52 protein-coding genes (1 of these 52 only partly in view) are annotated in these 57,057 nt (G+C 61.7%); 29 read left to right on the forward strand and 23 right to left on the reverse strand.

Annotated features, from left to right (window positions below):
- Window positions 1-323, forward strand: a 323-nt coding sequence (locus AX760_RS27460; protein ID WP_210187263.1) for a hypothetical protein, incomplete at its 5' end; no start/stop codon positions are given.
- Here the strand turns inward: AX760_RS27460 and AX760_RS15520 are convergent.
- Window positions 290-2,851, reverse strand: a complete 2,562-nt coding sequence (locus AX760_RS15520; RefSeq protein ID WP_071833837.1) for a GcvT family protein — start codon at window positions 2,849-2,851, stop codon at window positions 290-292. The genes AX760_RS27460 and AX760_RS15520 overlap by 34 nt on opposite strands.
- Window positions 2,852-3,157: 306 nt before the next feature.
- Window positions 3,158-5,017, reverse strand: coding sequence for a potassium transporter Kup (locus AX760_RS15525; protein ID WP_425348866.1), 1,860 nt, complete (start codon window positions 5,015-5,017; stop codon window positions 3,158-3,160).
- A gap of 329 nt (window positions 5,018-5,346) precedes the next feature.
- On the opposite strand from AX760_RS15525, the gene AX760_RS15530 reads away from it, so the two are divergent.
- On the forward strand, window positions 5,347-6,969 hold the full coding sequence (locus AX760_RS15530) for an ABC-F family ATP-binding cassette domain-containing protein (RefSeq protein WP_071833839.1): 1,623 nt from the start codon (window positions 5,347-5,349) through the stop codon (window positions 6,967-6,969).
- 128 nt (window positions 6,970-7,097) lie between these two features.
- Here AX760_RS15530 and AX760_RS15535 read toward each other — a convergent pair whose 3' ends face one another.
- Window positions 7,098-7,409, reverse strand: coding sequence for a hypothetical protein (locus AX760_RS15535; RefSeq protein ID WP_071833840.1), 312 nt, complete (start codon window positions 7,407-7,409; stop codon window positions 7,098-7,100).
- Window positions 7,410-7,532: 123 nt separating this feature from the next.
- On the opposite strand from AX760_RS15535, the gene AX760_RS15540 reads away from it, so the two are divergent.
- A complete protein-coding gene (locus AX760_RS15540; protein ID WP_087149269.1) occupies window positions 7,533-8,159 on the forward strand; it encodes a TetR/AcrR family transcriptional regulator in 627 nt (208 codons plus the stop codon).
- Window positions 8,160-8,359: 200 nt separating this feature from the next.
- A complete protein-coding gene (locus AX760_RS15545; RefSeq protein ID WP_071833842.1) occupies window positions 8,360-9,205 on the forward strand; it encodes a copper chaperone in 846 nt (281 codons plus the stop codon).
- A 99-nt stretch (window positions 9,206-9,304) separates the two neighbouring features.
- On the opposite strand, the gene AX760_RS15550 is transcribed toward AX760_RS15545, so the two are convergent.
- From AX760_RS15550 to AX760_RS15580, 7 genes are all read right to left on the reverse strand, one after another.
- Window positions 9,305-10,111, reverse strand: coding sequence for an ABC transporter permease (locus tag AX760_RS15550; RefSeq protein ID WP_071833843.1), 807 nt, complete (start codon window positions 10,109-10,111; stop codon window positions 9,305-9,307).
- 13 nt (window positions 10,112-10,124) lie between these two features.
- The gene (locus tag AX760_RS15555) at window positions 10,125-11,060 is read right to left on the reverse strand and encodes an ABC transporter permease (RefSeq protein ID WP_083531207.1); all 936 of its coding nucleotides are present in this window, start codon (window positions 11,058-11,060) and stop codon (window positions 10,125-10,127) included.
- A gap of 29 nt (window positions 11,061-11,089) precedes the next feature.
- Window positions 11,090-12,211 (reverse strand): ABC transporter ATP-binding protein, encoded by a 1,122-nt coding sequence (locus tag AX760_RS15560; RefSeq protein ID WP_071833844.1) that lies wholly within the window; start codon window positions 12,209-12,211, stop codon window positions 11,090-11,092.
- A 71-nt stretch (window positions 12,212-12,282) separates the two neighbouring features.
- Window positions 12,283-13,461: an ABC transporter substrate-binding protein gene (locus AX760_RS15565; RefSeq protein ID WP_245295034.1), complete on the reverse strand. Its 1,179-nt coding sequence runs from the start codon at window positions 13,459-13,461 to the stop codon at window positions 12,283-12,285.
- Between the two features lie 161 nt (window positions 13,462-13,622).
- Window positions 13,623-15,608, reverse strand: coding sequence for a primary-amine oxidase (locus tag AX760_RS15570; RefSeq protein ID WP_071833845.1), 1,986 nt, complete (start codon window positions 15,606-15,608; stop codon window positions 13,623-13,625).
- Between the two features lie 253 nt (window positions 15,609-15,861).
- Window positions 15,862-16,557, reverse strand: coding sequence for a helix-turn-helix transcriptional regulator (locus AX760_RS15575; protein ID WP_071833846.1), 696 nt, complete (start codon window positions 16,555-16,557; stop codon window positions 15,862-15,864).
- Window positions 16,558-16,715: 158 nt separating this feature from the next.
- Window positions 16,716-17,234: a 2'-5' RNA ligase family protein gene (locus tag AX760_RS15580; protein ID WP_071833847.1), complete on the reverse strand. Its 519-nt coding sequence runs from the start codon at window positions 17,232-17,234 to the stop codon at window positions 16,716-16,718.
- Between the two features lie 287 nt (window positions 17,235-17,521).
- Between AX760_RS15580 and AX760_RS15585 the strand changes: the two genes are divergently transcribed.
- The gene (locus AX760_RS15585) at window positions 17,522-18,226 is read left to right on the forward strand and encodes an SDR family oxidoreductase (protein ID WP_071833848.1); all 705 of its coding nucleotides are present in this window, start codon (window positions 17,522-17,524) and stop codon (window positions 18,224-18,226) included.
- A gap of 62 nt (window positions 18,227-18,288) precedes the next feature.
- Here AX760_RS15585 and AX760_RS15590 read toward each other — a convergent pair whose 3' ends face one another.
- The gene (locus AX760_RS15590; protein ID WP_071833849.1) at window positions 18,289-18,978 is read right to left on the reverse strand and encodes a FadR/GntR family transcriptional regulator; all 690 of its coding nucleotides are present in this window, start codon (window positions 18,976-18,978) and stop codon (window positions 18,289-18,291) included.
- A 187-nt stretch (window positions 18,979-19,165) separates the two neighbouring features.
- Between AX760_RS15590 and AX760_RS15595 the strand changes: the two genes are divergently transcribed.
- From AX760_RS15595 to AX760_RS15630, 8 genes are all read left to right on the forward strand, one after another.
- Window positions 19,166-19,969: an ABC transporter substrate-binding protein gene (locus AX760_RS15595; RefSeq protein WP_071833850.1), complete on the forward strand. Its 804-nt coding sequence runs from the start codon at window positions 19,166-19,168 to the stop codon at window positions 19,967-19,969.
- Window positions 19,970-20,035: 66 nt separating this feature from the next.
- The gene (locus AX760_RS15600; RefSeq protein WP_071833851.1) at window positions 20,036-20,707 is read left to right on the forward strand and encodes an amino acid ABC transporter permease; all 672 of its coding nucleotides are present in this window, start codon (window positions 20,036-20,038) and stop codon (window positions 20,705-20,707) included.
- On the forward strand, window positions 20,707-21,444 hold the full coding sequence (locus tag AX760_RS15605; protein ID WP_071833852.1) for an amino acid ABC transporter ATP-binding protein: 738 nt from the start codon (window positions 20,707-20,709) through the stop codon (window positions 21,442-21,444). Before AX760_RS15600 ends, AX760_RS15605 begins: the two co-directional genes overlap by 1 nt.
- A 29-nt stretch (window positions 21,445-21,473) precedes the next feature.
- Window positions 21,474-22,742 carry a cysteine desulfurase-like protein gene (locus tag AX760_RS15610; protein WP_071833853.1) on the forward strand — a complete coding sequence of 423 codons (1,269 nt, stop codon included), beginning with the start codon at window positions 21,474-21,476 and terminating at the stop codon, window positions 22,740-22,742.
- 12 nt (window positions 22,743-22,754) lie between these two features.
- On the forward strand, window positions 22,755-24,155 hold the full coding sequence (gene hydA / locus AX760_RS15615) for a dihydropyrimidinase (RefSeq protein WP_071833854.1): 1,401 nt from the start codon (window positions 22,755-22,757) through the stop codon (window positions 24,153-24,155).
- Between the two features lie 77 nt (window positions 24,156-24,232).
- Window positions 24,233-24,403 (forward strand): DUF2256 domain-containing protein, encoded by a 171-nt coding sequence (locus AX760_RS15620; RefSeq protein ID WP_071833855.1) that lies wholly within the window; start codon window positions 24,233-24,235, stop codon window positions 24,401-24,403.
- Window positions 24,400-24,780: a thiol-disulfide oxidoreductase DCC family protein gene (locus AX760_RS15625; RefSeq protein ID WP_071833856.1), complete on the forward strand. Its 381-nt coding sequence runs from the start codon at window positions 24,400-24,402 to the stop codon at window positions 24,778-24,780. Before AX760_RS15620 ends, AX760_RS15625 begins: the two co-directional genes overlap by 4 nt.
- 199 nt (window positions 24,781-24,979) lie before the next feature.
- Complete coding sequence (locus AX760_RS15630; RefSeq protein WP_071834026.1) at window positions 24,980-25,933, forward strand: TerC family protein; 954 nt, start codon at window positions 24,980-24,982, stop codon at window positions 25,931-25,933.
- Window positions 25,934-26,017: 84 nt separating this feature from the next.
- Here AX760_RS15630 and AX760_RS15635 read toward each other — a convergent pair whose 3' ends face one another.
- The 3 genes from AX760_RS15635 to AX760_RS15645 all read right to left on the reverse strand — a co-directional run bounded on the left by AX760_RS15635 (window position 26,018) and on the right by AX760_RS15645 (window position 28,592).
- Window positions 26,018-27,157 (reverse strand): aminotransferase class I/II-fold pyridoxal phosphate-dependent enzyme, encoded by a 1,140-nt coding sequence (locus tag AX760_RS15635; RefSeq protein WP_071833857.1) that lies wholly within the window; start codon window positions 27,155-27,157, stop codon window positions 26,018-26,020.
- The gene (locus AX760_RS15640; RefSeq protein ID WP_071833858.1) at window positions 27,154-27,789 is read right to left on the reverse strand and encodes a helix-turn-helix transcriptional regulator; all 636 of its coding nucleotides are present in this window, start codon (window positions 27,787-27,789) and stop codon (window positions 27,154-27,156) included. Before AX760_RS15640 ends, AX760_RS15635 begins: the two co-directional genes overlap by 4 nt.
- Before the next feature lie 86 nt (window positions 27,790-27,875).
- A complete protein-coding gene (locus AX760_RS15645; RefSeq protein ID WP_071833859.1) occupies window positions 27,876-28,592 on the reverse strand; it encodes a sulfate transporter family protein in 717 nt (238 codons plus the stop codon).
- 80 nt (window positions 28,593-28,672) lie between these two features.
- On the opposite strand from AX760_RS15645, the gene AX760_RS15650 reads away from it, so the two are divergent.
- Genes AX760_RS15650 through AX760_RS15665 form a run of 4 tightly spaced genes read left to right on the forward strand, consistent with a single transcriptional unit; the run spans window position 28,673 to window position 31,897 of the window.
- A complete protein-coding gene (locus AX760_RS15650; RefSeq protein WP_139276068.1) occupies window positions 28,673-28,864 on the forward strand; it encodes a hypothetical protein in 192 nt (63 codons plus the stop codon).
- Window positions 28,861-30,246 carry an amidase gene (locus tag AX760_RS15655; RefSeq protein WP_071833861.1) on the forward strand — a complete coding sequence of 462 codons (1,386 nt, stop codon included), beginning with the start codon at window positions 28,861-28,863 and terminating at the stop codon, window positions 30,244-30,246. The genes AX760_RS15650 and AX760_RS15655 overlap by 4 nt, the downstream gene beginning before the upstream one ends.
- Window positions 30,243-31,154, forward strand: a complete 912-nt coding sequence (locus AX760_RS15660; protein WP_071833862.1) for an ROK family protein — start codon at window positions 30,243-30,245, stop codon at window positions 31,152-31,154. Before AX760_RS15655 ends, AX760_RS15660 begins: the two co-directional genes overlap by 4 nt.
- Window positions 31,151-31,897: a copper homeostasis protein CutC gene (locus AX760_RS15665; protein WP_071833863.1), complete on the forward strand. Its 747-nt coding sequence runs from the start codon at window positions 31,151-31,153 to the stop codon at window positions 31,895-31,897. The genes AX760_RS15660 and AX760_RS15665 overlap by 4 nt, the downstream gene beginning before the upstream one ends.
- On the opposite strand, the gene nagA is transcribed toward AX760_RS15665, so the two are convergent.
- Genes nagA through AX760_RS15685 form a run of 4 tightly spaced genes read right to left on the reverse strand, consistent with a single transcriptional unit; the run spans window position 31,887 to window position 35,741 of the window.
- A complete protein-coding gene (nagA, locus tag AX760_RS15670) occupies window positions 31,887-33,047 on the reverse strand; it encodes an N-acetylglucosamine-6-phosphate deacetylase (protein WP_071833864.1) in 1,161 nt (386 codons plus the stop codon). The genes AX760_RS15665 and nagA overlap by 11 nt on opposite strands.
- On the reverse strand, window positions 33,044-34,066 hold the full coding sequence (locus AX760_RS15675; RefSeq protein ID WP_071834027.1) for an SIS domain-containing protein: 1,023 nt from the start codon (window positions 34,064-34,066) through the stop codon (window positions 33,044-33,046). The genes nagA and AX760_RS15675 overlap by 4 nt, the downstream gene beginning before the upstream one ends.
- 29 nt (window positions 34,067-34,095) lie before the next feature.
- The gene (locus tag AX760_RS15680) at window positions 34,096-34,860 is read right to left on the reverse strand and encodes a GntR family transcriptional regulator (RefSeq protein ID WP_071833865.1); all 765 of its coding nucleotides are present in this window, start codon (window positions 34,858-34,860) and stop codon (window positions 34,096-34,098) included.
- Complete coding sequence (locus AX760_RS15685) at window positions 34,857-35,741, reverse strand: glucosamine kinase nucleotide-binding domain-containing protein (RefSeq protein WP_071833866.1); 885 nt, start codon at window positions 35,739-35,741, stop codon at window positions 34,857-34,859. Before AX760_RS15685 ends, AX760_RS15680 begins: the two co-directional genes overlap by 4 nt.
- Before the next feature lie 198 nt (window positions 35,742-35,939).
- Between AX760_RS15685 and AX760_RS15690 the strand changes: the two genes are divergently transcribed.
- From AX760_RS15690 to AX760_RS15730, 9 genes are all read left to right on the forward strand, one after another.
- The gene (locus AX760_RS15690; RefSeq protein ID WP_071833867.1) at window positions 35,940-36,839 is read left to right on the forward strand and encodes an N-acetylmuramic acid 6-phosphate etherase; all 900 of its coding nucleotides are present in this window, start codon (window positions 35,940-35,942) and stop codon (window positions 36,837-36,839) included.
- A 49-nt stretch (window positions 36,840-36,888) separates the two neighbouring features.
- On the forward strand, window positions 36,889-38,163 hold the full coding sequence (locus AX760_RS15695; RefSeq protein WP_071833868.1) for an ABC transporter substrate-binding protein: 1,275 nt from the start codon (window positions 36,889-36,891) through the stop codon (window positions 38,161-38,163).
- Between the two features lie 284 nt (window positions 38,164-38,447).
- A complete protein-coding gene (locus AX760_RS15700) occupies window positions 38,448-39,398 on the forward strand; it encodes a carbohydrate ABC transporter permease (RefSeq protein ID WP_071833869.1) in 951 nt (316 codons plus the stop codon).
- Between the two features lie 12 nt (window positions 39,399-39,410).
- On the forward strand, window positions 39,411-40,250 hold the full coding sequence (locus tag AX760_RS15705; protein WP_071833870.1) for a carbohydrate ABC transporter permease: 840 nt from the start codon (window positions 39,411-39,413) through the stop codon (window positions 40,248-40,250).
- Window positions 40,247-41,305, forward strand: coding sequence for a Gfo/Idh/MocA family protein (locus AX760_RS15710; protein ID WP_071833871.1), 1,059 nt, complete (start codon window positions 40,247-40,249; stop codon window positions 41,303-41,305). Before AX760_RS15705 ends, AX760_RS15710 begins: the two co-directional genes overlap by 4 nt.
- Before the next feature lie 70 nt (window positions 41,306-41,375).
- Entirely contained in the window at window positions 41,376-42,377 is a 1,002-nt protein-coding gene (locus AX760_RS15715) for an ABC transporter ATP-binding protein (protein WP_071834028.1), read from the forward strand.
- Window positions 42,378-42,596: 219 nt separating this feature from the next.
- A complete protein-coding gene (locus AX760_RS15720; RefSeq protein ID WP_071833872.1) occupies window positions 42,597-43,856 on the forward strand; it encodes an efflux RND transporter periplasmic adaptor subunit in 1,260 nt (419 codons plus the stop codon).
- Window positions 43,857-43,867: 11 nt separating this feature from the next.
- Window positions 43,868-47,014 carry an efflux RND transporter permease subunit gene (locus tag AX760_RS15725; RefSeq protein WP_071833873.1) on the forward strand — a complete coding sequence of 1,049 codons (3,147 nt, stop codon included), beginning with the start codon at window positions 43,868-43,870 and terminating at the stop codon, window positions 47,012-47,014.
- Between the two features lie 49 nt (window positions 47,015-47,063).
- Window positions 47,064-47,684 (forward strand): TetR family transcriptional regulator, encoded by a 621-nt coding sequence (locus tag AX760_RS15730; protein ID WP_071833874.1) that lies wholly within the window; start codon window positions 47,064-47,066, stop codon window positions 47,682-47,684.
- Between the two features lie 20 nt (window positions 47,685-47,704).
- On the opposite strand, the gene AX760_RS15735 is transcribed toward AX760_RS15730, so the two are convergent.
- Window positions 47,705-48,685 carry an isopenicillin N synthase family dioxygenase gene (locus AX760_RS15735; RefSeq protein WP_071833875.1) on the reverse strand — a complete coding sequence of 327 codons (981 nt, stop codon included), beginning with the start codon at window positions 48,683-48,685 and terminating at the stop codon, window positions 47,705-47,707.
- Between the two features lie 35 nt (window positions 48,686-48,720).
- Window positions 48,721-51,738, reverse strand: a complete 3,018-nt coding sequence (gene polA, locus AX760_RS15740; protein ID WP_071833876.1) for a DNA polymerase I — start codon at window positions 51,736-51,738, stop codon at window positions 48,721-48,723.
- A gap of 428 nt (window positions 51,739-52,166) precedes the next feature.
- Between polA and AX760_RS15745 the strand changes: the two genes are divergently transcribed.
- The 3 genes from AX760_RS15745 (at window position 52,167) to AX760_RS15755 (ending at window position 55,244) form a co-directional block, all read left to right on the forward strand.
- Window positions 52,167-52,598, forward strand: coding sequence for a MarR family winged helix-turn-helix transcriptional regulator (locus AX760_RS15745; RefSeq protein ID WP_071834029.1), 432 nt, complete (start codon window positions 52,167-52,169; stop codon window positions 52,596-52,598).
- Window positions 52,599-52,683: 85 nt separating this feature from the next.
- Entirely contained in the window at window positions 52,684-54,075 is a 1,392-nt protein-coding gene (locus AX760_RS15750; protein WP_071833877.1) for a dipeptidase, read from the forward strand.
- Between the two features lie 206 nt (window positions 54,076-54,281).
- On the forward strand, window positions 54,282-55,244 hold the full coding sequence (locus AX760_RS15755) for a lysylphosphatidylglycerol synthase domain-containing protein (protein WP_071833878.1): 963 nt from the start codon (window positions 54,282-54,284) through the stop codon (window positions 55,242-55,244).
- A gap of 36 nt (window positions 55,245-55,280) precedes the next feature.
- On the opposite strand, the gene AX760_RS15760 is transcribed toward AX760_RS15755, so the two are convergent.
- The 3 genes from AX760_RS15760 to AX760_RS15770 all read right to left on the reverse strand — a co-directional run.
- A complete protein-coding gene (locus AX760_RS15760) occupies window positions 55,281-55,778 on the reverse strand; it encodes a hypothetical protein (protein ID WP_071833879.1) in 498 nt (165 codons plus the stop codon).
- 191 nt (window positions 55,779-55,969) lie between these two features.
- Window positions 55,970-56,179 carry a cold-shock protein gene (locus AX760_RS15765; protein ID WP_037103743.1) on the reverse strand — a complete coding sequence of 70 codons (210 nt, stop codon included), beginning with the start codon at window positions 56,177-56,179 and terminating at the stop codon, window positions 55,970-55,972.
- Window positions 56,180-56,742: 563 nt separating this feature from the next.
- A protein-coding gene (locus AX760_RS15770) for a hypothetical protein (protein ID WP_071833880.1) crosses the window boundary here: on the reverse strand, window positions 56,743-57,057 show its 3' portion. Its footprint extends 6 nt past the window's final position; the window shows 315 of its 321 coding nt (coding positions 7-321); the start codon falls outside the window, past its right edge — the gene reads right to left on this strand; the stop codon is at window positions 56,743-56,745.

Consider the following 57,057-nt stretch of genomic DNA (forward strand, 5'->3'; position numbering starts at 1 on the left):
GCATTGGCAAAGCCGCAGAAAAGCAGTGCCGAGCCCGAGCCCAGCAGAAAAGTCTTCAATTTCATAATCTTCCTCCCAGAAGAGTGATGAGCATTTGCGTCGCTCGTGGGCAATTACTCATCAAACACTCAACAGAGTCAATCGATATTCCATGCTGCACTGCAGAAAAAGGCTTTGATACCCTCTTGGCTGTGTCCGAAGGGCGTGAACGCTATCAGCCGGATACGAAAATGCCCGCCTGGGCGGCGGGCATTCAATGCTGGCTGGGCTGTGTCCGCAGGCGGAAGGATCAGGTCTTCGGCTTGAGGTTCTGCGGGTCGTAGAGCGGCTTGTAGCCGACGCCGGCGACTTCGACCGGGTAGGTCTCGCCGAAATACTCGACATCAAGCCTGCGGCCTTCCTGGGCATAGGCATGCGGAAGATAGGCAAGCGCGATGTTCTTGCCTATCGTTGGGCCGAAGGCGACGGAGGTCGTGTAGGAGCGGCGGCCGAGGTCATCGATCAGCACCTCGCCGGTATCCGGATCCATGACCGGCATGGAGCCAACCGGATAGCGCTTGACGCCCTTGGCATCGGTATTTTCGGTCATCACAAGGGTGCAGAGCATGGCCGGCTGATGCGGTCGGGCCTTGTATTCGAGATGCTTGGCCTTGCCGCGGAAATCGGCTTCCTTGACCTTCGGGCGGGCCAGATCGGCTTCGAGGAGATTGTACTGGGTGAGCAGATCGCCGTTCTGCAGGCGCAGGCTCTTTTCCATGCGGCGCGAATTGGCATAGGTCTCGACGCCAAACGCCATGACGCCCGTCGATCGCAACGCATCCCAGACGGCGAGGCCGTCCTCGTATTTCATATGCAGTTCCCAGCCCTGTTCGCCCACATAGGAGATGCGGAAGGCGGAGACATGTTTGCCAGCAATGTCGATCGGCTTGATCGCCGCGAAGGCGAAGTTTTCCGGATCGAGTGCGGTGGGATCGGCAACGATCTTCTTCAGCGTGTCGCGGGCATTCGGCCCCCAGATGCCGATCGTGGTGTAGTGTTCCGAGACGTCGGTGATCACGACGTCGAGGCCGCGATCCTGCGCCACGCGTTTCATGTAGTGGAAGTCGCGCGGGCCGGCGTCCGCGCCGTTGATCAGCCGGCAGCGATCCGCCATGCGAATGACGGTGAAGTCGGCGCGCACCATGCCCTCGTCGTCAAGGAAGTGGGTGTAGATGCCCTTGCCGATATTGCCGTCGCCGCCGATCTTGGCGGCGCAGAGCCATTCGAGAAGTTCGACATGATCAGGGCCTTCGATGTCGACCATGTGGAAATGGCTGAGGTTGACGATGCCGCAATCCTCGCTCATCGCCAGATGCTCGGCGTTGGAAACACGCCAGAAATGGCGGTTGTCCCATTCGTTCTCGCGCACGGGAACCCGGTCGGCATATTTCTCCAGCAGATGCGCGTTGGCCGCATAGCCATGGGCACGCTCCCAGCCGCCGAGTTCCATGAAATGGCCGCCGAGTTCAACCTCGCGCGCATGGAAGGGCGAACGCTTGACGCTGCGGCTCGATGCATAGGGCTCTCGGGTGTGCACGGCCGGGAAATAGATCTTCTGGGCAGCCTCGAAGCAGCGATTGGCGATGAAGTCTTCGGTCAGCTGGTGCGGATAGAAACGCGCATAGTCGATCGAATTGTGGTCGATTTCGGTGCGGCCGTCGGTCATCCAGTCGGCGATCAGCTTGCCATAGCCGGGGCCGTCCTTGACCCAGATGGCGACGCAGTACCAGAGGCCACGCACCTTCTGGCTTTCGCCGCAGGAAGGCCCGCCGGCAGCCGAGACCTGCAGGAGGCCGTTGAACGAATGGCTCTCGTTATAGCCGAGCTCGCCGAGGATCGGCGTCAGTTCCATGGCGCGCTCGAGCGGCTCGAGGATCTGCTCCATGTCGAGATCGCGCTGCGACGGCGACAGGCGTGCCTCGTGTTTTTCCAGGAGTTCGCGCGGATGGCACATGCGCGGATTGGTCTGCTCGTAATAGCCCCACTCGATCTGGCCGCCTTCCGAGGTCTTCGGGTCGCCGGTGTCGCGCATATAGGCGGAGTTGCCCTGGTCGCGCAGCAGCGGATAACCGATATCCTTGCCGGTGCCTTCAAATTCCGTGTATGGTCCGAAGAAGGTCAGCGGATGGTCGACCGGCATGACCGGCAGGTCCTCGCCGACCATTTCGGCGATCAGCCGCCCCCAGAGGCCGGCGCAGACGATGACGTGATCGGCCATGATGGTGCCGCGATGGGTGACGACACCCTTGATGCGCCCGCCTTCGACGATCAGCGACTGGGCCGGCGTATTGGCAAATGCGGTGAGCTTTCCCGTCTTTTCAGCCGCATCGACCAGCTTGCCGGCAACCGTCTGCGAACGCGGAATGACAAGGCCGGCGTCCGGATCGAACAGGCCACCCATCACCTGGTCTTCCTCGATCAGCGGGAACTTTTCCTTGATTTCGGCAGGAGAGACGTAATGGGCGCGGGTGCCAAACGCCTTGGCAGAGGACAGCTTGCGCTTGATCTCTTCCATCCAGGTGTCGTCGCCGGCGCGGGCGACTTCGAGACCGCCGATGCGGGCGTAGTGGCCCATCTTTTCGAAGAAATCGATGGAATATTGCGTCGTCCAGACCGAGAGATAGTCGTGGCTCGTGGTGTAGCAGAAGTCCGACGCATGCGCCGTCGAGCCGATATCGGTCGGAATGCCCGACTTGTCGATGCCGACGATATCGTCCCAGCCGCGCTCGATCAGGTGATGGGCGATGGAGGCGCCGACGATGCCGCCGAGCCCGATGATGACGACTTTTGCCTTGGACGGAAACTCTGCCATAGCCTGCAATCCTGCCTGCGAGAATGATTGATGTTGGACGCGATTTTAGGGTGAGCAGTCGCACAATTGCAGCCTGTCTGCGACATTCTGCGCGTGTTGCACGACCACGCCTTTGCCTTGGCGACAATGCCGCACCGAGGCCTTGGGTGTGGCAGAGTGCGCCGACGGCCCGCTTAGTGAAAGCATAGTAGACGAGCGGGCGTCAAACATCTTGTGGCTGGACCGTCCTGAAGTGCGCCGCAGCCGCTGTGCAATCGTCCCCGCCGTTCAGCCCGCTTCCGCCTTCATCAGACGCCGCCGGCCTCCTCAGATGACCACCTGTTCGCCGATCTCCACCACCCGGTTGGCCGGCAGGCGGAAATAGGCCGACGGATCGATGCCGATGCCCGCCGTTGCGATGTAGAGCTTGTCCTGCCAGCCCGGAAGCCCGCTCTTCGGATCGCTGATGATGTTGCGTCGGCCGAGATAGAACGAGGTCTGCATGATCTCGAACTTGAAGCCCGCCTTTTTGCAGAGCGCGAGGGCCCGCGAGACGTTCTGGTCGTCCATGAAGCCGAAGCTCACCTCGAGACGAAGGAAACGCTCCGAAAGCCGGGTCATCTTCACCCGCTGCGCATCCGAGACATAGGGAACATCGGCGGTCGTGACGGTCAGGATGACGTTCTGTTCGTGCAGGACATGGTTGTGCTTGATGTTGTGCAGAAGCACGGCCGGCGTGGTGTCGGGCACGCTTGTCAGGAATACGGCAGTACCGGGCACCGAGACAGGGGCATGATCCGACTTGCGTTCGATCGACTTGATGAACATCTCCAGCGGCACGTCATTGCGCGCCGTCTTCTGCCGCAGGATCAGCGATCCCTTCCGCCAGGTCCACATCACCACCATGATGGCGAGCGCCAGCAGCACGGGCACCCAGCCGCCATCGTGGATCTTCAGGAGATTGGCACAGAGGAATATGACTTCCAGTGTCAGAAGCGGGAGCAGGACCAGTGCCGAGGTGACCGCAGACCAGCCCCAGACGGAGCGCAGGTACTGCACGCACATCAGCGTGGTGACGACCATGGCCCCGGTCACCGATATGCCATAGGCAGTGGCCAGCGATTCCGAATCCCCGAAGGTGAAGATCAGCACCATGACGCCGACAAACAGCAGCATGTTGACGGCCGGCACATAGATCTGGCCGGTATTGGTTTCGGAGGTGAAGGTGATCTGCAACCGCGGCAGGAAACCCAGATGCACGGCTTGGCGCGCCAGCGAGAAGGCGCCGGTGATCACCGCCTGGCTGGCGATGATGGTAGCCGCCGTCGCGAGAAGCACGATCGGCAACAGCGCCCAATCGGGATACATCAGGTAGAACGGGTTCTCGACGGCTGCCGGATTGGCAAGCACATAGGCGCCCTGACCAAGATAGTTCAGCGCCAGCGCCGGAAACACGAGAATGAACCAGGCGGCTTGAATCGGTTTCCGCCCGAAATGGCCGAGATCGGCATACAGCGCTTCGGCACCTGTTACCGTCAGGAACACGGCACCCAAGACGATCAGCCCGACGAAACCCGCATGGGTGATGAACCAGATTGCGTTCAAGGGGTTCAGCGCATTGAGGATCTGATAGTCGTCGGAGATATGGAGCAGGCCGCCCCAGGCGAGCGCCAGGAACCACACCACCGTGATCGGTCCGAAGAACTTCGACACGGCGGCCGTGCCGCGCGACTGGACCATGAAAAGCAGGATCATGATGACGGCCGAAATCGGCAGCACATAATCGCCAAGCACCGGCGTCACCAGCTTCAGGCCCTCGACCGCTGACATCACCGACAGGGCCGGGGTGATCATCGCATCGCCAATAAACAGCGCGGCACCGATGATGCCGGCGAAGAACAGCACCGGCATGTAGCGGCCGGTCTTCTTCATCAACAGCGCCAGCAGCGACAGCGTGCCACCTTCGCCGTCATTGTCGGCGCGCAACAGGAAAAGAACATATTTGAACGTCACGATGGTGGTCAGCGTCCAAACCATCAGCGAAATCAGCCCGATCACCTCTTCGGCGCTGACGCCATCCTCCACGAACGGCCTCAACGCTTCGCGGAAGGCATAGAGCGGGCTGGTGCCGATGTCGCCGTAGACGACGCCGACCGACCCCAGAAGCAGGGTCAGGAACTTGCGCATGTCGGCCGGGACTGCGGGCGTATCGCCAGTGGAAGCGTTCATCTTTTCTCCAGCTCGTGCCCGAGCCTGTTTTCCGTCGAAACGGATTGAACCATCGTGTGGCGCAGAAGCCGTCTTCGGCAAAGGGTGCCATGCCGGCCACGCGGCGAAGATGCCGGTTCGCCTGACTTAACGCTAAAGCCCCAGCCACTCAAGACGCCTGTCGTCGCGACGGTGATCAGATGGTGCGCCTGCGCGCCAAAGCGATAGTGCAGTGCGGAAAAAACTGCTACAGGCCTCGAAAACCCCTGGCAACAGGGCTCCGCAACCCTTCCGGACTTTGACGAACCATGATTCGCATCGAAAATATCAGCAAGCAGCTGAGCCACCGCATCCTGTTCATCGAGGCGTCTGCCGCCCTGAACCGGGGAGAAAAGGTCGGGCTTGTCGGACCAAACGGTGCCGGCAAGACGACGGTTTTCCGGATGATCACCGGCGAGGAACAGCCCGACGAAGGCCAGGTGTCCGTCGATAAGGGCGTGACCATCGGCTATTTCAACCAGGATGTCGGCGAAATGGAAGGCCGCAGCGCCGTGGCCGAAGTCATGAACGGCGCCGGCCCTGTCAGTGTCGTTGCTGCAGAACTGCATGCGCTGGAAACGGCCATGGTCGATCCGGAGCGGATGGACGAGATGGATGAAATCATCGAGCGCTATGGCGAGGTCCAGGCGCGCTACGAGGAGCTGGACGGCTATGCGCTGGATGGGCGGGCCCGCGAAGTGCTGGCCGGCCTGAGCTTCACCGAGGAGATGATGGACGGTGATGTCGGTGCACTCTCGGGCGGCTGGAAAATGCGCGTCGCACTGGCGCGAATCCTCCTCATGCGCCCCGATGTCATGCTGCTCGACGAACCCTCCAACCACCTCGATCTCGAAAGCCTGATCTGGCTGGAGGCCTTCCTGAAGACCTACGAGGGGGCGCTTCTGATGACCTCGCATGATCGCGAGTTCATGAACCGCATCGTCAACAAGATCATCGAGATCGACAGCGGTTCGCTCAACAGCTATTCCGGCGACTATACCTTCTACGAGGGACAGCGGGCGCTGAACGAGAAGCACCAGCTGGCCCAGTTCGAGCGCCAGCAGGCAATGCTCGCCAAGGAAATCAAGTTCATCGAGCGTTTCAAGGCGCGCGCCTCGCATGCCTCGCAGGTGCAGAGCCGGGTGAAAAAGCTCGACAAGATCGAGCGCGTCGAGCCGCCCAAGCGCCGCCAGGCGGTGTCATTCGATTTCCTTCCGGCCCCGCGGTCCGGCGAGGACGTTATCGTCATCAAGAAGGTGCACAAGAAATACGGCAGCCGCACGATTTACGAAGATCTCGATTTCACCGTGCGCCGCAAGGAACGGTGGTGCATCATGGGCATCAACGGTGCCGGAAAATCGACCCTTCTGAAGCTCGTCACCGGGTCGACCAATCCCGACCTCGGCACCGTCGCACTCGGCGCCAGCGTCAAGATGGGCTATTTCGCACAGCATGCAATGGATGTGCTGGATGGCGAAAGCACCGTGCTGGAAATGCTGGAAAACCAGTTTCCGCGGGCGGGACAGCCGCCGTTGCGGGCGCTGGCCGGCTGTTTCGGCTTCTCCGGCGATGATGTCGAAAAGCGTTGCCGGGTTCTCTCGGGCGGCGAGAAGGCGCGGCTGGTCATGGCGATCATGCTGTTCGATCCGCCCAATCTGCTGGTGCTCGACGAGCCGACGAACCATCTCGATCTCGACACCAAGGAAATGCTGATCAAGGCTCTGTCCGAATATGAGGGCACGATGCTGTTCGTCTCCCACGACCGGCATTTCCTCGGCGCGCTGTCGAACCGCGTGCTGGAACTGACGCCGGATGGTATCCACCAGTATGGCGGCGGTTATACGGAATATGTCGAGCGCACCGGGCAGGAAGCGCCGGGCCTGCGCAGCTGATCGGGCTGAGACTTCCCGGTCATGTCACGATCAAAAAACCCCGCTGGTGCAGCGACCTGACCCCATGATGTTGATGTCCAACGTCATGGGGTCAGGTTAGCAGGCACCAGCGGGGTTTTTCAAAGGTGTCAGTGGCAGCCGACGCATAGCGCGTCGTTTGCTCCGCCCGGGGGCTGGATCATCGCCAGCAGACGCCGTTTGCGCCCGGCAAAAAGCCCTTCCTCGGCAAAGCTGCCTTCTGGCTGGCGAAAGGCCGCCGCGCGTGAGGAGGTCTGGCGTGAGGATGCCCGGGCGGCTTGTTTCTGCCTGATGGCGCTGGCCGCGGCCTGCATCTGGGATTTGAACTCCGCCATCTGTACGCCGTCGGCACGCATCACGGCGCGGATCAGCGGATCAGTCAGGACCTCGTCGAGGGTCATTTCGGTCTGGGTCTGATACATGGTGGTCTCCTTGGTCTTTCGCGTCTTGCCGGTTCGGAGCCGTCCTTGACTTTGATAGCGGGTAGTGTTACCGGTAAGTAACATCGCAATAGTTACCGACCGGTCACACCTATGTCAACAAGCATGACGCAGAAAAATTCCAAACGCGGTTCCGAGGTCAAATCGGAGACGGACTGTCAGCCGACGCGGCCGGCGCCGCGGGATCGTATTGTCTCCACTGCATGCGATCTGTTTCGCCAGCACGGCATTCGCGGCATTGGCGTCGATGCGATCGCGGAAGCGGCCGAAACCAACAAGATGACGCTGTATCGCCATTTCGGATCGAAGGACGACCTGATCTGCGAGACGTTGCGGTTCACCTCTCAAAAGGCAGCGGCGTTCTGGGAAGAGCTTGAGATTGCCCATCCCGGCAATGCCATGGCGCAGCTGCATGGCTGGGTCAAAGCCCGGGCCCAGTGTCTGACGGACGAGCCCTATGGCTGCGATCTTGCAAATGCCGCCGTGGAACTGAAGGAACAGGGCCATCCGGCCCATGTCGTCATCGAAAATTTCAAGACCGCCCAGCACCAGCGGCTTGTCGTGCTCTGCGGACAGGCGGGCGTTGGCCAATCCGAGCTTCTGGCAGACACGCTGTCGATGCTGCTGGAGGGCGCCCGCGTCAGTCGCCTGGCAAGCGGCACCGATGGCCCATCCGCCCATTTCGTGCGGGCCTGCGAGGCAACGATTGCCTCGTTCGGAAACGCTCGCTAGCAGCTGGCCATACGGCGTTGGTGAAATGCCGGCCGCTTGCGCGCTGTCGGACGAATTGTCTGCCCCGTCTTCCCGCTGTTCCCTACCGGCCACTCCCTCCACCCATCACACTCCACCGATCGGTTGATTGCGCTGCGTCTGGCCGAAGGGCAGACTTGTCTCTCATGTGAAGAGCGGTCGCCTGGAAAGGAAAGCACCGAATGCCTTCCTTTCGATTGCCGTCGCCCTTGTCGCTGCCGTCCTTCCTTCCACCCGCCTTCCTGCTGGCGGTGAGCTTTGTCGGGCTCGGATGGCTGGTTGTTGTCGACATGCTGCGCACCGCCCTGTTGTCACTCGACGCCGAGGCGCTCGGCCCTGGAATGGCGGCGGCGGGCGGTTTCCTGCTGATGATGGATGGGATCCCCCTTGAACTCCTGCAGTCGCTGTGTCGCACGGATGCACCGTCGCCTTTTTCATGGATTGCCTGGAGCCAGGTCTGCGGCATGGCAGCCTTGATGACGTTGGCCATGATGCTGCCCTGTGCGACCCCCGCATGGCGTATGCTGCGAACCGAGGGGACGGCCGCTGCCGGTTTCGGTTTTTTCGCTGGCTATGGCGCTGTCTGGGTGATTTTTGCTATTGTCCTGGCGACGATCGACATGGCCCTGCATCTCCAGATCGGTGCCCATCTCGTCTCTACGCCCGGCACGCCCGGAGTTCTGGCCGCAGGCGTGGTCATTGTCGCCGGCTTGTTTCAATGGATGCCTGCCAAACAGGACCAAAGGCGCAGGATTTCGGTCCGCAGCCGCCCGGCACATCTTGGCGACGCGCATGTGTCCGTATCGTTTGCCGAAGGCCTTCGTTATGCCGGCTGTTGTGCAAAGTCCAACGGCCCTTTGATGGCGACAATGCTTGTTCTTGGCATGATGAACATCGTCGCCATGGCTCTTCTTCTCGGGGCCATGCTGCTGGAGAAAACTGCCGAGAAAAACCATGTCTCGCACGGCATCGGCATCGGCTTGCTGCTGGCCGGTTTGACCTGGATGTATTCGGCTGCGACAGCGTGATGCCGGCAAGGCTCCGGCGGCGACCATGCGGGGACGAAGCGTCCCTCGAGCCAGTCAGCGAACGATCGCCATCACAAGGGCCAAGGGCTGCTTGCCGTCTCAGCCGGCCTTTACCTGACGCCGCTTCATGAAGGCCGAGATCTGGTAGCCGAAGGCCATGACCACGGCGGCCGCGAGGATTGTCAGGGTGCCGACGGCGGGTACCTGCGGCGTGTAGCCCGATTGCAGCTTGGCGCTGACCCATTCGGGAATGGTCGAATCGGCCCCTGACGACAGCATGGACAGCGGGAAATTCGCCCAGGACAGCAAGAAGGCGAAGGTGAAGCCGGAAAAAATGCCCGGAGCCAACAAGGGCAGGGTGATTTCCCGCATCACCTGCCAGCGGCTCGCTCCCAGATCATAGGCGGCCTCCTCCACCGCCGGATCGAAGGAATAGACCTGGATGGCGATCACCAGCGTGGCAATCGGCGCGATCCAGACCAGATGGGCAAAGACGGTCGCCTGCCAGGAGGGCGTGATGCCGAGCGCGGTGAACCACAACAGCAAAGCAAGGCCCAGCACGGCCTGGGGAAAGAGGATGGGCAGCAGAATGATCTTCTGGAACAGCCGCCGGCCCTTCCAGTCGTATCGCGCAAAGGCCAGCGCACCGAAGAAGGCCAGCACCGTCGACAGGCAGGCAACCGCGATGGCGACAACCGTCGAGGTCCAGAAGAAATCCCGGATCGACAGGGACTGAAAGACCTCCAGATACCATTTGTCGGAATATTTCGGCACCGGGAAACTGAAATATTTCGAGCGCGAGAACGAGGCCAGTGCCATCGTGATCATCGGCAGATACATGAACAGGATGAGCGCGGCCATGGCGCTGCCATAGGCCCAGGTGGCACGGTGGCTGAAATCATTCATGAACGTGTTCCTCTTATCCCTTGCGGCCGAAGATGGCGTCAAGATCGACGCGCTTGAACATGGCCAGCGCCAGCGATCCGGCCAGTACGATCATCAGCATCGACAGGGCCGAGCCTTTCGGCCAATTCTGCGCGAAGGTGAATTCCTTCTGAATGTCCTGGGCGATCATGACGACGGCGGTGCCGCCGAGAACCTTGGCTTCGGTGATGGCGCCGGCGGCCAGAATGAACGTGATCAGCGCGCCGATCATAATGCCGGGCATGGCGAGCGGTATGTCGACTTCCTTCATCACCTGCCAGCGGCTGGCGCCCAGATCGAAGGCTGCCTCGCGCATCTGGGCGGGCACCATGGAGACGCCGAGGATCATCGGAAAGAGCATCATCGGCAGGTTGATGTAGACGAGCCCGAACAGGGTGGCGCTGAACGTATAGAGCATGGAATCCACGGGAATGCCGAGATAGGTCTGCATCGTGCCGGAAACCACGCCGCCTTTGACCAGAAACAGCATCCAGCCCATCAGCCGCAGATTGTCGGCAACGAAGAGCGGTGCCGCAAGCACCAGCGCCAGGATGCCGGCCTTGCGGGTAAACACCCGCACCATGGCGATGGCCAGCGGATAGCAGATCACCAGCAGGATGGCGACAGTGGAGGCGGCAAGCTGCAGCGAGGCCAGGAAGGACAGGTAATAGCTGTCGGAAAAGATCGTGCGGAAATTTGCAAGCGTCGGCGCCTGCAGCACGGAAAAGGTTTGCGGCGGCATGAAGGCAAAGAGGAAGACCAGCGCCAAGGGCCCCACAAAACCAGCCAGCAGAAGGATCCCGACCGGCAACGCCGCCAGGAAACCGGGCTTGCTCAGGGCCGTGCCCAGCCTGACCTGCCAGGGCTCTGCCCGCGAGACCCGGCTGTGCCCCGCCGCAACATGGCTGATCCTTACGCTTGCATCCGTCATGAACGCGGTCCTTCGTCTATGCTGCTCGTTCAACTGGCAAAACGGGCGGTCGGGAAGATGGTCGAATCCTTGGCGTCCCAGGCGATCGTCACGCGACCGCCGCGGGCACTCGCCAATTGCTGTTCGCGCAGTTTCTCGACGAGGAAGACCTGTGCATCGCCGACACGCACCTGATATTGAACCCGTGATCCCAAAAGGTATTCGTTGTAGACCACGCCTTCGAGCTTGTTGGCGGCCGGTGAGGCTGTGTCGTCGAGGAAGCGAATGTCTTCGGGACGGATGACCAGCGAACCGCCGGCAAAGGAATCGGCGATCGGCGGCGCGTGATAGCTGGCCCCAGTCGCCTGGTCGATCACGGTGCCGTCCGGACCCGGGCCGACCTCGAGAATATTGACCTCGCCCATGAATTCCGAAACGAAGCGGGTCGAGGGATTGCCGTAGATTTCGTTGGGGGTGCCGATCTGCACGAAGCGGCCCTTGTTCATCACGCCGATGCGGTCCGACATCACCATGGCCTCCTCGAGCGAGTGGGTGATGTAGACGAAGGTCTTTCCTGTTTCGCGGTGAATGTCCTTCAGTTCCTTTTCGAGGATTTTGCGCAGCTTGTAGTCGAGCGCCGAAAGCGGCTCGTCGAAGAACAGGATTTCGGGATCGAAGGCCAGCGCCCGGGCGAGCGCGACACGCTGGCGCTCGCCGCCCGAGCATTGCGATACGCCCTTGCCGTAATAGCTCTCCGGCAGGCGCAATTGCGCCATCAGTTCCAGGGCACGCTCCTTGCGGCTTGCTGCCTTCACGCCGCGGATCTTCAAGGGAAATTCGATATTCTGGCCGACGCTGCGATGCGGAAACAGCGCCAGGGACTGGAAGACCATGCAGGTCGGGCGCTTGTTGGCGGGCACGTCGTTGATGCGTTCGCCGCGCAACAGGATGTCGCCATTGGTCGGCTTGTCCATGCCGACCAGCATGCGCACCATGGTCGTCTTGCCGCTGCCGGACGGGCCGACAATGGTGAAGAACTCGCCCTCGCGGATGTCGAGGCTGATGCGATCAACAGCCGGAAACTCGCCGAAGAGCTTGTCGACGCCGCGCAACTGCAAAATGGGTGGCGGCGCGGAGGATGCGCTGGCGGTGTCACCGGTGGCTGCTGTCATCAGGCGGTCCCATCTGTCTGTTCAGACGTGTGAGGAGACGGGAGGCCGGGCGTGCCGGCCTCCCGCCACGATCAGGCCTTCTCGCGCACGGCGGCCGAGAAGATCTCGTGCAGCTTCGTGTAGCTCGGGATGATGTCGAAGTCGGCGCATTTGGCCATGTCTGCCGACAGCGTGTCGTACTGGAAGGCATCCAGCTCTTCGGTGTTGTAGAGCGCCATGACCTTTGGGTCGCCCATCTGGCCGACCGGGTTGTAGGTGCCTTCGGCAAACGAGACGTTCTTGGCGGTTTCCGGGCGGAAGCAATATTCCAGGAAATCCTCGGCGCGCGGCGACAGCTGCGGATTGTTGACCAGCGATGTCAGTTCCATCCAGCAGACGCCGGCCTTGCCGCCCATTTCCTCCGGCCCCTTGTTGGGAATGATGCAACGCAGATTGGGATTGCCGTCATAGCGTGCGGCCGAGACCGAATAGACGCTGCCGGGGAAGGATCCCTCGATCGAGCCGTTGATCATTCCCAGTGCAATGGCGTTCATGTCGTCGGACAGGAAGGCGGCATTGTTGATCAGCTTGCGCATCACCGTCTCGTATTTGCCGATCTCGTCGTCTGTCAGCTCGCGGAACGGGCTGAAACCGGCGGCGATCACGACATGCATGATCACCCAGTCGTCATACATCAGCACGGCGTACTTGCCCTTGAAGGCGTCGGAGAGCATCAGATCATAGCCCTCGTCCTCAAGCGTCGCGGCCGAAACCTTCTCCGTGTTGACCAGCATGCCCGACGGCCCGTAGCGCTGGATCATGCCGAGCAGTTCGTTGCCGTCGTCGGAGGTCGACCATTTGTACGGCCATTTGAATTCCGGGATCATCATCTCCCAGAGCGGTTCGAACTTGGCCTTGTCGAGCGGCTTGATCAGATTTTCCGGATAAAGCTGACGGCGGCCCCAGGCATTGTTGAGGTTGATGATATCCCAGACCTTGGTGTCGCCGGCGCGCAGCTGGTTGACCGCTTCCGGGTCGGAGATCAGTCCTTGCGCCTTGACGGTGCAGTCGAATTCCTTGCGGAACGGGTCGAGCACCTTGTCGGAATTGTAGCCCTCCCAGCAATAGATGTTCATTTCCTTTTCGCGGGCTGCCCAGGCGCCGCGCGGCATCATCGAGGCCGCGGCAATGCCGGCCGAAATCGACACCGTGTCGCGCAGGAAGGCGCGCCGGGACTGGCTGAAGGACTGCAAGAGGTTTCTGCGCGTCATGGATGGGCCCTCTGGTTGGACATCGGCAATCATTGCGAGGTTGGCACTGCACGTTCGGTCTTGTGGAGCAGGCGATGCGGATGAGGCGCCCGGCGAGACGCAAAAGCGATGAGGCGGACAAGCGATGAGGAGGACAAGCGGCGGGCCAGGCCCGCCACCGGTCAGCTGTGGCAGCAGCTGCTGCCTTGTGTGTTCGACTTGCTCGCCTTGTTGGTTTCCGGCGGCAGGTTGATCAGCGGATTGCCGTTGAAGAAGCCGACCGGCATCAGCTTGAAGCCGCACAGCACGCAGGGCTGCACGGGATGATCCTCGACGCGCGGAATGTGGTGCAGGCCGAACGAATGCCAGACGACGATGTCGGTATTGTCGGTCGGCCGATCCTTTTCCGTCCAGGCCGGCAGGCCTTCGGCACCGGTGGAATGGTTCATGTATTCGCCGGCCGGGAAACGTTCCTCGGGATCGTAGGGCGTCACCCAGAGATGGTTGTAGACGAAGCCGCCACGCCTGCCCGACGGACCATCCGGATGGGTATAGGCCGGAATGGCGGAGGGCGTTTCCAGCTTGTAGGCGGTCGGCTTGCCGACCCAGTTACGGACATTGGGATTTGTGATCTTCCAGTAGCGCGACTTTTCGAAATCGACCCTGCGCCGCGCCTTCAGCTCGCTGGTTAGCGGCGTCTGCTCGAGATAGAAGGCATTGCCCATCGGGTTTTCCGGGCCCATCGGCGGGGCGACGGTGTCGCATTCCACCACCGTATTGTCGGGGCCGTCGACCTCCATGTCGAGCCGCATGCAGAACACGTGCTGGTGGATATGGCCGACTAGACCGGGGGCGACTTCCGTGCCGTATTTCTGCTCGGTGCCTGGAATGCAGGCGGTCGTGTTGATGACGCCGGTCGCCTTCATCTCGAACTCGATCGTGCCATCCTGGAAGAGATACCAGTAGCAGCAATATTCGTAGTTGCCGACCGTGGTGATGGAGGAGACGACCAGGCGGCGCATGCGGCGGGTCTCGGTGCGTTCCGAGCGGAAGTCGAAATGCTTCCAGGCCAGGCCCGCATCCTCTTCATGGATGCAGATGGCGCTGGGGATCAGGCGCGGATTGCCCATCATGTCGGGCAGCACCACGTCCATGTAGTGGATATGGCCAAGGCAGTCACAGCCGAGCGCAAGTGAATTCACCAGCTTGCCGAAACCGTATTCGCCGCTGTCGAAGACGTTCTTGCGATAGTGTACGCCGTCAGGATTGCCATAGGGCACCACCATTTCTGCCATGGAGACTCGGTAGAGGATCGGCCGGCGCAGGCCATCGACGGTATAGCCGACCTGCTGCAGGACCAAGCCCTCGCGGCCGTTGAAGCTGATGCGCACATCCCAGTTGTCCCAGGTCAGCTTGTTGCCCTCGAGCGTGAAGCTTGGGCCTTCGCTCTGGACGACATCCAGAGGTTTCAAGGGCTTGCGGAAATCGGTCAGCAGTTCGGCATCATAGTTGATCAGGGTCTCGGGCACCGGAACGAAGGTGCCGGAGGCGGCGGAATGGTCGTCAACCCGCAGCACTTCGAGCTTGTCGACGTCAACGACGACGTTCAGCCCCTCGACCGGATGGGCGTAGTAATTGTCGAGATCGGACATGCGCAGCCAGACGAACGTGTGCGCCAGCCGCTTGTTTTCTTCACCGGGGACGGAGAAATTACCGGCCGACCACGGATCGACGCAGACATAGGCCATGTTCTCGATGCCGCGGCGGCGGATGGCCTCCTGGAACCGCGGATCGGCCTTGGCCACATCCTCGATCATCATGAATTCTTCCGGCGAGATCATCGGCCGGGCATCGGCAAGAAACTCGACCTTTGTGATGGTGCCGGTGCCAAGATCCAGCCGGCCACGCCAGAGGCCGGTGCTGCCGCGTTTGTGAACGGTGAAGCGCGCCCGGCGCTCGATCGGCATGCCGGCAGCAAAGGCGCGGACGACGTCCTTGGCGGGCTCCAGCAATTCGATCGTCTCGAACAGCAGGGCAGGTCCGAAATCGAAATGCGTCCGCAGGATCGAAGCGGCCTTGACCAGCTCCTCCGCCGTGAGCGGATCAAGCGGATGGCCAAAGGTGGGTGAGGCTTGCTGAGACAGGGAAATATGGGGCCGCTCGTTCATGGCCGATCCTCCGGTTATGGTTTTCACCATCGACGCCCGCAGCCGTCATGCCTGCAGCCCGTCAACTCTTGGAGGTCAATATTTGTGCATGCCTAAATAATGTCCATCCACCGAATGGTTGATAGGTGTGAAAGTGAAGAATGGAGTGCCTGCAACCAAAAGCAGAGGGGTATGCATCGTCGGCCGGCAACCGGCCGCGACCGCCACACGCCAGGTCCAGAGCAGCCTTGGCAGGGTTCTTCGTTTCCAGATGTCAGCTGAGCTGCATCATCCGCGACACCAGGCTGGCGCGGTTGTCGACGCCGGCCTTGTCGAAAATATGGATGAGATGGGTCTTCACCGTTGACAGTCCGATCCCCAGACATTGTGCGATGTCGGCATTGGTGCGGCCGCAGCACAGAAGTCTGGCGACCTCCGCCTCGCGCTGGGTCAGATGCAAAAGGGCATTGGCTTTCCGGGTGGTGTTGTCCCTCGATCGCGGAAACACCTCCTGGAGATTGAAGGAGATGAAGGGGTGCAGCGCATCTGCGAGTTGAAACTGGTCGTCGGTCGGGCGGGTGTCACCCGCAGCCCACATCACGGTGATCCCGGCATAGATCTGGCTGTCGCGCTGAAAGATCAATTCGATCGTGTTGTTGACCTGAAAGGCGTCGAGGAACTGGCGGTATATGATGACTTCGCTCTCCGGTGCATACCGGCCGGCGTCGCTCATCTTCACGACGGCGTGCTGCTCGTTCTCGATCTGCCGCACATGCAGCGGATCGTGTGCATACATCTCGCGAATGTAGGTCTTCATGAAATCCGACGGCACGCGCGAACAGACGAAATTGTGCAGGTTCTTATGTTCATCAACCGAATAGAAGACCAGCCTGCTTGCCTTCAATGTGCCGGACAGCAGCCGAAATGTCTCATCGATGAATTCCCGCTTGCGAACCTCCGAGAAAGCCATGGCCATACTCCACAGTGCGCTAGACAGCAGCGCATCGATTATGGGTGCGGTGCAGCAAACAAGTCAAGTCCCTCGCCCGCTTGCGGCATAGCCACGCTCTGCGCGCCGCTCGGTTGCTGCCATTCCGGCTGTCCATGCGGGCTGATCTGCGCGCTGCATCAGGGACCGTTGCCAAACAAAACCGTTCTCTCGTGCTGCCATGGACCGTTCTGATAGAGCCAGAGATCAAGGCCGGTGATCGCGATCGCATGCGGTTGAAACTCTGTCATCAGCGCCGCGTGCAATGTGTCCGCCGCCTGCTTCGAGACCTTGTTCTGGATGGTGATGTGGGGCTGCCACGTCTGCATGTCCTGTCCGCCCAACCAGGGGATGAAGGCACGCCTCAGCCTGGCGTGCACGTCCTGCAGGTCCGGACTGGCAATCCTGAACGCGACGCCTGCGCCGAGATGGCGAAGGCCATAGACCTCGGCCTTCATCTGCGCCTGTCCGGCTGCAACCGCCATCAGCTGTTCGACGATCTGCTGCATGTGCTCGCCGGGCAGGCGATGAAACATCGTCAGATGGGCGCGCAGGAAATTTCGGTCCGCTGGAAAGTGCTTGCGCCGCAGCAGATCGAATGGCGCGAGATCGTCGTCGGACACGCGTGAAGTCAGGATGAGGGGCTGAAGTGTTTTCAAAAGACCAAGCTGTCCTTGCGCGTTTCAGGATGCAGGAATTGTGTGGCTCCGCTCCGTCGGGCTCGATCAGGGGAACGTTTTGCGCCGATTCCTGTTGCAGCGCGGTCGGCGCCAGAGGGAGCGCCGGCCAGTCAGAACTTGCCAGTCGGATTGTTGCGCTCAGCACGAATCGACCGACGTAATTTCATTGAAATCATGCGTGAAAGCGAGACAATGGACAACAGCGTGTGCCGGCTTCGGACGCCATCGGCTGCGGAATCAAAACAACAGGAAAACAGGAGACGGCTATGTCGAAGGAAAAAGTTGCGATCGTTACGGCGGGCGGCAGTGGAATGGGCGCCGCGGCGGCACGGCGTCTGGCCGCCGACGGCTTCAAGCTTGCGATCCTGTCATCGTCCGGAAAGGGCGAGGCGCTTGCGGAGGAACTCGGCGGCATCGGTGTCACCGGGTCGAACCAGTCCGCCGATGATATCGCAAGGCTGGTCGACGCGACCCTCGAGCGCTGGGGACGGATCGATGCGCTGGTAAACAGCGCCGGTCACGGGCCGCGCGCCCAGATCATCGAGATCACCGACGAGCAGTGGCATGCCGGCCTGGATGTCTATCTCCTGAACGTGATCCGCGCCGTGCGTCTGGTCGCGCCGGTCATGCAGAAACAGAAGTCCGGCACGATCATCAATATCTCGACCGCCTGGGCCTTCGAACCATCGGCCATGTTTCCGACATCCGCTGTGTTCCGGGCCGGCCTCGCGGCCTATACCAAACTCTTCACGGACACCTATGCGGCCGACAATATCCGCATGAACAACGTCTTGCCGGGCTGGATCGACAGCCTCCCGGGCACCGATGAGCGGCGCGACAGCGTCCCGATGAAGCGCTACGGAACGAGTGAGGAAATCGCCGCAACGATCGCCTTCCTCGCCTCTGATGGTGCCGGCTACATCACCGGCCAGAACATCAAGGTCGATGGCGGGTTGATGCGGTCCGTCTGAGGAAAGGTCAACGGCCGGCCTGCGGCGGCATTGTCGCGGGTCTGCCGGATCTCCGGCCTCGGCTATGGCTCGAGACCGGCGCAGCGGGCCGTGTTGCGGATATGGGTTTCCATCTCCAGCCGCGCCAGCGCCGGATCGTTGACGCGCAGCGCTGCGATGATCCGCCGGTGTTCGCCGATCGAGGCGCTCATCCGCGCCGGGTCGGTGATCGGGATCGGCTGCCGCTGCGTTTCGGTCAGCTGTTCGCGCACGGTCTGGTAGAGCGCACGCAGCATGGCGTTGCTGCAGGCGGATGCGATGATCCCATGGAACTCAAGATCGGCCTCGACATTGGCGAGCAGGTCCTGGCGCGCCCAGCATTCCTCCATCTGCCGCGTCGCCCGCTCCATCTGATCGAGCTGGTTTGCCATCAGCCGGCCGGCGGCAAGGCTGGCAATCTGGCCCTCCAGCAGGATGCGGGTCTGGAAAACATCAAAGACCGAATAGCTGTCGGAATAGCGCCAGGGCGCCATATGGCTTGATCCGGCCGGCGACGCGTCCGATACGAAGGTACCGCGACCGGCTTCGGTCTTCAGCAGGCCGAGTGTCTCCAGCGTCAGGAGCGCTTCGCGCAGCGAAGCCCGGCTGATGCCGAATTTCAGCGAAAACGCGCGCTGCGACGGGATCTTCTCGCCCGGTTTCAGGCTGCCGCTTTGAATCATGGTCTGAATTTCGCGAGCGACCGATTGAGGGACAAGCGTCTTGTTCAGCATTCTGTCTTCCATCCGTCCCGTCGGCCCATCGATCGACAACCGGTCGTCTATGTCGACCCGGACCCAACTCTATTTTATTGCGAGCCTGTCTTGCAATTGCCAAACAGCCATGCTTCCTTGGTCATACTGGTCTGACCAGTTAGACCAAACGTAAACGCAGCAGAGACAAAAAATCAAGGGGAACCTCATGAACGCGCTTACTCTCGTCAAATCCACCGTCCTGTCCGGCCTTCTGGCCATTACAGGCCTCGGTGCAATGACCGTCCAGGCCGCCGATCTCACCGTCGGCGCCAATATCGGCAACGTGCCCTGGGAATTCCAGGATGCCAGCGGCAAGACGGTCGGCTTCGAAGTCGACCTGGTGACAGAAATCGGCAAACGCCTCGGCAAGTCCGTCGAGTTCGTCAATATCCCGTTCAGCGGCCTGTTTTCGGCCGTCCAGTCCGGCCGCATCAACATGGCCGTCTCCTCGATCACGATCACCGAGAAGCGGCTGGAATCGGTAACATTTGCGCAGCCCTATTATGACAGCGACCAGTCGCTGACCGTGACCGCTGCCAGCGGCATCACCGGCCTGTCCGGCATGGGCGACAAGGTCGTCGGCGTCGATACCGGCTCCACCGGTGACATGTGGGCGACCGCCAACACGGACACCTACAAGCTCGGCGAAATCCGCAAGTTCGAAGGCCTGTCGCCGGCCATGCTCGATCTCGTCGCTGGCCGTCTCGACGGTTACATCAGCGACATTCCGGCCTTGCTCTACTATGTCAAGGACAAGCCGGAACTGAAGGTCGTCGAGCGCATCACCACGGGTGAAAAATACTCCGTGATGTTCAACAAGGGCGATCCGCTTGCCACCGAGGTCAACGCTGTCATCTCCACCCTGAAACAGGAAGGCTTCATTGCAGCGCTGCATGAAACCTGGTTCGGCGCCAAGGCCGAGGACACGACATCGACCGTGATGGTCATGGACATGCCAGCCGCCAAATAACGATGACGGCGCAGGATGACGGCCCGTAGAGGCCGTCATTTCTGTGCAACGACCGCCGGTGGCCCCATGAACCTGCTCAATACATTCTTCAACCTGCCGATCCTGATCGAGACGTTTCCGCTTCTGCTTTCGGGACTGGTGGTCACGCTTCAGATCGGCATCACCAGCATCATCGCCGGACTTGCCGGCGGGCTGTTTCTGGCGCTGATCCGGCTCTACGGGCCGGGTCCGGTGCCATTTCTCGCCAAGATCTATATCGACATCTTCCGGTCGATCCCGCTTCTGGTGCTCTTGATCGTCGTCTACTACGCGCTGCCCTTCGTCGGCATCCGGCTTTCGCCTTTCGTTTCGGCCGTCGCTGCGCTGACGCTGGTCTCCTCCGCCTACACGGCCGAGATTTTTCGCGCCGGTATCGAGGCCATTCCGAACGGCCAGTTCGAAGCGTCGCAGGCGCTCGGGCTCTCCCCTCGCCACATGATGGTCGACGTGATCCTGCCGCAGGCAATCAAGATCGTCATTCCGCCGCTGACCAACAATTGCATCAACGTGCTGAAGGATACGGCGCTTGCCTCTGTGGTCGCCATGCCGGACCTGCTGAAACAGGCGACGCAGGCCCAGGCCCTGTCGGCCAATCCGACACCGCTGATCGGTGCCGCCCTCATCCATGTCGCCCTGCTCTGGCCGCTGGTCAGCATCGTGGCGCGGCTCGAAAAACGCTTCGGCCAGGAGAAGCGTTGATGGCCCCTCTTATTTCGATCAGCAATCTGAAAAAGGCCTACGGCATCTTCACTGTGCTGCATGGCATCAATCTCGATATTGCGGAGGGTGAAGTCGTCTGCGTCATCGGGCCGTCCGGCTCGGGCAAATCCACGCTCATCCGCTGCATCAACCGGCTGGAGGCTTTTTCGAACGAGAGCAGCATTGTCGTCGATGGTGTCACCGTCGGTCCCGGCAAGGCGCTCGCCAAGGTCAGGGCCGAAGTGGGCATGGTGTTCCAGTCGTTCAACCTGTTTCCGCATCTGACAGTCTTGAAAAACGTCATGCTGGCGCCGATGCGGGTGCGCGGCACGAAGCCGGCGGATGCCGAGCGCAAGGCGCGCGAGCTTCTGGCCCGCGTCGGCATTTCCGAACAGGCGGAGAAATATCCCGGCAAGCTTTCCGGCGGCCAGCAGCAGCGCGTCGCGATCGCCCGCGCCCTGGCCATGGAGCCGAAGGTCATGCTGTTCGACGAACCGACCTCATCGCTCGACCCGGAAATGGTCGGCGAAGTGCTCGACGTGATGAAGGAACTCGCCTGGATGGGGGTCACCATGGTGGTCGTTACCCATGAGATGGGCTTTGCCCGCCAGGTCGCCGATCGCGTCATCTTCATGGATGGCGGCCGCATCGTCGAAGAGGGCACGCCGACCGATATCTTCGACACACCCAAGGAAGAACGGACGCAGAGCTTCCTGCGCGCCGTTCTCAATCACTGACAATAAAAAAACACGGTCTGGAGGACCCCATGCCCGATCAAGACACGCTGGACTTAGACTTTGTCCGCAGCCAGTTTCCCGGCCTTTCCAAGGGCTGGACCTTCTTCGACAATGCCGGCGGATCGCAGATCCTCAAACCGGCCGTGGAGCGGATCAACACCTTTCTCTACGACAAGAACGTCCAGATCGGCGGCTCCTACGATGTCTCGCAGGCCGCGGCCAAGGCGCTCTACGAGGCCCGCACGGCGGCCATGCACCTGGTCAACGCAGCGCGCCCCGAAGAAATCGTCTTCGGCAGTTCAACGACAGCGCTTCTGCAGAACCTTGCCCGCGCCATGACGAGCCAGCTGACCCCCGGCGACGAGATCGTTGTGACGATCGCCGATCATGAATCCAACATCGGCCCGTGGGACAAGCTGCGCGAGGCCGGCATGATCATCAGGACCTGGCCGCTCAACAAGGACACCTACGCGCTCGATATCGCCGACCTCGAACCGCTGATGAGCGACCGCACCAAGCTCGTCTGCGTCACCCATGTGTCGAACATTCTCGGATCGATCAATCCGATAAAGGAGATCGCCGCCTTCGTGCATGCGAAGGGCGCGCGCATCTGCATCGATGCCGTCGCCTATGCGCCGCATCGCGCGGTCGACGTACAGGCCTTCGACGTCGATTATTACGTCTTCAGCCTCTACAAGACCTATGGGCCGCATTATGCGCTGATGTATGGCAAATACGACCATCTGCTGGAGCTCGACACGCTCTACCACTATTTCTACGGCAAGGACAAAGTTCCGGGAAAGCTGGAGCCGGGCAATCCGAACTATGAGCTCGCCTATTCCGTCTGCGGGATCGTCGATTATCTCTGCATCCTCGGCGAAAAGGCCGGTGAAACCGGTTCGGTCCGGGAAAAGATCGTCGCAGCCTATGGAGCAATCACCAGGCAGGAGGACGTGCTGGTCGACAGGCTGCTCGCCTATCTACGGGCCCGCAACGATTGCCGCATCGTCGGCCGCAGCAAAAGCCGCGACGGCACCCGCATCCCGACCGTCAGCTTCACTTTCGACGGGCGCGATTCGGCGGAAATCTGCAAGGCGATGGATGCCCACCATATCGCCATCCGCTTCGGTGATTTCCACTCGCGCCGGCTGGCGGAATATCTCGATCTCAAAGAAAACAATGGCATGGTCCGGGTCTCGATGGTTCACTACAACACGATCGAGGAAATCGACCGCATGACACGGGCGCTGGACGAAATCCTTGGCTCCGGAGCCGGCCTGGCGAGCAGCGCGGCCTGAAAGGAACACGAGATGCAGTTCGACACGATCATCCGCAATGGCACGGTTGTGACCGCAAGCGATACGTTCCGTTGCGATGTCGGCATCCGCGACGGCCGGATTGTCAGTCTGGCCGATACGCTCGAAAACGCCGCCGAGATCATCGATGCCACGGGGCTTTACGTCATGCCCGGCGGCATCGACAGCCATGTGCATCTGGCCCAACCCTCCGGCGACGGCATCGTCATGGCCGACGATTTCGAGAGTGGCACGCTGTCGGCTGCCTTTGGCGGCAATACGACGGTCATGCCGTTCTGCATGCAGGAAAAAGGCACGACGCTGCGCCAGTCGCTGAAGGACTACCATGCCAAGGCCGAGGGCGAATGCTACATCGACGTCAGTTTCCATCTCGTCGTCACCGATCCGACCGCCTATGTTCTCGGTCAGGAACTGCCGGCCCTGGTCGCAGACGGCTATAGCTCGATCAAGGTCTTCATGACCTATGACAATCTGCGCCTGCGCGACGACGAAATCCTCGCCACGCTCGATAGCGCCCGGTCATCCGGCGCGCTGGTCATGGTTCATTGCGAAAACGAAGATGCCATCCGGTTCCTGATTGGCCGCCATGAGGCCAATGGCGAACTGGCGCCGAAGTTTCACGCCACCAGCCGCCCGGTCGCGGCGGAACGCGAGGCAACCCATCGGGCGCTGTCGCTGGCCGAAATCGTCGATACGCCGATCGTCATCGTCCACGTCTCTAATCGCGAGGCGATGGAGGAAATCCAGCGCGCGCGGGCGCGCGGCAGCAAGGTCGCTGGTGAAACCTGTCCGCAATATCTGCTGCTGACGGCCGACGATCTCGACGCCGCCGAACTGGAAGGCGCGAAATTCGTCTGCTCGCCGCCGCCACGCGACAAGGAGAGCCAGGCCGCCTGCTGGGAAGGCCTGCAGAACGGCACGTTCGACCTTTTTTCCTCGGACCATTGCCCGTTTCGCTATGAAGACGACCAGGGCAAGCTCAACGAAAAGGGCAAGCGCAATTTCCGCTGGATTCCGAACGGCATTCCGGGCGTCGAGACACGGCTGCCGATCCTGTTTTCCGAGGGCGTCGGCAAGGGCCGTATCGATCTCAACCGCTTCGTCGCGCTGTCCTCGACCAACCATGCCAAGCTCTATGGCCTCTATCCGCGCAAGGGCACGATCGCCATCGGTTCGGATGCCGATATTGCCCTGTGGGATCCCGAGAAGACGGTGACGATCAGCAATGACATCCTGCATCACGGCGCCGACTACACGCCCTATGAGGGCCTTGAGGTCAAGGGTTGGCCTGTCCGGGTCATCCTGCGCGGCAAGACCGTGACGGCGGGCCATGAGCTTGTCGCCGGTAAGGGTTCCGGTACCTATCTGGAGCGCACGCGGTCCTCGCTTCTGTGAGTTTTCCGGCGGTGTGAACCGCGCGGCAAGGGATGCGTATAGAGTGCGGACAGCCTCCGCGCGAACAGGACATTCCCATGGCCAAGATGATCAGGAAAGGCGATCTGCCAACGAAGATCTGCACAGGCTGCGGCCTGTCCTTTGCGTGGCGGCGCAAATGGGCGAAAACCTGGACCGATGTCAAATTCTGCTCGGAACGCTGCCGTCAATCTCGCAACAGGCGCGACGTCGCCACGGGTCCAGCATGATCACGGTTTTCTATGACGGCGCCTGCGGCCTGTGCACGCGGGAAATCAATCATTATCGCAGAATTGCCCCACCCGGCGCGTTCCAGTGGGTCGATGTCATGCGCGACGGACAGGCGCTCGAAAAACACAACATCTCCCTTGCGGCCGCCCTTCTTGACCTGCACAGCCTGGACCAGAACGGCACGGTGCATCGGGGTGTCGACACATTCCTGCTCATCTGGCGGCAGATCCCCCGCTGGCGTTTTGTCGCCAAGGTTGCGGGGTTGAAGCCGGTAACTCTAGTCTTGAAGGCCATTTATCCGGTCTTTGCGCGGTGGCGGTTTGCACGGCTTTCGCACTGTCAGATCGCCGCCCGGCAAGAAACCGGGGAGGCCTGAAGCGCGCTTCTACGGCGCCGGCGCAAATTTTTCAGGCTGGCCCTTGAACCATCGCGTCATGCTTCCCAAATGATCGGCAACCCGCTGGTCCGGGCCCCTCTGGCAGGTGCCCCGGCGCGCTTGTGATGTCGGACCGTTTCCGACAACGCACGCCGGTGGAGTAATCCCCTTGGAAACAAGTCTGTTTTTTATCGACTGGATGGGAAAGCCCGTCTGGATGTGGCTGAGCTTCCTGGCCCTCGTCATCGCCATTCTGGCCTTCGACCTTGGGATCCTGCACAAGGAGAACAAGGAGATCGAGGTCGGGGAGAGCCTCAGGCTTTCCGCCCTCTACATCTCGCTCGGTCTCGCCTTCGGCGGCTGGGTCTGGTGGTATCTCGGCGCGGACTCCGGCATCGCCTATCTGACAGGCTTCGTCGTCGAAAAGACGCTGGCGCTCGACAATGTCTTCGTCATCGCCCTGATCTTCTCCTTCTTCGCCGTGCCCCGCCTCTACCAGCACCGCGTGCTGTTCTGGGGCATCCTCGGCGTCATTGTCCTGCGCGCCATCATGATCGGCGTCGGCGCGACGCTGGTCGCCGAATTTTCCTGGCTGCTCTATGTCTTCGCCGCCTTCCTTGTGCTCACCGGCCTGAAAATGCTGTTCATGAAGGAAGCCGAGCCGGATATTTCCAACAATGCCCTGGTGCGCTTCATGCGCCGCCGCTTCAACGTCACGGAGACCCATCACGGCGAGCACTTCTTCGTGCGACAGGCGGATCCGAAAACCGGCAAGCTCACCTGGTTCATCACGCCTTTGTTCATGGCGCTCGTCCTGATCGAGGTCGCTGACGTGATTTTCGCCGTCGATTCGGTGCCGGCCATTTTCGCGATCACCACTGACCCGTTCCTGGTCTACACCTCGAATATCTTCGCGATCCTTGGCCTGCGCGCCCTCTACTTCGCGCTGGCCGCGATGATCCACCGCTTCCGCTATCTGAAGCCGGCGCTGGCCGTGGTGCTCATCTTCATCGGTTCCAAGATCTTCGTCGCCGACCTGATCGGCCTTGAAAAATTCCCGGCCGCCCTGTCGCTTGGCATCACCTTCGCCATCATCGCCAGCGGCGTGATCTGGAGCCTGGTGAAGACGCGCGACGAAAAGGTGGAGGCATGACCTTGCACGCCCTGCCGGGAGCCGCAGAAGCGGCGAGCGGCCGGGCGCTTTGAGATGCGGCGGGGCCGTTTCCCCCCGCTGCCATCACACGGCGTTGCGCGTCAACCAGTTGCGCAGCGCCGTGATACCCTCCGGCACGTTGATCCGGCCAAAACCGACCCGCAGGCAATCGGTCGGCACCGGATTGAGATCGGAGCGGTAGATGCTCGACGGCAGGAAGAACACGCCGGCTTCCTCGACGGTCCTTCGGGCAAAGTCCTCGACGCCGTCAGCGCCCTTGTAGCGGATGAAGGCGACGCAGCCGCCATCCGGCGCGCGCCACTCGAAGAGATCCGGATACTCGGCGAAGAACAGGTCAAGGGCAGCCACATTGGTGCGCACGATGGCGCGGTTCCGGGCAAGGATCGGCGCGCGGTTCTTCAGGGCGATGCGTGCCAGAACCTCGGATGGTCCGGAATTGCAGATCGACAGGAAATGCTTGTAGCGCTCGAACCGGCCGAGCATGTCGCGGTCCCTGCAGGCCAGCCAGCCGATGCGAAGACCTGGCAGGCCATAGGCCTTGGACATGACGTTGAGCGACAGTCCGCGTTCGTAGAGATCCGCCACCTGGGGCAGGCGCAAGGCCGGGTCGCGCTCGATCAGCCGGTAGACTTCGTCGCTGAACAGCCAGATGCCATGCTTGCGGCAGAGCGCGACGATGGCATCGAGATCCGCGCGCGGAATGATCTTGCCGGTCGGATTGTTGGGGAAATTGATCGAGATCAGTCTTGTGTTCGGCCGGATCGCCGCCTCGATCTGTCCGATATCGAGGTTCCAGTCCCTGTCTATGTCGAGGGCCACGCCGGTGACCGCACAGATGCTGAGCGGGATGGTCTCCGCTGCCTGATAGTTCGGGGTGATGACGATCGCGTGGTCCGCTTGCGTGAGCAGGACCTTCATGGCGACATAAACAGCCTCTTCGGCGCCGGCAAAACACAGGATGTCGTCTGGCGCCATCGTATCGTAGGTCGCGGCGATCTCGTGGCGAAGTACGGGCGCACCCGCTGTTTCGGTATAGCCGAGACCAAGATTTTCGAAATCCTGTCGATCAGTGTCGCTGGCATAGGCGAGCAGCTCCGAAAGGCGGATGGTTTCCGCGTCGGAGGCCGTCATGTGATAGCGCGCCGCGAACTCCCATTTGGCCATATAGGTTTCAAGCGCGAAGTCCCGCATCGGCATGGTCATTTCAGTGGCTCCCCATTTGATTTTGCCTGCTGCCGGACAGAAGACAGGCGATTGTAGATCGTCGCGCGCGACAATTTCAGGATCTCCGCCACATAGGGCACCGCCTTGCGGATACCGAAAATGCCCTGCGCGTCCAGCCCGGCGATCAGGGCATCCATATCGGCCGTCGTCATGCCGGCCAGCGTCGTGTTGCGGGTGGACAGGACTGTTCCGATCGCAGAGTTGACGCGCTCGCGCCAGTCGCCTGCCATCAGGGGCTCCGTCGCGGATATGCGTTGCGGAAGGTCGATCATTGCCGTCAGCTGGTCGACAAGGCCGGACAGCGCATCGATGTCATGATTGATGCAGAGCAGTCCGAAGGCGGCGCCGGTGTCATCGCGCAGAACCGCCGTGACCGATTTCAGTCGCCGCCCGTCCCAATTGCGCTTTCCATAGGGGCCGATTACGTCTCCCTCAAGCGTCGCGACGGCGTCATTGAGCGAACTGTCCCCGCTTCGCCGCCGGGAATAGGCGTTGGCGATGTGAAAGATCAGCCCGGTGGACAGATCGTGCAATACCGCTTCGGCGTGCGGCGCCAGAAGCGCGGCAACGGCATCGCAGACGGGAATGAAGGCTTTGAGGCGCGCGGACATGCCGTGTTTTCTCGCCGAAATCAGACAGATTGTCAACTATCAACAAAATGTCCGAGCGAGCGGCGCCTGGTTCCTGTGCTGGTGCCCTACCGCAGCTGGAACTCCGGATCGCGTTTCGACAGCTTCTTGTGCAGATGCACCATCATGCCGGCGGCAAACAGGGGCGTCAGCAGGTTGAGGATCGGAACGGCGAGGAAGGCGGCCAGCAAAAGGCCTGCGAGAAAGACCGGCGTTGCATGCTTGGCACGAAACAGCCGCGCTTCCGCCGGCGTCCGATATCGCATGGCGGCAAATTCGAAGAACTCGCGACCGAGCAGGTAGCCGTTCACGAGAAAGAAAGCGATCAGGTTGATGCCCGGCACAAGCAGGAGAAACAGCGCGAAAAGATTGCCGATGATGATGACGCCGAGAAATTTCAGCGTGCCCACGATCGCTTCGCCCAGGGGCAGGGCGCGGCCGGCGGGTTCGAGTGCATAGTCGCGCTTTTCAACGACTTCGGCGACATCGTCGAGAAAGAAGCCGGCAATTAGCGCCGTGACCGGCGCCATCAGAAGGGCTAGCGCCAGCGCCAGGCCAAGGCTCGCGAAAAGGCCGATGATGAAGGTGAACCAGCCGGCCCATTCGGACGAGACCGGCAGGAGGCCGCTCAGCCAGGGCAGTGCCAGATAGGAAAGCACCTCCTTGAGCGCAAACCACAGGGCAACGAGCACCAGCAGTGTCAGGCCGATCACCTTCCAGAAGACGGAGCGCGTTTCCGGCGCGAAAAGATTGGAAAAGGCCAGTCGCGCAGCATCGAAAATCATGAATTCACCCGTTTGTCACCTGCCGCAGAGATCGCGAGCTTGCCGGATGTAGGCAGGCAATGCCGGACAGGCAAGGGGATGTGAGAAGCGGAGGTGAGAAGGGAGCCGGCAATGCAGCGGCCTTCCGCCATGGCTATAGCCGGAAAATCACGGGAAAGGCGCGGAAGGATCTGGAAAAACCGGTCCGTGGCGATAGGGTGCGGGCACGACTGGTGTTCGGGCCGGCCGTCGCCTATCGGATGGGCGTGGTGGCAAGCGGGGAGCGGCAATGAGCGGACAGGACACAATCGGATCGGTGGCATCGCTCTCGACCCTGCTGCACAGCGGAGCGCTGCATCCGGTCGCGCTTGCAGATCAGACCTTCGAGAAGATAGCCGGCTATGGGGACGGTGCGATCTTCACCGCCCTGCTTGAGGATCGCGCCCGGGCGGAAGCCTCTGCTGCAGGCGTGCGCCTGAAAGCCGGCCGATCGCTTGGGCTGCTGGACGGAATCCCGATCGCCTGGAAAGACCTTTTCGATACGGTCGGCTCGGTGACCACGGCCGGATCTGTCATCCTGAGCGGCAACGGGCCGGCAAAGGCGGATGCCGCTGTCGTCTCCGCGCTGGCCGGAGCCGGCATGATCGCGATCGGCCGCACGAATTTGAGTGAATTCGCCTTTTCCGGTCTCGGCATCAATCCCCATTACGGCACGCCGCACAATCCTGCATCCCGTGACCCCGCATCCGGTGTCGGTGCGCGCATTCCAGGCGGTTCGTCCTCCGGTTCTGCGGTTGCCGTGGCCGCCGGTCTGGTGCCGGTCGCGATTGGCACGGATACCGGCGGCTCCATCCGCATCCCGGCGGCATTCAACGGTATTGTCGGCTACAAGGCGACGCGCGGGCGCTATCCGATGGCGGGTGTCTTTCCGCTGGCCGGCAGCCTCGATTCGCTCGGGCCGCTCTGCCGCACGGTTCAGGACGCTGTCTGGATCGATGCCGCGATGCGCGGCTTGACGGCGCCGACGGTCCGGCGGGGGACGGTGCAGGATCTGAAACTCGTTATCCCCGAAACGACCGTCTTCGACGATGCCGAACCCGGCGTCGTCGCGGCGTTCGATGCGGCGATCAAACGCCTGCAGCAGGCCGGCGCCTCGGTCGAGCGCCGGGCCTTCCCGGTTTTCGAAGCAATCTTCGAAATCCAGGCCCGGCACGGTGCGCTGGTGACGGCAGAGGCCTATGCCCTGCATCGCGAAAGGCTGTCGGGGCCAGATGCGGTCCGCATGGACCAGCGCGTCGTTGCCCGCGCAAGGCTGGGCGAAAAGATCCTGACGCCGGATTACATCGCGCTCCTTGCAGCCAGGCAGCACCTGATTGCGGAAGCCGATTCCGTACTGCGACCCGGGGAAATCGTCGTGCACCCGACCCTGCCGCATGTCGCGCCGCGTCTCGCACCGCTCCTGGCCGATGACGATCTGTTCTTCCGCACGAATGCGAAAACCCTGCGCAACACGCTGATCGGCAATTTCCTGGACTGGTGCGGTATCTCCATCCCCTGCGGCACCGGCGAGGCCGGCATGCCGGTCGGCTTGCTGCTCTCGGCACAGCGCCATGATGACGAGCGGCTGCTGTCGATCGCGCTCGCAACCGAAGCCATCATCCGGGGCGAGGCATGATCGTCTGTTTCGATATTGGCGGCTCCGCCATCAAGGGCGCCATCGCCCATGCGCCGGACCGGATCCTGCCGCTTGGACGAAAACCGACGCCGCTTGATGATTTCGACGCGTTTGTGGCTGTGCTGAAGGAAGTGCTGGACGAGGCCGGCGGCGTGCCGGAGCGCATCGCCCTGTCGATCACCGGGGTCGTCGATCCGGATACGCAAGCAACCAAATGCGCCAATATTCCCTGCATCGACGGCCGCAGGCTGTCGGCCGAGCTTTCCACTGCGCTGGGACGACCGGTGCTGATCGCCAATGATGCGGATTGTTTCGCCTTGGCGGAAGCCGGGATCGGTGCCGGCCGCGGCCACCGCATCGTGCTCGGCGCCATTCTCGGCACCGGCGTCGGCGGCGGTCTCGTTGTCGACGGCAAGCTGATCAATGCGCAGGGCGGCTTTGCCGGCGAGTGGGGCCATGGCCCGGTCGTTGCCACACAGGCGGGCCATCCGCCCGTCGAAATCCCGCTCTTCGCTTGCGGCTGCGGCCAGCGCGGCTGCGTCGATACGGTCGGCGGCGCGCGGGGCATGGAGCGGCTGCATCTTTCCCTGCATGGTATCGCGCTGACCAGCGAGGCGATTACGCAGGCCTGGCTTGCCGGCAATGCGCAGGCTGCCCGGACCATTGACGTGCTGGTCGATCTCGTCGCCTCGCCCTTGGCGCTGACGGTCAACATCACCGGTGCGACGATCGTTCCGGTGGGCGGCGGGCTTTCCAACGTCGAACCGCTGCTCGACCTGCTCGATATCGCCGTGCGCGGCCGCATCCTGCGGCGGTTTGATCGGCCGCTGGTGGTGCGCGGCGAATGCCGTGTCGAACCCGGTCTGATCGGCGCCGCTCTTCTCGGATTGCGCGGAGAAGAGGCATGAGATCGATCCTGCTGGAAGTCTGCGTCGACGACGCTGCCGGCCTTGAGGCTGCGGTGGAGGGTGGTGCCGACCGGATCGAACTGTGTTCCGCGCTCGGCCTCGGCGGTCTGACGCCGACCGCAGGTCTGATGGCGCTGGCTTCAAAGGTGCCGGTGCCGGTCTATGCGATGATCCGTCCCCGGCCCGGCAATTTCGTTTTCAGTGAAAGCGAAGTCGGCATGATGTGCATCGAGATCGATGCGGTAAGGGCAGCCGGGCTTTCCGGCGTGGTGCTGGGTGCCAATCTCGCCGATGGCCGTCTCGATCTGAACACTCTTGACCGTCTGGTCGCGCGTGCTGGCGGCATGGGACTGACGCTGCATCGTGCCTTCGATCTGGTCCCGGATTTTTCGCAGGCACTGGAAAGTGCTGTTGCGCTCGGCTTCGAACGCATTCTGACATCGGGTGGCGAAAAGACAGCCCCTGAAGGAACCGCGCAGCTCGCCGCGGCTGTGGAACAGGCGGGTGGCCGGATTTCGATCATGCCCGGTTCGGGCGTGACGGAGGCAACGATCGCCGGCCTTTTGTCACGCCTGCCGGTGTCGGAAGTGCACTCGTCCTGTTCGAGTGCTGAGCCGGCTCAGGATCCGCGCCTCGTTTCCCTCGGATTTGCGCCGCCGGTGACCCGCAAAACGCGTGCATCGCTCGTCCAGGGTCTGAAGGCGGACCTCCTGACGCACGGCCGGTCGCTTCTCAGGCTTTGAAAACGCAGACGCCTCCGATCCAGGTCGAGACCATGGCGAGCGACGGCGTGAGCAGCGCAAAATCGGCGTCGAGCCCCGCCAGCAAACGGCCCTTTTTCCGATCGATCCGGGCAGCTTGCGCCGGATAGGCGGAGGCCATGCGCAGCGCTTCGTCCAGCGGAAGGCCGAGCTTTTCATGGACGAAACGCACCGAGGACAGCATGTCGATATCCGCGCCCGCCAGCGTCCCGTCGGCCAAGGTCAGCCGTCCGTCCTTGCGGAAGATTTCGCGACCGTTCAGCATGAAGCCTGTCTGCTCGGAGCCGATGGTCGACATGGCGTCGGTGACGATGAAGATGCGGCCGGGGCCGGCCTTGGCGCGCAGGGCAATGCCCATCGAGACCGGATCGACATGGAAACCGTCGGCGATGATGCCGGCATAGAGATCGCTGCGATCAAGCGCCGCGCCCACCACGCCGGGCTCGCGGTGACCGAGCGGGCTCATGGCGTTGAACAGGTGCGTGACGGTGCGTGCCCCGGCAGCCGCATAGGCACAAACCGATTGATAGCCAGCATCCGTATGGCCGATGCTGACGATGAAGCCGGCGTCTGCCAGTGCCGCCACCTGTTCCACGGACGCATTTTCCGGCGCAACCGTGATCATCATCGCTTCGAAAGCCCCCTTGCAGGCAAGCAGGGCGTCGAGATCGGCCGGGTCCATCGGCCGGATCAGGGCCGGATCATGGGCGCCCTTGCGGGCCACCGAGAGATGCGGCCCCTCGAGATGCAGACCGAGAAAGCCTGGAACGCGGTCTCTCTTGGCCTGACGGCCGGCCGCGATTGCCCGGGCCCGGATCTCGAACGTGTCGGTGATCAGCGTCGGCAAGAGCGCCGTTGTTCCGAATTGCGCATGCGCCACGCAGATGGTGCGGATGCCCTCGACGTCCTGTCTGTCGTTGAGCATGACGCCGCCGCCGCCATTGACCTGCAGGTCGATAAAGCCCGGAACCAGCCACTGGCCACTGGCATCGACGGTCATGACGTCGTCTGGCCGGTCACCCTCATCGACAATCCCGGCAATGGCCCCGCCATCGACAAGGAGCGTCCTGTCATCATGCCATGTCTCGCCATCGAAGATCCGGGCGCCGATGATTGCCTGACGTGCGGTCATCGTGTTTCCGTTATCTTCTTGAGGGCGACGGGCGCATCCGGGTTGAGACCGCGCGAGCGCGACCAGGCTTCGACGAAGCCGTAGAACGGCAGGATCAGCGCCAGCGCATCGGTGATCGGATGGCCGGTTTCGACAAATGGCAGCACCCTTGCTGTTTTCGCCCGGGACGACGTCACGAAGGCACGGGCACCCTTGGCGCCAAGACCGTCGAGAATACCGGTGACTGAGCCTTCCGCCGCATCGCGGGCAGCAAGGCCGATAACCGGGAACTTCTTCTCGACCAGCGCCACCGGCCCATGCAGCACTTCCGCAGCCGAGTAGGCCTCGGCATGCATGCCGGACGTCTCCTTGAATTTCAGCGCCGCTTCACTGGCAATGGCAAGGGCCGGCCCGCGACCCAGCACGAACAGCGATTCGGCATCGGCGAGATCGTCAGCCAGCATCTGCCAGTCCAGCGTGACGGCCTTGGCAAACTGGTTTGGCAGGTCGGCGACCGCGCGGCGAAGGGCGGCGTCATCGGTCCATTCCGACAGGATGGCCAGGCCGGCAACGATCGAATTGACATAGGACTTGGTGGCGGCAACGGCGATCTCCGGGCCTGCCTGAATGTCGAGCGGATGGGTGCTGGCTTCCGAAATCGGTGACGGCAAGGTGTTTGTCAGCGCGATGGTCACTGCCCCGGCCTTGGTCGCGGCCTGCGCCATGGCGACGATGTCCGGGCTCTTGCCGGACTGCGAAATGCTGATCGAGGCCGCACCCGAAAGCCGCATCTCGGCGCCATAGATAGAGGCCAGCGACGGACCGAGCGAGGCGACCGGCCGACCGGTCTGGAGTTCGATCGCATATTTCAGGAACAGCGCGGCGTGATCGGAAGAACCGCGGGCGATGGTCACGAGAAAGGCCGGATCCTTATCGCGCAGCGCAAGGCCCGTCGCTTTCACGGTGTCCCGGGAGCGCTCCAGCAGCCGTGCGGCCGCCTCCGGGATTTCGTCGATTTCGCGCCGCATGTTCGTTTGCATGGTCTTGTCTTTCTTCAATAATCTGGTGTTCACGAATCCGACAGGGTCAGTTCCGCGACGAAGTCATAAGCGTCGCCCCGATAGATCGAGCGGGTGCATTCCACCACGCGGCCGGAGGCGAGATAGGAAATGCGCTCGATCGACAGTCCGGCCGAGCCGACGGGAATGCCGAGCATCGCAGCATCGGGATCCTTCATGTTGCAGGCGGAAATCCGCTGTACGGCCCGCACCGGCCGCGACCGCGTCTTGTCGAGTTCGGCATAGAGCGAGGAGCCTATGCCCATCGGATCGGGCAGGAATTCGGCCGATATGCTGGCCCGCTCGATGGCCAGCGGCATGTCGTCGGCAATGCGCAGGCGTCCGAGCCGTGCAACACGCGCGTCGGCGGGAAGCCCGAGCGTCATCATCTCGTCGGGAGAAGGCTGGAACAGTCCGCGCTCGATCCATTGCGCGCGCGTCGTCAGTCCGCGCCGGGCCATGTCCTCGGTAAAGGATGTCAGGCGCGACAGCGACTGCTGCACCCGGCTGACCGGCTTGACCACGAAGGTCCCAGAGCCGTGTCGGCGCACCAGAAGCCCGTCCTTGACGAGATCGTCGACGGCCTTGCGCACTGTGACGCGGCTGATATTGGCGTAGTCGGCCAGGTCCCGCTCCGGCGGCAATGCATCGCCGTGATTGAGCTTGCCGGACAGAATGGCGCCTTCGAGGGATTGCCGAAGCTTCAGGTAGAGCGGACCGGCACCGCCGGCCTGCAGGCCGGCGAGGGGCAGGATGGCTTCGAGCTGTTCGGTCATGCGGTCATCTCCGAAACGGCCGCGGCCTGCCGTGCGGCGAGCGCCACAGAACCGGTCAGGGCATCGGCCAGCGGTCCGACGAACAGCGACTGGTGCCGCGCGGCGATCCAGGGCCGGTAGAGGCCGGCCAGACCGCCAAGCAGGCAAATGGGTTTGCCGCCGCGCTTGACGACGACATCGAGCGTCTCGTCGATGCTGGTCGTCGCGGCCGTCAGCAGCGCGATCGCAACCGCATCCCCCTTGTCGGCGAAAGCGAACAGGCGTGGCGCATAACGGCCCAAGTCACCGGGGCGGGCTTTGCGGGCGAAATCGACCACCGCGCGCGGGTCGTCGTCAAACTCGGCCATCACGGCCTCGGTCAGCGGCGAAGACGGGTGAATGCCGTCGAAGGTGAGGATGCTTTCCTGTAGCAGCGCCTGGCCGAGACGGGCGCCGCTGCCGAGATCCCCCACGGCAAAGCCCCACCCGCCGATATAGCTCACGGTCTCGTTACGCCGTACAACATACACGGTGCCGGTGCCGAGGCTGGCAACGGCGCCATCGCCGGCCGGCAGCGCGCCTTCGAGCGCGATCAGCACGTCGGAGACGATTTCGGCTTTGGCAAAAGGCAGTCGCGCCTCGACATAATGCACGGCGTCGCCGACATTGTTGCCGGCGAGACCGAGCACGGCGGTTGCAGAGGCGATGTGGGCCGGGTCGATGCCGGCGTCAGTGTACGCGGCGCGGGCTGCATCGACGATGTTGACCAGCGCCGTATCGGGGTCGGTCAGGATATTGGCGGCGCCGCTTTTTCCGCGGCCCAAGATCCTGCCGTCCGCGCTGGCGACGGCCGCGCGGCAGCTTGTGCCGCCGCCATCAAATCCCAGAATGTAATTTGGCATGGATACCTCCGGAAAAAATGATACCAAAAAAATACCATTAACCAAGGGGGATTTGATGAAGAACCTCAAATCTCTTATAATACGTTGAAATATATGTAATATTTTCGCAATCGCATTTTTTCTCGGCACAAAAGTTAATTTCTCCTAGACAATTGGTATTTTTTTGGCATTAATTTGTTCGCAGGGAGATTAAGCGCAATGGCGTCAGTGAAGACCGAAGAGCGTCACGACAAGGCAAGGGGGCTGGATGCCATGCATCCAGCACTGGCGCTGCGTCTTCTCGCGGCCGGTCAGCAGGCCGCAGCCAAGGTTGTGGATGCCGCGATCGAGCCGATTTCGGCGGCGGCGCGGATCGCTGCTGGTTGCCTTTCGGCCGGTGGACGCCTGGCCTATGCCGGTGCGGGCAGTTCGGGCCTGATGGCCATGGCTGATGCGCTGGAATTGCCGGGCACCTATGGAATAACCCTCGACAAGGTCGTCGTGCTTCTGGCCGGCGGTGCCGCCAGTCTTGCCGATCTCGCCGGCGGTTATGAAGACGATATGGATCTGGCGCGCCGCGATGTGCAGCAGGCCGGCATCGGTGCGGGCGATTGTCTGATCGCGGTTTCGGCCAGTGGCTCGACGCCCTATGCGCTCGCAGCGCTCGACGAGGCCCGCAAGAGCGGCGCGCGGGTCGTGGCCTTGGCCAACAATCCCGGCGCTGTCCTGTTTCAGGATGCCGACGTTGCTATCCTCTTGCAGACGCCGCCCGAAGTCGTGTCTGGCTCGACGCGCATGGGGGCCGGCACGGCGCAGAAAATTGCCTTGAACATGTTTTCGACGCTGGTCGGCATTCATCTGGGTCATGTCCATGACGGACATATGGTCAACCTGAAGGCCGACAATGCGAAACTGCGCGCCCGCGCCGTCCGTATTGTCGCGGACATTGCCGAAGTCGGCGATGCCGAGGCCGGTCGCTATCTCACCATGTCATCGGGTTCGGTAAAAATAGCCATTCTGCTTGCTGCTGGGGCAAGCGACGTGGCAGCTGCAGAAGCAGCGCTTGCCGACGCCGAACAAAACCTGCGCCGCGCCTTGTCGCGTGTCGCGGCGCACTGAACTGGGTTCCAAAACTGCGCCATGCCGGCGCCATAAAAGGGAGAACGTAATGACCCGCACCACTCTGATCTGCTCGACGCTGAAAGGATTGCTTCTGGCATCCAGCATCCTCGGTTCCGCCGGGCTTGCCCATGCCGAAGACGTAACGCTGACCATCGAAAGCTGGCGCAATGACGACCTTGCAATCTGGCAGGAAAAACTGATCCCGGCCTTCGAAGCGAAGAACCCCGGCATCAAGGTCGTTTTCGCACCGACAGCGCCGACCGAATACAACGCAGCCCTCAATGCCAAGCTCGATGCCGGTTCCGCTGGCGATCTCGTCACCTGCCGCCCGTTCGACGCTTCGCTCGAGCTCTACAACAAGAAGCATCTGGCCGACCTGTCCGGTCTCGCCGGCATGGAGAATTTCTCGCCGGTGGCCAGGGCCGCGTGGACGACGGATGATGGTGCCGCGACCTTCTGCGTGCCGATGGCGTCCGTTATCCACGGCTTCATCTACAACATGGAAGCCTTCGAAAAGCTCGGCATCGCCATCCCGGCAACCGAAGCAGATTTTTTCGCTGCGCTCGACAAGATCAAGGCCGATGGCACCTATATCCCGCTCGCCATGGGCACGAAGGATCTCTGGGAGGCCGCAACCATGGGTTACCAGAACATCGGCCCGACCTACTGGAAGGGTGAAGAAGGCCGCGCCGCCCTCATCAAGGGCGAGCAGAAGCTGACCGACGCCGGCTGGGTCGAGCCCTACAAGGTTCTCGCCAAGTGGAAGGACTATCTCGGCGACGGTTTCGAAGCACAGACCTATCCGGACAGCCAGAACCTGTTCACGCTCGGCCGCGCCGCCATCTATCCGGCCGGCTCCTGGGAAATCGGCCTGTTCAACACCCAGGCCGAGTTCAAGATGGGCGCCTTCCCGCCGCCGGTGAAAACTGCGGGCGATAGCTGCTACATCTCCGACCACAACGACATCGGCGTCGGCCTGAATGCCAAGAGCGCGCATCCGGAAGAAGCCAAGGCGCTGCTTTCCTGGATCGCCTCGCCGGAATTCGCCGACATCTACGCCAATTCGCTGCCGGGCTTCTTCAGCCTGAACTCGACCCCGGTGAAGATGGCCGATCCGCTGGCGCAGGAATTCGTCTCCTGGCGCGAAAAGTGCAAGCCGACGATCCGCTCGACCTACCAGATCCTGTCGCGCGGCACCCCGAACCTCGAAAACGAGACCTGGGTCGAATCGGCAAACGTGATCAACGGCACCGATACGCCTGACGTCGCCGCCGAGAAGCTCCAGAAGGGCCTCGACAGCTGGTACAAGCCTGCGAAATAAGGACCTTGCCCTCCCCTTCGCGGGGGAGGGTCGGCACGTCGTGCCGAAACCGGGTGATGTCTTTGCAAGAGCTTTGGATCACTATCCACGCGTTCCGCGCGACCTCCTCCCATAAAGGGGGGAGGTCATGCCAAGAACCGGCACACCGAACGCAAAACATGTAATCTGAAATCTCATTCTGCCGGCGCCTTCAGGCCTGCTGGCGTGGCATGCGCGGCGGGGACCGGCAGCGCAAGCCTTCTCGCGCATAGCGATGGACGAAAAACGGGTCGGAGCGGCAGGGCATGAGCAGCGCCACATTTTCTGAAGACGGTATGACGGCGCCCAGGCGCGGTACGCGCTGGCACATTCTGGTGTTCCTCGCTCCGGCCTTCATCGTCTATTCGGCCGTGATGATCCTGCCCCTGATCGAGACATTGCGCCTGTCGCTCTACAACACGGTCGATGGTCAGCCGGCCTTTGTCGGGTTGGCGAATTTCCAGGTCCTGTTCGGCAATGAACGCTGGGCGGCAGACTTCTGGCGGGCGTTGAAGAACAATTTCGTGTTCTTTGCGATCCACATGCTGATCCAGAATCCGCTCGGCATCGCGCTTGCCGCCATGCTGTCGATCCCAAAGCTCCGGCTTGCCACCTTCTATCGCACGGCGATCTTCCTGCCGACGATCCTCTCCTTCGTCATCGTCGGCTTCATCTGGAAGCTGATCCTGTCGCCGATCTGGGGCATCACGCCGTTCTTCATGGACCTGGTGGGTCTGAAGTGGATGTTCGGCCCCTGGCTCGGCAAGCCGGGCTCGGCGCTGATCACGGTGTCGCTGATCTCCGTCTGGCAGAATGTCGGCATTCCCATGATGCTGATCTATGCGGCGCTGCTGAACATTCCGGACGAGGTGATCGAGGCCGCAGAATGCGACGGCATCACCGGCTGGAGTCAGTTCTGGAAAATCAAGCTGCCGCTCGTTCTGCCGGCTATCGGCATGGTGTCGATCCTGACCTTTGTCGGCAATTTCAATGCCTTCGATTTGATCTACACGGTGCAGGGGGCGCTGGCCGGGCCGGATGGCTCGACGGATATTCTCGGCACGCTGCTCTACCGGACCTTCTTCGGGTTCCAGCTGCAGCTCGGCGATCGCTCCATGGGGGCGACCATCGCCACCGTGATGTTCCTGATCATTCTCGCCGGCGTCTCGCTCTATCTGTTCGGCATCCAGCGGCGCGTTCGCCGCTATCAGTTCTAGGGGGACGGATCCATGTCAAAAGCCCGCATGTCGCCGCTGCGCTCCGGCTTCGTCCATCTCGCCCTTGCCGGCTATACGGTGATCGCGCTGTTTCCCGTCGTCCTGACGATCTTCAATTCCTTCAAGGACAAGAACGCGATCTTTCGAACACCGCTGGCTCTGCCGACCGCCGAGACCTTCAGCCTGGTCGGTTATACGACGGTCCTGAAGCAGGGCGATTTCTTCGGCTATTTCCAGAACAGCCTGATCGTCACGGTCGTTTCGATCTTCTTTGCGCTGCTGTTCGGCGCCATGGCCGCCTTCGCGCTCTCGGAATATCGTTTTCGCGGCAATATGCTGATGGGACTTTATCTTGCCATCGGCATCATGATCCCGATTCGGCTCGGCACCGTCGCCATCCTGCAGGGCATGGTCGCCGCCGGCCTCGTCAACACGCTGACGGCGCTGATCCTCGTCTATACGGCGCAGGGTCTGCCGCTCGCCATCTTCATCCTGTCGGAATTCATGCGCACCGTCTCCGACGACCTGAAGAATGCCGGCCGCATCGACGGTCTCTCGGAATATGCGATCTTTTTCCGCCTCGTCCTGCCGCTGGTGCGTCCGGCCATGGCCACGGTGGCCGTCTTCACGATGATCCCGATCTGGAACGACCTGTGGTTCCCGCTGATCCTCGCGCCCGGCGAGGCCACCAAGACGGTAACTCTTGGCAGTCAGGTCTTCATCGGTCAATTCGTTACCAACTGGAATGCGGTTCTGGCAGCCCTGTCGCTGGCCATCCTGCCGGTTCTCGTCCTCTACATCATCTTCTCGCGGCAATTGATCCGCGGCATCACCGCAGGAGCCGTTAAGTGACAGAAAAACCCATCCGCGTCCTCGTTGCCGGCCTTGGAAACATGGGTCGCAGCCACGCACTCGCCTACCACAACAATCCCGGCTTCGAGATCGTCGGCCTCGTCAATCGCTCGAAGCCCGTACTGGCCCCGGAGCTTGGCGGCTACGCGATCCACCCGGATTTCGAGACGGCGCTGAAAGAACTGAAGCCCGATCTCTGCTCGATCTGCACCTATTCCGATAGCCATGCCGATTATGCCGTCATGGCCTTTAAGGCTGGCTGCGACGTCTTCATCGAGAAACCGCTGGCTACGACGGTGGCCGATGCGGAGCGCGTCGTGGCAGCCGCAAAGAAAGCCGGCAAGAAACTCGTCGTCGGCTATATCCTGCGCCACCATCCGTCCTGGATCCGGCTGATCGCCGAAGCGCGCAAACTCGGTGGTCCCTATGTTTTCCGCATGAACCTCAACCAGCAGTCCTCTGGCCCGACCTGGATGACGCACAAGTCGCTGATGGAAACGACACCGCCGATCGTCGATTGCGGCGTGCACTATGTCGATGTCATGTGCCAGATCACCGATGCGAAGCCAGTCGAAGTGCGCGGCATGGGCCTGCGCCTGTCAAACGAGATCGCCGCGGATATGTACAATTACGGCCATCTGCAGGTGCTCTACGAGGACGGCTCGCTCGGCTGGTACGAAGCCGGCTGGGGGCCGATGATTTCGGAGACCGCCTTTTTCGTGAAGGACGTGATGTCGCCGAACGGCTCGGTCTCGATCGTCATGGACCCGAATGCGAAGTCCGACGATATCGACACGCATACCAAGACGGCGGTCATCCGCATACACAAGGCCGAAACCGGTGCCGACGGCAAGTTCGTGCACAAGGACGAGGATCTGACAATGGCCGGTGAACCCGGCCATCAGGAGCTTTGCGATTTCGAGCAGGCCTATGTGCTGAAAGCGATCCGCGAAGACATCGATCTCGAACGACACATGAACGATGCCGTCCAGTCGCTGCGCATCTGCCTGGCCGCAGATGAGAGCGTGCGCAGCGGCCTGCCTGTCAAACTGTAACGAAGCATGTCCCGTGCCGATGTGCAGCATCGGTACGAAAGGCATATGCGACAAAGAAAAGGCGCATCCCGTGGGATCACTTCACCTGAAATCCATCCGCAAGGCCTTCGGTACCCACGAGGTCTTGAAGGGCATCGACCTCGAAGTGAAGGATGGCGAGTTCGTCATTTTCGTCGGCCCGTCCGGCTGCGGCAAGTCCACGCTGCTCAGGGTCATCGCCGGACTTGAGGATGCCAGTTCCGGCAGCGTGCAGATCGATGGCGAGGAGATGATCTCGACGCCGCCGGCCAAGCGCGGCATTGCCATGGTCTTCCAGTCCTACGCGCTTTACCCGCACCTGACGGTCAAGGACAATATGGGTCTTGGCCTCAAGCAGATGGGTGCACCGAAGGCCGAAGTCGAGGCCAAGGTCGGCAAGGCGTCCGCTATGCTGTCGCTGGAGCCCTATCTGGCGCGGCGTCCGGCCGAGCTTTCCGGCGGTCAGCGCCAGCGCGTCGCCATCGGTCGCGCGATTGTGCGCGAGCCGAAGCTGTTCCTGTTCGACGAGCCTTTGTCCAACCTGGATGCTGCGCTGCGCGTCAATACGCGTCTTGAAATTGCCCGGCTGCACCGCAGCCTCAAGGCAACGATGATCTATGTAACGCATGATCAGGTCGAGGCGATGACGCTGGCCGACAAGATCGTCGTGCTGAATGCCGGCCAGATCGAGCAGATCGGCTCGCCAATGGAGCTCTATAACAGGCCGGCCAACACGTTTGTTGCCGGCTTCATCGGCTCGCCGCAGATGAACTTCGTGGAGGCCGGTCGGCTCGGCGACGATGAGGCCAAGACCATCGGCATCCGCCCCGAGCACATCACCCTTTCGCGCGAAAGCGGCGACTGGACGGGCAAGGTCATTCATGTCGAGCATCTTGGTGCCGACACGATCCTCTATCTGGAAACGGACGTAACCGGCCTCCTGACGGTGCGCCTGTTTGGCGAACATCGCTACGCCGTCGATGACGTCGTCTATGCGACACCGGACCGCGCGCGCCTGCATCGTTTCGGTGCCGATGACCGGGTGATCGCCTGATCGGCAGGCGCCCCATCACAGTTTGGTGAGGACTATTGTGCGCTGCATCATAGCCTTGCCAAGGGCTGGGCTTTAACATACAAAACTGTTTGTATATTTGAAGCACCGATGCGAGGAGGCCTCTCCGCATCGGTGTTTCCGTGATTTTCCAGGCATATCGACCGCAGCGTTTCGCCTCCCCGGAAATGTTCGGCCTTGCCTCTTCATTGGATGAACCCCATGCGGAAAAACCGACTGACACTCACTGCAGCAGCCTCCGTCCTGCTTGTTCTGGCCGGATGCCAGGAGGATGAGCAGAAACAGGCGCCGCCTGCCTACCCGCCATCACAGGTTTCCTTTGTCGAGACCAGGATGGAGCCGATCCCGATCACCAACGATCTTCCGGGCCGTGTTGCGCCGACGCGCATCGCCGAAGTGCGCCCGCGCGCCACGGGCATCATCATCAAGCGCGTGTTCGAGCAGGGCTCTCTGGTCAAGGAAGGCGACGTGCTCTACCAGATCGACCCGGCCTCCTTCCAGGTTCAGGTGGACAGTGCCGAGGCGACATTGCGCCGCGCGGAAGCCGTGCGGACCCAGGCGAAGCAGACGGCAGACCGTCAGGATCAGCTGCGCAGGTCCAATGCCGCCTCCGCCCAGCAGTTCGATGATGCCACCGCGCAGCTTGCGCAGGCAGAAGCGGATGTGGCGATCGCCAGTGCGAGCCTTGCCACAGCGCAACTCAATCTCCAGTACACGAACGTGACGGCGCCGATCAGCGGCCGCATCGGCCGGGCCCTGATCACCGAAGGTGCGCTCGTCAGCGCCAACGGGACTGAAAATCTGGCGACGATCCAGCAGCTCGACCCGGTCTACGCGGATTTCACCCAGTCTGCCACGGACCTCATCCGGCTGCGCAAGGGGATGCAGGACGGTGCCTTGTCGGGCGATAAGAACGAAGCCAAGGTCAGGCTTCTGATGGATGACGGCGAGCCCTATGCCCATGTCGGAAAGCTGCTCTTTTCGGAAGCTGCGGTTGACGAAACAACCGGTCAGGTAACCCTGCGCGGTGAATTTCCCAATCCGGATGGCGATCTCCTGCCCGGCATGTATGTCCGCGTGCTGATCGAACAGGGTGTGCGCAACGATGCGATCTCCTTGCCGATCCAGGCCATTCAGCGCGATACCGCCGGCAACGCCCAGGTGTATATCGCCAAGGCGGACGACACGCTGGAATTGCGCAGTGTCAGGCTTGGACAGTCGACGGTGGACAAGGCGGTCGTCATCGAAGGTCTGAAGACCGGCGATAGAGTGGTTGTCGAAGGCTTCCAGAAAATCGGTCCCGGAGCAAAGGTCGTGCCCACGCCGTGGAACCCCGATGGTGCGACCGGACAGGCTGCCGACAAGCCTCAAGCGGAGGGTGAAAATGCGCCCGCTGCACAGCCTGCAGCCGACGGCGAGCAGGGCGAAGCCAAGGTGCAGCCCGCCGAAACGGCGAAGTGAGGACCTGACCTATGCCCAGTTTTTTCATCGATCGGCCGATCTTCGCATGGGTCGTGGCGCTGTTCATCATGATCGCCGGCATCATTGCCTTGCCGCAACTGCCGATCTCGCAGTATCCGAATGTGGCCCCGCCACAGATTTCGGTCAGCACCGCCTATCCCGGGGCCTCTTCCGAGGAAACCTATCAAAGCGTCACGCGGCTCATCGAAAATGAGCTGAACGGCATTACCGGGCTGCAATATTTCGAATCGACGTCGAGCGCCGCCGGTGCGGTGTCAATCAACGTCACCTTCGCGCCCGGCACCGATTCCGGCCAGGCGTCCGTCGATGTGCAAAACCGCGTCGGCCGCGTCGAGCCGCGCCTGCCCGATTCCGTGCGCCAGCAGGGTATCGAGGTCGAGGAGGCCGGCTCCGGCTTCCTGATGATCGTGTCGCTGACATCGACGAACGGTTCGCTCGATGCGATCGCCCTCGGTGACTACATGAGCCGCAACGTGCTGAACGAAATCCAGCGCGTCCCGGGCGTTGGCCGCGCCCAGCTGTTTTCGACAGAGCGTTCGATGCGCATCTGGCTCGATCCCGACAAGATGGTCGGCCTGAACCTGTCCGCAAGCGACGTCACGGCCGCGATCCGGGCACAGAATGCACAGGTCGCATCCGGCAGCATCGGTGCGCAGCCAAACCCGATCAACCAGCAGACGAGTGCCTCTGTTCTCGTCAAGGGTCAGCTGACATCGGTTGACGAGTTCGGTGCCATCGTCCTGCGGGCAAACCAGGACGGGTCGGCTGTGCGTCTGCGCGACGTCGCGCGCATCGAGGTCGGCGGTCAGGACTACAACACCTCCACCCGGCTGAACGGCCAACCGTCCGCCGCCATCGGGGTGCAGTTGACGCCCACGGGCAATGCGCTCAACACCTCGACCGCCGTCAAGGCGCGCATGGACGAACTGAAGGGCTTTTTCCCTCCAGGCGTCGAATATTCGATCCCCTACGATACCTCGCCCTTCGTGGCAATTTCCATCGAGAAAGTGCTGCACACGCTGCTGGAAGCCGTGGCGCTTGTGTTCATCGTGATGTTTCTCTTCCTTCAGAACATCCGCTACACCATCATCCCGACACTCGTCGTGCCCGTGGCGCTTCTGGGCACCTGTGCCGCCATGCTTGTCATGGGCTTCTCCATCAACGTCCTGACGATGTTCGGCATGGTTCTGGCCATCGGCATTCTCGTCGACGACGCTATTATCGTGGTTGAAAACGTCGAACGCATCATGTCGGAGGAGGGGCTTTCACCGAAGGATGCCACCCGCAAGGCCATGAAGCAGATCACGGGTGCCGTTATCGGCATCACGCTCGTTCTGTCGGCGGTGTTCATCCCGATGGCGTTCTTCCCAGGCTCGGTCGGTATCATCTACCAGCAGTTCAGCCTGACCATGGTGGTTTCGATCCTGTTCTCCGCCTTGCTGGCACTTTCGCTGACGCCGGCCTTGTGCGCCAGCTTCCTGAAGCAGGTTCCGAAGGGACACAATCATACCAAGAGAGGTTTCTTCGGCCTCTTCAACCGCGGTTTCGACAAGGCGTCGCACAGTTACAGCAACACGGTCTACAAGATGGTTCGGCGAACGGGCCGGTTCATCATGATCTACGTTGTCGTGCTTGGCGGTCTTGCCTATCTGTTCATGCAGCTGCCGTCCTCCTTCCTTCCGGATGAGGATCAGGGCTTCGTGATCGTCAGCCTGCAACTGCCCTCGGAAGCCACCGGCAACAGGACGACGGAGGTCGTCAAGCAGGTCGAATCGATCTTCAGCAAGGAAAGCGCGGTCTCGACGATCATTGCGATCAACGGTTTCAGCTTTTCGGGAACCGGTCAGAACGCCGGCCTTGCCTTCGTGACGCTGAAGGACTGGGACGAGCGGGATGCGGACAATGTGGCAAGCGCTATTGCCGGCCGTGCATCCGGTGCCATGAGCCAGATCAAGGATGCGATCGCCTTTGCGCTTTCGCCGCCGCCGATCCAGGGTCTTGGAACGACCAATGGCTTTGCCTTCCGTCTTCAGGATCGGGGTGGGCAGGGCTCGGTGGCTCTTGCCGCAGCCCGCGACCAGCTGCTCGGTCTGACAGCGCAGAGCGCCGTTGTCACCGGCGTGCGCGTCGACGGTCTGCCGGATGGCGCGCAGGTGAACCTTTTGATCGATCGCGAGAAGGCCAATACCTTCGGCGTGACCTTCGCGGACATCAACGCGACCATCTCGACCAATATGGGCTCGTCCTACGTCAATGACTTCCCGAACGCCGGGCGTCTGCAACGCGTCACGGTCCAGGCCGACGACACCAAGCGCATGCAGACGGGGGATCTGCTGAACCTCAATGTCCGCAACAGCAATGGCGGCATGGTGCCGATCTCGGCGTTCGCCACGATCGAGTGGCAGAAGGGCCCGACCCAGACCGTTGGCTACAACGGCTATCCCTCGGTGCGCGTCAGCGGACAGGCCCAGCCGGGCTATTCGTCCGGTGAAGCGATTGCCGAAATGGAACGTCTGGCGGACCAGCTTCCGCAGGGCTTTGCCTATGAGTGGACGGGCCAGTCACGTGAGGAAATTGCCTCCGGCAGTCAGGCGCCTTTGCTCATCGGTCTGTCCTGCCTGCTGATCTTCCTGTGCCTTGCAGCGCTTTATGAAAGCTGGAGCATTCCGATATCGGTGATGATGGTCGTTCCGCTTGGCGTCATCGGTGCGGTTCTCGCTGTGCTCATGCGGGATCTCTCCAACGACGTCTATTTCAAGGTTGGCATGATCACCATCATCGGTCTGTCCGCCAAGAATGCGATCCTGATCATCGAGTTTGCCAAGGAGCAGATGGAGGCCGGCAAATCGCTGCTGGACGCCACGGTCGAGGCGGCGCATCTGCGCTTCCGGCCGATCTTGATGACCTCGCTTGCCTTCACGCTCGGTGTCCTGCCGCTCGCCATCGCCACGGGCGCAAGCTCGGGCAGCCAGCGCGCCATCGGGACCGGTGTGATGGGCGGAATGATCTCTGCCACGGTGCTTGCGGTCTTCTTCGTGCCGGTCTTTTTCGTCTTCATCGCCGGACTGTTCCAGCGGGGCAGGAAGAAAGAGGTCGAAGTGTCGACACCGGCTGCGGCGCCGACCCCCGGCGAATAGGCTTTGAAAGGCCCGTCTCACGGCGGGCCTTTCGCTTGAGGAGGGCAGCATGCGCAGAACCAAGGCCGAGGCAGAGGAAACCCGGCATCGTATCCTCGATGCTGCGGAGAGGGTGTTTTACGCCAAGGGTGTTTCGAACACGACGCTGGAAGACGTGGCCCGTGCGGCCGGCGTCAGCCGCGGCGCGATCTATTGGCATTTCGCCAACAAGACCGATCTTTTCCTCGCACTCTACAATTCCGTGAAAATTCCGCAGGAAGACATGCTGGAACCCGCAGGCGCCGAAGCCGGCACCGATGCGCTCTCGTCGATCGAGAAGGCTGCGGCGGAATGGCTCGACCTGATGGAACAGGACGAACAGCGGCAACGCATCCTCTCCATCCTGCTGCGCTGCGATTATGGCAGCGACCTCGCGCCCGTGCTGGAACGCCAGCAGGAGGTCGATGCACACCACACCACGCTTTTGGTCAACGCCTTTGCCTCCGCCATGGCGAGCGGTAATCTCGATGCACGCTGGACCCCGCATTCCGCAGCTCGAGCCTTGCGCTGGATGATGAAGGGTCTTTGCAGCGAATGGCTGCTTTTTGGAAAACGCTTCGATCTGGCGACCGACGGCCGCGAAGGCCTGCGCCTGCTGTTCGACACCTTCCGCCGGTCGAGGCCGCACTGATGCCAGGGATCAGATTCGGATCAGGCCGTCGTCGCCTTGAACTTGCTCATCAGATAGGGGCCGGACAGCACGGGTGGATATTTCGCCACTTCGCCCGGTGACAGGCAGGCGTCGAGAACGGTGATCTGCGCGTCCCAGTTCGGCTGGTGGAAGAAGGCGAGCGATTGCCGGCGTGCCATGCCGCCTTCGTCTGGTGATGGATTGACGACGCGGTGCAGCGTCGAGACCCAGCGATCATTGGTCCAGCGCGCCATCAGATCGCCGATATTGATGACAAAGGCGCCATCGACGGGCGGAACCGGCGTCCATTGCCCGTCAGGCGTGATGATCTCCAGGCCTTTCGAGCCCGCCTGCGGCAACAGGATCGTCAGGCTGCCATAGTCCGTATGGGCCCCGGCGCGCAACTGCCCCGGCTTCGGCGGCACATGCTGCTTCGGATAGTTGAGGCCGCGAAGCGCGCTGATCGGCGTGTTGATGAATGGTTCGAAGTAGGTTTCCGGCAGATCGAGGGCCACCGCAAAGAGCCGCATGACCCGCGCGGCCAGATCCTCCAGCGCTGCATAATAGGCCTTCCAGGCGTCGACAAAGCCGTCCGGCCGCTCCGGCCAGATCGTTTCGGCATAACAGAAGGCAAGCGCTTCCGGATCGGTGATGGAGGCAGGCTGCACCAGCGGCCCGCCGTTGAAGCTCTCCTTCAGGTCTGGGGGGCTGTCGACATCGCGCGATTTGGCGAGCGCCTCCAGTTCCGGCCCGAGATAGCCGTAGGGATAACCCTTGTAGGGTGCGCGAACCCTTTGTTTCTCCTCGGCTGGCAGGTCGAAGAAGGCGCGCGCATTGGCCCACACCGCATCAATCACCGTCTGTGGCACGCCGTGATTGCGGATCGCCAGAAAACCGGTTTCCCGGCAGATCGCGTCCACGACCTCGCCGAGACGTTTCTTTTCGCTGGCGTCACCCTGCTCGAAGGCCGACAGGTCGAATACGGGGAAAGGCTGCGTCATGATCTCGCTCCGGACAGGGCTTCGGGAAAAAAGGGCTAGTGCGCCTCATCCCAGTTCTGGGCGGCGCGCGCGTCGACCTTCAGCGGCACGCGCATGTCGAGCGCCGGCATGGCGGCGTTTTCCATGATCGAAACCACGAGCGGAATGGTCTGCTCGACATCGGCATCCTCCACCTCGAAGATCAGTTCGTCATGCACCTGCAGCAGCATCCGGGCGCGGTCGGCAAGGCCCGCATCCCGCAGCGCTGGTTCCATTCGGATCATGGCGCGGCGAATGACGTCGGCGGCCGATCCCTGGATCGGGGCGTTGATCGCTGCGCGTTCGTTGAAGGCGCGCATCGACGGGTTGGACGAGCGGATATCAGGATAATGCGCCCTGCGACCGAAAATTGTCTCGACATAGCCGTTTTCGCGCGCGAACGCCTTGGTTGCGTCCATGTAGTCGCGGATGCCTGGAAAACGCTCGAAATACTTCTTGATGTAATCGCCGGCCTCGGAGCGCTCGATCGACAGCTGGTTGGCAAGGCCGAAGGCCGAGATGCCGTAGATGATGCCGAAATTGATCGCCTTGGCGCGGCGGCGGATTTCGCTCGGCATGCCCTCGACCGGAACGCCGAAAATTTCCGACGCCGTCATCGCATGGATGTCGATGCCATCGGCAAAGGCCTGGCGCAATTGCGGGATATCGGCGACATGGGCGAGCACCCGCAATTCGATCTGACTGTAGTCGGCGGACACCAGCTTGTGGCCGGGCGTCGAGACGAAGGCGGTGCGGATCTTGCGGCCTTCCGCGGTGCGCACCGGAATGTTCTGCAGGTTCGGGTCGGAGGAAGACAGGCGGCCGGTTGTCGTCGCAGCCAGCGCATAGGACGTGTGGACGCGTCTGGTTTCGGGATGGACGAAGCCGGGCAGGGCGTCGGTATAGGTGGATTTCAGCTTTGTCAGCTGGCGCCAGTCGACGATCTTGCGCGGCAGCGGGTGGCCTTCGGCCGCGAGGTCTTCCAGCACCTGCGCCGAGGTCGACCATTGCCCGGTCTTGGTCTTTGATCCCCCGGCCAGGCCCATGCGCCCGAACAGGATGTCTCCCAGTTGCTTGGGGGAGCCGATGTTGAAGGTTTCGCCGGCTAGCGCATAGATATCGTGCTCATGGGCGGCGGCACCCTGCGCCAGTTCGCCCGAGAGCCGCGACAGGATCTGACGGTCCACCGTGATGCCGCGCTCTTCCATGCGCGCCAGAACCGGAACCAGCGGGCGCTCGAGCCGCTCATAGACGGAAACGAGACCCTTCGCCACGAGCCGCGGCTTCAGCACATGCCACAGACGAAGCGTCACATCGGCATCTTCCGCCGCATAGGCCGTCGCCTTGTCGATATCGACATAGTCGAATGTCTGCGCGGACTTGCCGCTGCCGGCGACCGATTTATAGCTGATCGGCTGGTGCCCGAGCCAGCGCTCCGAAAGCGCATCCATGCCATGGGTGCCGTTGCCGGCATCGACCACATAGGACATCAGCATCGTGTCGTCGAAGCCCTGGATGGTGACGCCATGACGCTTCATGACCAGGTAGTCATATTTCAGGTTCTGGGCGATCTTCAGCACGGCGGGATCTTCCAGCAGGCTTTTCAGCCGTGGCAGCGCCTCGTCCATCGGAATCTGGTTGGCGGCGAGCTTCACGCCGTCGCTGAACAGGTCGTCGCCACCGGTCTTGTGCAACAGCGGCACATAGGCGGCCCTGATTGTCTTGGCCGACGGGTCGTTGGCATTGTCGGCAATCGCCAGCGAAAAGCCGACAAGCTCGGCCTGCATCGCATCGAGCGAGGTGGTTTCCGTGTCAAAAGCAACAAGCCCCGCCTCGCGCGCCTTTGCAATCCAGGCGTCGAGCGTCGCAACATCGCGGATGGCGACATAGCCGGCATGGTCGATCTTCGCCGTCGCAAAACTCTCTGCGCGTGCCTGGGCGTGCACCTGCGGCGTCCGGCCGGCCGGATTGCCGTCGATCAGCACCGTTGCTGCCGCGGCCGCGCTGCCGCGCGATGGTGCCGACGTCGATGACAGATCGGACGGTGCCGTCGACCCTGCCAGCTCGCCCTTGTCGAGATCAGGCCCGCGCGCCGCCGCACCCCATTCGACTGGCACATCCGCCGGTTCGACAATCTCTGCGTCTGTTTCGGTCGCCGCAGCGACGCGGCGGGTCAGCGAGGTGAATTCCATCGCCTTCAGGAAGGCAATCAGCCGCGGTCCGTCCTGCGGTTCCAGGTGCAGCGAATCCAGGTCCATATCAACAGGCGTATCGATCTTCAGCGTCACCAGCTGCCGCGACAGGCGCGCGAGGTCGGCATGGGCGATGATGTTTTCGCGGCGCTTGACCTGCTTGATCTCGCCGGCGCGGGCAAGCAGCGTGTCGAGATCGCCGAATTCCGCGAGCAGCTGCGCAGCCGTCTTCGGCCCGATGCCGGGGATACCCGGCACGTTGTCGGTCGAATCGCCGGTCATCGCCTGCATGTCGATCATCTTTTCCGGCGGCACACCCCATTTCTCGATCACTTCCGGGATCGAGATCTGCTTGTCCTTCATGCTGTCATACATCGACACATTGGCCGTCACGAGCTGCATCAGGTCCTTGTCCGAGGAGATGATCGTCACATCGGCGCCGGTGGCTTCCGCCAGTCGGGCATAGGTGGCGATGATATCGTCGGCCTCGAAGCCTTCCTTCTCGATGCAGGGCAGGTTGAAGGCGCGGGTCGCATGGCGGATCAGGCCGAACTGCGGGATCAGGTCTTCCGGCGGCGCCGAGCGATTGGCCTTGTACTGGTCATAGAGGGCGTTGCGGAACGTCTTGGACGAATAGTCGAAGATAACAGCAAAATGCGTCGGCGTGACGCCAACCGAGGTGTCGCGCGCATCGGTCAGAAGCTTCCACAGCATGTTGCAGAAACCGGAGACGGCATTGACCGGCAATCCGTCGGATTTGCGGCTGAGGGGCGGTATGGCGTGGAAGGCGCGGAAGATGAAGCCGGAGCCGTCGACGAGGAAGAGATGATCACCTTTTTTCATGGGAAGAAGGGATAGCGCGAGCGGCCTTGGGCGTCCATATGTTCAATTTCTGGGCGGGATGTTTTTACCGTTCGTCCGAAATTGAGGGCCCTCACAGAAACGTTACCAATTTGTAGTCCGGCACCGTCGGCATATCCCTTGAAAAGCCACATTTGAAACCACAAATCCTAGTCAACGGCGCCTGAACACGCCGTCATCTGGCGGATGGCCTGTCCCCCGCCGAAGCCGGATGAAGGACAAAGGCCTATCCCCCCTCTCCGGGCCTTTGTCCCAGATTGACAAGACCGCCACGGCTCCGCCTCCGCCGTGGCGGTCTTTGTCGTTCAGGCCGCTGCATCCTGGATCCATGCCGTTCCCTCCCCCTTTGTGCGTAGTCCATCGCCTGCAATGAATCTTGTTTTCCAGCGCGTTTGGGCGTACCCATGAACATGGCTTTCGACCGGATGGACTCAGCGACTTACCTCGCCAGCCTGCTGGCCAAGAATTTCTCCCGCGCCCTGCAGGAGAGAAGCCAGAAGCTCGGCTTTGCGCCCGGCCAGTTTCCGATCCTGCTGGAGTTGTGGGCCGAGGAAGGTCTGACGCAGAAACAGCTTCTCGACCGGATGGACATCGAACAGGCGACCATGGCCAATACGCTGTCTCGCATGGAGCGTGATGGCTTGATCAGCCGCCGCAAACACCCCGGCGACAAACGGGCGCAACAGGTGTTTTTGACCGACAAGGCGAAAGCCATGGAGGCAGATGCCAAGGACGCGGCTCTTGCAGCCGACCAGTCACTCCTGTCCGGCTTTCGTCGCTTCGAGCGCGAGCTGTTGCTGGAATATATGCGCATGGCGATTGCCAACGGCACGAGGACATAACGCCCCGTCCATAGGTTCATCAAAAGATTTTACTTAAACGTGCCGCGATTCCTCTTTACGGTCCGCCGGAACAACAAGGATTCGCATGATGGCCAGTATTTCCCCGACGCTCGAGCGCGCAGACTCCAATCTCCCCGAGAGCCTTGAGCGGCTTTTCGATCTCGTCCGTATCCCGTCGATTTCGACCGATCCGGCCTACAAGGCTGATTGCCGCAGGGCGGCCGAGTGGCTGGCCTCGGAGCTGCAGGGCCTCGGCTTTGAGGCCTCCGTGCGCGATACGCCCGGTCATCCGATGGTCGTGGCCCACCATGCCTCCGGCCATCCGGGCGCACCGCACGTGCTGTTTTACGGACATTACGATGTCCAGCCGGTCGATCCGCTGAACCTCTGGGAGGTCTCTCCGTTCGAACCGTCGATCAAGGATATTGGCGGTGGCCGCAAGGTCATCACCGGCCGTGGCACTTCCGACGACAAGGGCCAGCTCATGACTTTCGTCGAGGCCTGCCGGGCCTACAAGGAAACCCATGGCAGCCTGCCATGCGCGGTCACGATTCTGTTCGAGGGCGAGGAGGAATCCGGCTCGCCCTCGCTTAAACCCTTCCTTGAGGCCAACGCTGCCGAGCTCAAGGCCGATTATGCGCTGGTCTGCGACACCGGCATGTGGGACAGCGAGACCCCGGCAATCTCGGCCGGCCTGCGCGGTTTGGTCGGCGAGGAAATCACTATCACGGCAGCCGATCGTGATCTGCATTCCGGCATGTTCGGGGGAGCCGCCGCCAATCCGGTCCACAGTCTGTCGGCCATTCTCGCCGGGCTGCATGATGCCGAAGGCCGCGTGACCCTCGATGGTTTCTACGACGGTGTCGAGGAAACCCCCAGCCAGATCAAGGCGGCGTGGGAAACACTCGGCCAGACGGCGGAGAAATTCCTGGGCGAAATCGGCCTTTCGGTGCCATCAGGCGAAAAGGGCCGGTCCGTGCTGGAGCTGGTCTGGGCCCGCCCGACGGCGGAAGTCAACGGGATCTGGGGTGGCTATACCGGCGAAGGATTCAAGACCGTGATTGCCGCACAGGCCTCCGCCAAGGTCTCGTTCCGCCTCGTCGGCAAGCAGGACCCGGCGAAAATCCGCGAGGCGTTCCGGGCCTATGTGACCTCGAAAATCCCCAGCGATTGCTCGGTCGAATTTCACGCGCATGGCGGTTCGCCGGCCATCCAGCTTCCCTATGATTCGGCCTTGCTGAACACGGCGAAAATGGCACTTTCCGACGAATGGCCAAAGCCGGCGGTCGTCATCGGCATGGGCGGGTCGATACCGATCGTCGGCGATTTCCAGAAGATGCTCGGCATGGAATCGCTGCTGGTCGGTTTCGCGCTGTCGGATGACCGCATCCACTCGCCGAACGAGAAATACGACCTGCAGTCGTTCCACAAGGGGATCCGCTCCTGGATCCGCATTCTCGATGCGCTTGCCGCCTGATCTCCGGTATGATTCCCGCAACGAACGACCCACCCGCCCTTGACCCCGGCGGGTGGGGATGGTCTTTTCCTGATGATGATGAGTTGTAAACAGAACAGCAGCATGCGGCCGATCCGGACTGAAATGCGGGCTTCCGACACGTTGGCAAGCCTGCGGCAGGGGGATGGCGGCCTGACAGAGCCTTTGGTTGCGAGAACGATCACGGCATGAAGACGGCACGGAAATTCATCTGGCCGGCGATCGGTCTGGCTGCCATCGTGTTTTCGCTTTATGGCCTGTTCCATGAACTGCGTGACCTGTCGCTCGGTGACTTCATAGCCAGCATCGAGGCTGTTTCGCTCAAGCGCTGGAGCCTTGCCGCCTGCGCGACCCTGGTCGCCTATGCCGCGCTTGCGGCCTATGATCATCTGGCGCTCGAACATCTGGGACACCGGATTTCCTTGTGGTTCATCACGGTCTGTTCGTTCACCGCCTATGCGCTCTCGCACACGGTCGGTGCTTCGGTTTTTTCCGGCGCCGTGGTGCGCTACAGGGCCTACGAATCCAAGGGGCTGACCGCTGGCGAAGTCGGCGTCCTGGTTGCCTTCTGTTCGTTCACCTTTTTTCTGGGAACAGCGATGCTGTTCGGCGTCGTGCTCCTCGTCGAACCGGAAATCGTCTCCCGCTTCGCGTCGTTCCTGCCCGTGGAAGCGGCAATTTCCACCGGGGTCGCCATTCTCGGCTTGATCGCTCTTTACCTGATCGGCAGTCTCGTCGGTTTCCGCCCGATTTCCACCCGCTGGTTCCGGCTCGAATATCCGAAGCCGTCGCTGGCCATGCGGCAGCTGGTGATCGCGCCGATCGAATTGATCGGTGCCGCCGGCATCATCTATTTTGCGCTGCCGGAAGCCGGGAATCCCGGGTTTCTGGTGATCCTCGGCGTGTTCCTCGCGTCTTTTTCCGCAGCCCTTCTGTCGCATGCCCCCGGGGGGCTTGGCGTGCTTGAACTCGTTTTCATCGCAGCCTTGCCGGAGATGGATCCTGTCGGTGTCCTGGCGGGTCTCGCGATCTTCCGGCTGTTCTACCTCATCATCCCGTTCTTCATGGCGCTTGGCGTGGTCGTCGTGTTCGAGCGGGCGCAATATGTCCGCGCGCGCGACAAGCTGCAGGATGGCAACCCGCAAGTCTGATCCGCCGGCGACCGGACACACCGTTCGGATAGCCGTTCACGAGGGGATATGGCAGACCTTCGGAACGGCACTCTCAAGCGGCCCCGTTACTTCCTCCAGTTCGGCGCTTTCAATGTGAAGCGGCGCAAAGGGTGGCTCCTGGCCGCTGGCGCTGGCCATGCGGGTGAGGTAGCAGCCGGCAAAGACCTGTTGCTTTCCGTCCTTGTCGACGGATCTCACGGCGACGGGCACCGGCTCATAGGTGCTGCCGGCTGCGCCCTCCGGCGTCACCGTGCCGGTCAAAACCTTGACATCGACTGTGTTGCGATAACCGTCGACAAAGCTCTTATAGTCGCCAACAGGTTTGCGGTCGCCGAAATAGCCGTAGGCCCGTGCATATTCCTGTCGCGCAATTGCGTTGTATAGCGAGCGCACGATCGCTGCGCCGTCAGACCGGTCGTCGATATAGCTGTTGGCATCCTGCGCCCTGCCGGGAAGCTTGCCAGACATGAGGAGCCCGATCGAGACAAGGATGGGGATGGATTTGCGCTTCATGATGCTGCTCCTTTGAGATTGGAGCAGCTTTCACCGCCGATGCGGCGATTTGAAGATCGTGCGAAATCACACCGAGATCCGCCATGCCATCGGCGAGCTGTCTGTGGCCTAAAACACAAAAAAGGCCGGGATGACCCGACCTTTTCCGAATGTCAAAGACATTTGCGGGCGCGAGAAACGCGCCCAGCGTATTAGGCAGCCTGCAGGTTGTCTGCAGACATCTTGCCGGACTTGCGGTCCTTGACGAGCTCGAAGCTGATCTTCTGACCGTCGTTGAGACCACGCATGCCAGCGCGTTCAACAGCCGAAATGTGGACGAATACGTCCTGGCTGCCGTCGTCCGGCTGGATGAAGCCGAAGCCCTTTGTGGAGTTAAACCATTTTACAGTGCCAGTGGCCATAACGGATCCCTTTCTCTAGCAAATTGTGTTGGACCATCTCCTAAACGCAAGGAAACGGCATTTGTTCGAATCTGAAGGAAAGTTCGTCCGATTGCGCGCAAAGTCGCAAAAACCAAAGTCATCTAACAAATATCGACAGCGCAGCAAATAATTGAAGGGGGTGAAAACGTCAAGTTTTATTTCCGCATTTTCAATTTGTGCGTTGTAAACGTTGTATTTTTTCGGATCGAAAAGGCGCCGAGGAAATGCCGTTTTCTAGCCTCATTCGGCGCAAATTGCTGCGATCTCTCGTCCGTGTCGGTGCGAACGGTAGAATGAGAAAAGCCCGCAGCCGGGAGGAGGTGGCAGCGGGCTTTTCAAATTAGAACCGACCAGCAACTGGGAGGAGGAGTGTTGCCGATCCTGCAGACTTCCCCGGGAGGAGGAGTGGGTTGTCTGCAACATCGAAGCGCTGCGGGAGGAGGTGCATTGCTTCGATGTTTGTAGTCTACGCTTTCCTAGCGTGAACAACAGGCATTATATTGCAACGCAGCAATGCACAGGGCGCAAGGCTGGCGCCGCAATCAGCGCCACCAATATGGGGAGCGTTCGGGCTCGGACTGAGAGCCCAGCAGGTAGCCGACCAGCATGCCGGCTGCCGCGGCCAGAAACACAACACTGCCGGCTGCAGCCGGGTGTTCGCGGGCGACACCGGCAATGGCACTGCCTTCGGCACGCACCTGCGCCACGGCTTTCCTCGCCTGCGGTGCAGCCGCGTCATAGGCATCGGCAGCGCGCTCGCGCACATCGGTATAGGCCTTCGTGCCCTGCGCCGAAACGATTTTCGTCAGCCTTGCCACTTCTTCGCGCAGTGCCTTGATGTCGGGATTGATGAGTTC

Source organism: Pararhizobium antarcticum (assembly GCF_001885585.1).
GTDB classification, from domain to species: Bacteria; Pseudomonadota; Alphaproteobacteria; order Rhizobiales; family Rhizobiaceae; genus Pararhizobium; species Pararhizobium antarcticum.

Bases quoted from the DNA above. Each gene is read 5' to 3' on its own strand.
- AX760_RS15520 (WP_071833837.1), bottom strand. From the start codon at position 2,851: ATGGCAGAGTTTCCGTCCAAGGCAAAAGTCGTCATCATCGGGCTCGGC.
- AX760_RS15525 (WP_425348866.1), bottom strand. From the start codon at position 5,017: ATGCGCAAGTTCCTGACCCTGCTTCTGGGGTCGGTCGGCGTCGTCTAC.
- AX760_RS15530 (WP_071833839.1), top strand. From the start codon at position 5,347: ATGATTCGCATCGAAAATATCAGCAAGCAGCTGAGCCACCGCATCCTG.
- AX760_RS15535 (WP_071833840.1), bottom strand. From the start codon at position 7,409: ATGTATCAGACCCAGACCGAAATGACCCTCGACGAGGTCCTGACTGAT.
- AX760_RS15540 (WP_087149269.1), top strand. From the start codon at position 7,533: ATGACGCAGAAAAATTCCAAACGCGGTTCCGAGGTCAAATCGGAGACG.
- AX760_RS15545 (WP_071833842.1), top strand. From the start codon at position 8,360: ATGCCTTCCTTTCGATTGCCGTCGCCCTTGTCGCTGCCGTCCTTCCTT.
- AX760_RS15550 (WP_071833843.1), bottom strand. From the start codon at position 10,111: ATGAATGATTTCAGCCACCGTGCCACCTGGGCCTATGGCAGCGCCATG.
- AX760_RS15555 (WP_083531207.1), bottom strand. From the start codon at position 11,060: ATGACGGATGCAAGCGTAAGGATCAGCCATGTTGCGGCGGGGCACAGC.
- AX760_RS15560 (WP_071833844.1), bottom strand. From the start codon at position 12,211: ATGACAGCAGCCACCGGTGACACCGCCAGCGCATCCTCCGCGCCGCCA.
- AX760_RS15565 (WP_245295034.1), bottom strand. From the start codon at position 13,461: ATGACGCGCAGAAACCTCTTGCAGTCCTTCAGCCAGTCCCGGCGCGCC.
- AX760_RS15570 (WP_071833845.1), bottom strand. From the start codon at position 15,608: ATGAACGAGCGGCCCCATATTTCCCTGTCTCAGCAAGCCTCACCCACC.
- AX760_RS15575 (WP_071833846.1), bottom strand. From the start codon at position 16,557: ATGGCTTTCTCGGAGGTTCGCAAGCGGGAATTCATCGATGAGACATTT.
- AX760_RS15585 (WP_071833848.1), top strand. From the start codon at position 17,522: ATGTCGAAGGAAAAAGTTGCGATCGTTACGGCGGGCGGCAGTGGAATG.
- AX760_RS15590 (WP_071833849.1), bottom strand. From the start codon at position 18,978: ATGCTGAACAAGACGCTTGTCCCTCAATCGGTCGCTCGCGAAATTCAG.
- AX760_RS15595 (WP_071833850.1), top strand. From the start codon at position 19,166: ATGAACGCGCTTACTCTCGTCAAATCCACCGTCCTGTCCGGCCTTCTG.
- AX760_RS15600 (WP_071833851.1), top strand. From the start codon at position 20,036: ATGAACCTGCTCAATACATTCTTCAACCTGCCGATCCTGATCGAGACG.
- AX760_RS15605 (WP_071833852.1), top strand. From the start codon at position 20,707: ATGGCCCCTCTTATTTCGATCAGCAATCTGAAAAAGGCCTACGGCATC.
- AX760_RS15610 (WP_071833853.1), top strand. From the start codon at position 21,474: ATGCCCGATCAAGACACGCTGGACTTAGACTTTGTCCGCAGCCAGTTT.
- hydA (WP_071833854.1), top strand. From the start codon at position 22,755: ATGCAGTTCGACACGATCATCCGCAATGGCACGGTTGTGACCGCAAGC.
- AX760_RS15620 (WP_071833855.1), top strand. From the start codon at position 24,233: ATGGCCAAGATGATCAGGAAAGGCGATCTGCCAACGAAGATCTGCACA.
- AX760_RS15625 (WP_071833856.1), top strand. From the start codon at position 24,400: ATGATCACGGTTTTCTATGACGGCGCCTGCGGCCTGTGCACGCGGGAA.
- AX760_RS15630 (WP_071834026.1), top strand. From the start codon at position 24,980: ATGGGAAAGCCCGTCTGGATGTGGCTGAGCTTCCTGGCCCTCGTCATC.
- AX760_RS15635 (WP_071833857.1), bottom strand. From the start codon at position 27,157: ATGACCATGCCGATGCGGGACTTCGCGCTTGAAACCTATATGGCCAAA.
- AX760_RS15640 (WP_071833858.1), bottom strand. From the start codon at position 27,789: ATGTCCGCGCGCCTCAAAGCCTTCATTCCCGTCTGCGATGCCGTTGCC.
- AX760_RS15645 (WP_071833859.1), bottom strand. From the start codon at position 28,592: ATGATTTTCGATGCTGCGCGACTGGCCTTTTCCAATCTTTTCGCGCCG.
- AX760_RS15655 (WP_071833861.1), top strand. From the start codon at position 28,861: ATGAGCGGACAGGACACAATCGGATCGGTGGCATCGCTCTCGACCCTG.
- AX760_RS15660 (WP_071833862.1), top strand. From the start codon at position 30,243: ATGATCGTCTGTTTCGATATTGGCGGCTCCGCCATCAAGGGCGCCATC.
- AX760_RS15665 (WP_071833863.1), top strand. From the start codon at position 31,151: ATGAGATCGATCCTGCTGGAAGTCTGCGTCGACGACGCTGCCGGCCTT.
- nagA (WP_071833864.1), bottom strand. From the start codon at position 33,047: ATGACCGCACGTCAGGCAATCATCGGCGCCCGGATCTTCGATGGCGAG.
- AX760_RS15675 (WP_071834027.1), bottom strand. From the start codon at position 34,066: ATGCAAACGAACATGCGGCGCGAAATCGACGAAATCCCGGAGGCGGCC.
- AX760_RS15680 (WP_071833865.1), bottom strand. From the start codon at position 34,860: ATGACCGAACAGCTCGAAGCCATCCTGCCCCTCGCCGGCCTGCAGGCC.
- AX760_RS15685 (WP_071833866.1), bottom strand. From the start codon at position 35,741: ATGCCAAATTACATTCTGGGATTTGATGGCGGCGGCACAAGCTGCCGC.
- AX760_RS15690 (WP_071833867.1), top strand. From the start codon at position 35,940: ATGGCGTCAGTGAAGACCGAAGAGCGTCACGACAAGGCAAGGGGGCTG.
- AX760_RS15695 (WP_071833868.1), top strand. From the start codon at position 36,889: ATGACCCGCACCACTCTGATCTGCTCGACGCTGAAAGGATTGCTTCTG.
- AX760_RS15700 (WP_071833869.1), top strand. From the start codon at position 38,448: ATGAGCAGCGCCACATTTTCTGAAGACGGTATGACGGCGCCCAGGCGC.
- AX760_RS15705 (WP_071833870.1), top strand. From the start codon at position 39,411: ATGTCAAAAGCCCGCATGTCGCCGCTGCGCTCCGGCTTCGTCCATCTC.
- AX760_RS15720 (WP_071833872.1), top strand. From the start codon at position 42,597: ATGCGGAAAAACCGACTGACACTCACTGCAGCAGCCTCCGTCCTGCTT.
- AX760_RS15725 (WP_071833873.1), top strand. From the start codon at position 43,868: ATGCCCAGTTTTTTCATCGATCGGCCGATCTTCGCATGGGTCGTGGCG.
- AX760_RS15730 (WP_071833874.1), top strand. From the start codon at position 47,064: ATGCGCAGAACCAAGGCCGAGGCAGAGGAAACCCGGCATCGTATCCTC.
- AX760_RS15735 (WP_071833875.1), bottom strand. From the start codon at position 48,685: ATGACGCAGCCTTTCCCCGTATTCGACCTGTCGGCCTTCGAGCAGGGT.
- polA (WP_071833876.1), bottom strand. From the start codon at position 51,738: ATGAAAAAAGGTGATCATCTCTTCCTCGTCGACGGCTCCGGCTTCATC.
- AX760_RS15745 (WP_071834029.1), top strand. From the start codon at position 52,167: ATGGCTTTCGACCGGATGGACTCAGCGACTTACCTCGCCAGCCTGCTG.
- AX760_RS15750 (WP_071833877.1), top strand. From the start codon at position 52,684: ATGATGGCCAGTATTTCCCCGACGCTCGAGCGCGCAGACTCCAATCTC.
- AX760_RS15755 (WP_071833878.1), top strand. From the start codon at position 54,282: ATGAAGACGGCACGGAAATTCATCTGGCCGGCGATCGGTCTGGCTGCC.
- AX760_RS15760 (WP_071833879.1), bottom strand. From the start codon at position 55,778: ATGAAGCGCAAATCCATCCCCATCCTTGTCTCGATCGGGCTCCTCATG.
- AX760_RS15765 (WP_037103743.1), bottom strand. From the start codon at position 56,179: ATGGCCACTGGCACTGTAAAATGGTTTAACTCCACAAAGGGCTTCGGC.